General features: G+C 64.5%; 62 protein-coding genes, 1 tRNA gene and 2 other RNA genes (2 of these 65 running past the window's edge). 33 read left to right on the top strand and 32 right to left on the bottom strand.

The annotated features are described in order from the left end of the window. On the top strand, nucleotides 1-422 hold the final stretch of the coding sequence (gene recN, locus WDO72_18925) for a DNA repair protein RecN (protein MEJ0087748.1). 1288 nt of this gene lie to the left of the window's left edge; the window shows 422 of its 1710 coding nt (coding positions 1289-1710); its start codon lies beyond the left edge, outside the window; its stop codon occupies nucleotides 420-422. A gap of 16 nt (nucleotides 423-438) precedes the next feature. Here the strand turns inward: recN and fur are convergent, their stop codons facing one another. Then, complete coding sequence (gene fur / locus WDO72_18920; GenBank protein ID MEJ0087747.1) at nucleotides 439-891, bottom strand: ferric iron uptake transcriptional regulator; 453 nt, start codon at nucleotides 889-891, stop codon at nucleotides 439-441. Nucleotides 892-932: 41 nt separating this feature from the next. Here fur and bamE point away from each other — a divergent pair, with 41 nt between their 5' ends. Beyond that, nucleotides 933-1490, top strand: coding sequence for an outer membrane protein assembly factor BamE (gene bamE / locus WDO72_18915; protein MEJ0087746.1), 558 nt, complete (start codon nucleotides 933-935; stop codon nucleotides 1488-1490). A gap of 238 nt (nucleotides 1491-1728) precedes the next feature. Here bamE and WDO72_18910 read toward each other — a convergent pair whose 3' ends face one another. After that, entirely contained in the window at nucleotides 1729-2163 is a 435-nt protein-coding gene (locus WDO72_18910) for a type II toxin-antitoxin system RatA family toxin (GenBank protein ID MEJ0087745.1), read from the bottom strand. Between the two features lie 57 nt (nucleotides 2164-2220). On the opposite strand from WDO72_18910, the gene smpB reads away from it, so the two are divergent. The 5 genes from smpB to WDO72_18885 all read left to right on the top strand — a co-directional run bounded on the left by smpB (nucleotide 2221) and on the right by WDO72_18885 (nucleotide 5224). Next, on the top strand, nucleotides 2221-2697 hold the full coding sequence (gene smpB / locus WDO72_18905; GenBank protein ID MEJ0087744.1) for an SsrA-binding protein SmpB: 477 nt from the start codon (nucleotides 2221-2223) through the stop codon (nucleotides 2695-2697). 93 nt (nucleotides 2698-2790) lie between these two features. Continuing rightward, nucleotides 2791-3121, top strand: a transfer-messenger RNA (tmRNA) gene (gene ssrA / locus WDO72_18900). Between the two features lie 369 nt (nucleotides 3122-3490). Then, the gene (locus tag WDO72_18895; GenBank protein MEJ0087743.1) at nucleotides 3491-3868 is read left to right on the top strand and encodes an LAGLIDADG family homing endonuclease; all 378 of its coding nucleotides are present in this window, start codon (nucleotides 3491-3493) and stop codon (nucleotides 3866-3868) included. Continuing rightward, complete coding sequence (locus WDO72_18890; protein ID MEJ0087742.1) at nucleotides 3850-4845, top strand: CapA family protein; 996 nt, start codon at nucleotides 3850-3852, stop codon at nucleotides 4843-4845. The genes WDO72_18895 and WDO72_18890 overlap by 19 nt, the downstream gene beginning before the upstream one ends. Before the next feature lies 1 nt (nucleotide 4846). Next, nucleotides 4847-5224, top strand: a complete 378-nt coding sequence (locus WDO72_18885) for a hypothetical protein (protein ID MEJ0087741.1) — start codon at nucleotides 4847-4849, stop codon at nucleotides 5222-5224. A 4-nt stretch (nucleotides 5225-5228) separates the two neighbouring features. Here the strand turns inward: WDO72_18885 and WDO72_18880 are convergent, their stop codons facing one another. The 5 genes from WDO72_18880 to WDO72_18860 are packed head-to-tail and all read right to left on the bottom strand — an operon-like array spanning nucleotide 5229 to nucleotide 9511. Next, the gene (locus tag WDO72_18880; GenBank protein MEJ0087740.1) at nucleotides 5229-5456 is read right to left on the bottom strand and encodes an EF-hand domain-containing protein; all 228 of its coding nucleotides are present in this window, start codon (nucleotides 5454-5456) and stop codon (nucleotides 5229-5231) included. Further along, on the bottom strand, nucleotides 5446-6372 hold the full coding sequence (aguB, locus tag WDO72_18875; protein ID MEJ0087739.1) for an N-carbamoylputrescine amidase: 927 nt from the start codon (nucleotides 6370-6372) through the stop codon (nucleotides 5446-5448). Before aguB ends, WDO72_18880 begins: the two co-directional genes overlap by 11 nt. Then, nucleotides 6369-7748, bottom strand: coding sequence for an FAD-binding oxidoreductase (locus tag WDO72_18870; protein MEJ0087738.1), 1380 nt, complete (start codon nucleotides 7746-7748; stop codon nucleotides 6369-6371). Before WDO72_18870 ends, aguB begins: the two co-directional genes overlap by 4 nt. A gap of 56 nt (nucleotides 7749-7804) precedes the next feature. After that, nucleotides 7805-8509, bottom strand: a complete 705-nt coding sequence (locus WDO72_18865) for a DsbA family oxidoreductase (GenBank protein MEJ0087737.1) — start codon at nucleotides 8507-8509, stop codon at nucleotides 7805-7807. Nucleotides 8510-8548: 39 nt separating this feature from the next. After that, complete coding sequence (locus WDO72_18860) at nucleotides 8549-9511, bottom strand: Gfo/Idh/MocA family oxidoreductase (protein ID MEJ0087736.1); 963 nt, start codon at nucleotides 9509-9511, stop codon at nucleotides 8549-8551. A gap of 49 nt (nucleotides 9512-9560) precedes the next feature. Here WDO72_18860 and WDO72_18855 point away from each other — a divergent pair, with 49 nt between their 5' ends. Then, complete coding sequence (locus tag WDO72_18855) at nucleotides 9561-9866, top strand: hypothetical protein (GenBank protein MEJ0087735.1); 306 nt, start codon at nucleotides 9561-9563, stop codon at nucleotides 9864-9866. Between the two features lie 137 nt (nucleotides 9867-10003). After that, nucleotides 10004-10219, top strand: a complete 216-nt coding sequence (locus WDO72_18850; protein MEJ0087734.1) for a hypothetical protein — start codon at nucleotides 10004-10006, stop codon at nucleotides 10217-10219. Nucleotides 10220-10321: 102 nt separating this feature from the next. Here the strand turns inward: WDO72_18850 and WDO72_18845 are convergent, their stop codons facing one another. After that, a complete protein-coding gene (locus tag WDO72_18845) occupies nucleotides 10322-10612 on the bottom strand; it encodes a hypothetical protein (GenBank protein MEJ0087733.1) in 291 nt (96 codons plus the stop codon). 97 nt (nucleotides 10613-10709) lie between these two features. Here WDO72_18845 and WDO72_18840 point away from each other — a divergent pair, with 97 nt between their 5' ends. After that, nucleotides 10710-12833: a carboxy terminal-processing peptidase gene (locus WDO72_18840; protein ID MEJ0087732.1), complete on the top strand. Its 2124-nt coding sequence runs from the start codon at nucleotides 10710-10712 to the stop codon at nucleotides 12831-12833. A gap of 21 nt (nucleotides 12834-12854) precedes the next feature. Here WDO72_18840 and WDO72_18835 read toward each other — a convergent pair whose 3' ends face one another. The 6 genes from WDO72_18835 to orn all read right to left on the bottom strand — a co-directional run bounded on the left by WDO72_18835 (nucleotide 12855) and on the right by orn (nucleotide 16553). Further along, nucleotides 12855-13913, bottom strand: coding sequence for a hypothetical protein (locus WDO72_18835; protein MEJ0087731.1), 1059 nt, complete (start codon nucleotides 13911-13913; stop codon nucleotides 12855-12857). A 33-nt stretch (nucleotides 13914-13946) separates the two neighbouring features. Further along, nucleotides 13947-14399, bottom strand: a complete 453-nt coding sequence (locus tag WDO72_18830) for a DUF1249 domain-containing protein (GenBank protein ID MEJ0087730.1) — start codon at nucleotides 14397-14399, stop codon at nucleotides 13947-13949. A gap of 87 nt (nucleotides 14400-14486) precedes the next feature. Continuing rightward, entirely contained in the window at nucleotides 14487-14696 is a 210-nt protein-coding gene (locus tag WDO72_18825) for a helix-turn-helix transcriptional regulator (GenBank protein ID MEJ0087729.1), read from the bottom strand. Next, the gene (locus WDO72_18820; protein MEJ0087728.1) at nucleotides 14693-14866 is read right to left on the bottom strand and encodes a hypothetical protein; all 174 of its coding nucleotides are present in this window, start codon (nucleotides 14864-14866) and stop codon (nucleotides 14693-14695) included. The genes WDO72_18825 and WDO72_18820 overlap by 4 nt, the downstream gene beginning before the upstream one ends. A gap of 167 nt (nucleotides 14867-15033) precedes the next feature. Beyond that, nucleotides 15034-15999 carry a pyridoxal-phosphate dependent enzyme gene (locus tag WDO72_18815; GenBank protein ID MEJ0087727.1) on the bottom strand — a complete coding sequence of 322 codons (966 nt, stop codon included), beginning with the start codon at nucleotides 15997-15999 and terminating at the stop codon, nucleotides 15034-15036. Beyond that, nucleotides 15996-16553, bottom strand: coding sequence for an oligoribonuclease (gene orn / locus WDO72_18810; GenBank protein MEJ0087726.1), 558 nt, complete (start codon nucleotides 16551-16553; stop codon nucleotides 15996-15998). The genes WDO72_18815 and orn overlap by 4 nt, the downstream gene beginning before the upstream one ends. A 24-nt stretch (nucleotides 16554-16577) precedes the next feature. Between orn and rsgA the strand changes: the two genes are divergently transcribed. Beyond that, a complete protein-coding gene (rsgA, locus tag WDO72_18805; GenBank protein ID MEJ0087725.1) occupies nucleotides 16578-17513 on the top strand; it encodes a ribosome small subunit-dependent GTPase A in 936 nt (311 codons plus the stop codon). Nucleotides 17514-17588: 75 nt separating this feature from the next. Further along, nucleotides 17589-20261: a glycoside hydrolase family 3 C-terminal domain-containing protein gene (locus WDO72_18800; protein MEJ0087724.1), complete on the top strand. Its 2673-nt coding sequence runs from the start codon at nucleotides 17589-17591 to the stop codon at nucleotides 20259-20261. A gap of 123 nt (nucleotides 20262-20384) precedes the next feature. On the opposite strand, the gene recR is transcribed toward WDO72_18800, so the two are convergent. The 7 genes from recR to dapA all read right to left on the bottom strand — a co-directional run bounded on the left by recR (nucleotide 20385) and on the right by dapA (nucleotide 24415). Beyond that, entirely contained in the window at nucleotides 20385-20981 is a 597-nt protein-coding gene (recR, locus tag WDO72_18795) for a recombination mediator RecR (GenBank protein MEJ0087723.1), read from the bottom strand. A 15-nt stretch (nucleotides 20982-20996) separates the two neighbouring features. Then, nucleotides 20997-21317, bottom strand: a complete 321-nt coding sequence (locus WDO72_18790) for a YbaB/EbfC family nucleoid-associated protein (GenBank protein MEJ0087722.1) — start codon at nucleotides 21315-21317, stop codon at nucleotides 20997-20999. 11 nt (nucleotides 21318-21328) lie between these two features. After that, on the bottom strand, nucleotides 21329-22909 hold the full coding sequence (gene dnaX / locus WDO72_18785; GenBank protein MEJ0087721.1) for a DNA polymerase III subunit gamma/tau: 1581 nt from the start codon (nucleotides 22907-22909) through the stop codon (nucleotides 21329-21331). 26 nt (nucleotides 22910-22935) lie between these two features. Continuing rightward, an RNA gene (ffs, locus tag WDO72_18780) (signal recognition particle sRNA small type) lies at nucleotides 22936-23032 on the bottom strand. A 21-nt stretch (nucleotides 23033-23053) separates the two neighbouring features. Further along, a tRNA-Ser gene (locus WDO72_18775) sits at nucleotides 23054-23143 on the bottom strand. Between the two features lie 76 nt (nucleotides 23144-23219). Further along, nucleotides 23220-23507 carry a hypothetical protein gene (locus tag WDO72_18770; GenBank protein ID MEJ0087720.1) on the bottom strand — a complete coding sequence of 96 codons (288 nt, stop codon included), beginning with the start codon at nucleotides 23505-23507 and terminating at the stop codon, nucleotides 23220-23222. Between the two features lie 23 nt (nucleotides 23508-23530). After that, a complete protein-coding gene (gene dapA, locus WDO72_18765; GenBank protein ID MEJ0087719.1) occupies nucleotides 23531-24415 on the bottom strand; it encodes a 4-hydroxy-tetrahydrodipicolinate synthase in 885 nt (294 codons plus the stop codon). A gap of 94 nt (nucleotides 24416-24509) precedes the next feature. Here dapA and WDO72_18760 point away from each other — a divergent pair, with 94 nt between their 5' ends. From WDO72_18760 to WDO72_18720, 9 genes are all read left to right on the top strand, one after another. Further along, complete coding sequence (locus tag WDO72_18760) at nucleotides 24510-25040, top strand: ACT domain-containing protein (protein MEJ0087718.1); 531 nt, start codon at nucleotides 24510-24512, stop codon at nucleotides 25038-25040. Next, entirely contained in the window at nucleotides 25040-25501 is a 462-nt protein-coding gene (locus WDO72_18755) for a peroxiredoxin (GenBank protein ID MEJ0087717.1), read from the top strand. Before WDO72_18760 ends, WDO72_18755 begins: the two co-directional genes overlap by 1 nt. An 80-nt stretch (nucleotides 25502-25581) precedes the next feature. Further along, entirely contained in the window at nucleotides 25582-26973 is a 1392-nt protein-coding gene (locus tag WDO72_18750) for a PhoH family protein (protein MEJ0087716.1), read from the top strand. Between the two features lie 51 nt (nucleotides 26974-27024). After that, entirely contained in the window at nucleotides 27025-28584 is a 1560-nt protein-coding gene (locus tag WDO72_18745) for a M48 family metalloprotease (GenBank protein ID MEJ0087715.1), read from the top strand. Next, nucleotides 28581-29363, top strand: coding sequence for a VacJ family lipoprotein (locus WDO72_18740; protein MEJ0087714.1), 783 nt, complete (start codon nucleotides 28581-28583; stop codon nucleotides 29361-29363). The genes WDO72_18745 and WDO72_18740 overlap by 4 nt, the downstream gene beginning before the upstream one ends. A gap of 33 nt (nucleotides 29364-29396) precedes the next feature. Further along, nucleotides 29397-29735: a UxaA family hydrolase gene (locus WDO72_18735; GenBank protein MEJ0087713.1), complete on the top strand. Its 339-nt coding sequence runs from the start codon at nucleotides 29397-29399 to the stop codon at nucleotides 29733-29735. Further along, nucleotides 29735-30937, top strand: coding sequence for a UxaA family hydrolase (locus WDO72_18730; GenBank protein MEJ0087712.1), 1203 nt, complete (start codon nucleotides 29735-29737; stop codon nucleotides 30935-30937). Before WDO72_18735 ends, WDO72_18730 begins: the two co-directional genes overlap by 1 nt. Nucleotides 30938-30965: 28 nt before the next feature. Next, on the top strand, nucleotides 30966-31811 hold the full coding sequence (locus tag WDO72_18725) for a fumarylacetoacetate hydrolase family protein (GenBank protein MEJ0087711.1): 846 nt from the start codon (nucleotides 30966-30968) through the stop codon (nucleotides 31809-31811). 27 nt (nucleotides 31812-31838) lie between these two features. After that, on the top strand, nucleotides 31839-32969 hold the full coding sequence (locus tag WDO72_18720; GenBank protein ID MEJ0087710.1) for an alpha-hydroxy acid oxidase: 1131 nt from the start codon (nucleotides 31839-31841) through the stop codon (nucleotides 32967-32969). Between the two features lie 6 nt (nucleotides 32970-32975). Here the strand turns inward: WDO72_18720 and WDO72_18715 are convergent, their stop codons facing one another. The 5 genes from WDO72_18715 to WDO72_18695 are packed head-to-tail and all read right to left on the bottom strand — an operon-like array spanning nucleotide 32976 to nucleotide 36047. Further along, nucleotides 32976-33308, bottom strand: coding sequence for an STAS domain-containing protein (locus WDO72_18715; protein ID MEJ0087709.1), 333 nt, complete (start codon nucleotides 33306-33308; stop codon nucleotides 32976-32978). Beyond that, on the bottom strand, nucleotides 33308-33988 hold the full coding sequence (locus WDO72_18710) for an ABC transporter substrate-binding protein (protein MEJ0087708.1): 681 nt from the start codon (nucleotides 33986-33988) through the stop codon (nucleotides 33308-33310). Before WDO72_18710 ends, WDO72_18715 begins: the two co-directional genes overlap by 1 nt. Beyond that, nucleotides 33985-34500, bottom strand: a complete 516-nt coding sequence (gene mlaD, locus WDO72_18705; GenBank protein ID MEJ0087707.1) for an outer membrane lipid asymmetry maintenance protein MlaD — start codon at nucleotides 34498-34500, stop codon at nucleotides 33985-33987. The genes WDO72_18710 and mlaD overlap by 4 nt, the downstream gene beginning before the upstream one ends. 6 nt (nucleotides 34501-34506) lie before the next feature. Continuing rightward, a complete protein-coding gene (mlaE, locus tag WDO72_18700; GenBank protein ID MEJ0087706.1) occupies nucleotides 34507-35256 on the bottom strand; it encodes a lipid asymmetry maintenance ABC transporter permease subunit MlaE in 750 nt (249 codons plus the stop codon). A gap of 17 nt (nucleotides 35257-35273) precedes the next feature. Next, nucleotides 35274-36047 carry an ATP-binding cassette domain-containing protein gene (locus tag WDO72_18695; GenBank protein ID MEJ0087705.1) on the bottom strand — a complete coding sequence of 258 codons (774 nt, stop codon included), beginning with the start codon at nucleotides 36045-36047 and terminating at the stop codon, nucleotides 35274-35276. 218 nt (nucleotides 36048-36265) lie between these two features. Here WDO72_18695 and WDO72_18690 point away from each other — a divergent pair, with 218 nt between their 5' ends. From WDO72_18690 to WDO72_18650, 9 genes are read left to right on the top strand one after another with little or no spacing between them, the layout of a single operon-like run. Continuing rightward, on the top strand, nucleotides 36266-36736 hold the full coding sequence (locus tag WDO72_18690; GenBank protein MEJ0087704.1) for an SUF system Fe-S cluster assembly regulator: 471 nt from the start codon (nucleotides 36266-36268) through the stop codon (nucleotides 36734-36736). A 17-nt stretch (nucleotides 36737-36753) separates the two neighbouring features. Beyond that, the gene (gene sufB / locus WDO72_18685; GenBank protein ID MEJ0087703.1) at nucleotides 36754-38190 is read left to right on the top strand and encodes a Fe-S cluster assembly protein SufB; all 1437 of its coding nucleotides are present in this window, start codon (nucleotides 36754-36756) and stop codon (nucleotides 38188-38190) included. Nucleotides 38191-38201: 11 nt separating this feature from the next. Continuing rightward, a complete protein-coding gene (gene sufC, locus WDO72_18680; GenBank protein ID MEJ0087702.1) occupies nucleotides 38202-38948 on the top strand; it encodes a Fe-S cluster assembly ATPase SufC in 747 nt (248 codons plus the stop codon). Beyond that, nucleotides 38948-40147 carry a SufD family Fe-S cluster assembly protein gene (locus tag WDO72_18675; GenBank protein MEJ0087701.1) on the top strand — a complete coding sequence of 400 codons (1200 nt, stop codon included), beginning with the start codon at nucleotides 38948-38950 and terminating at the stop codon, nucleotides 40145-40147. Before sufC ends, WDO72_18675 begins: the two co-directional genes overlap by 1 nt. Then, on the top strand, nucleotides 40144-41388 hold the full coding sequence (locus WDO72_18670; protein ID MEJ0087700.1) for a cysteine desulfurase: 1245 nt from the start codon (nucleotides 40144-40146) through the stop codon (nucleotides 41386-41388). Before WDO72_18675 ends, WDO72_18670 begins: the two co-directional genes overlap by 4 nt. After that, complete coding sequence (locus WDO72_18665; protein ID MEJ0087699.1) at nucleotides 41388-41831, top strand: SUF system NifU family Fe-S cluster assembly protein; 444 nt, start codon at nucleotides 41388-41390, stop codon at nucleotides 41829-41831. The genes WDO72_18670 and WDO72_18665 overlap by 1 nt, the downstream gene beginning before the upstream one ends. Then, complete coding sequence (gene sufT / locus WDO72_18660) at nucleotides 41831-42382, top strand: putative Fe-S cluster assembly protein SufT (protein MEJ0087698.1); 552 nt, start codon at nucleotides 41831-41833, stop codon at nucleotides 42380-42382. Before WDO72_18665 ends, sufT begins: the two co-directional genes overlap by 1 nt. A 7-nt stretch (nucleotides 42383-42389) precedes the next feature. Then, entirely contained in the window at nucleotides 42390-42698 is a 309-nt protein-coding gene (locus WDO72_18655) for a non-heme iron oxygenase ferredoxin subunit (protein MEJ0087697.1), read from the top strand. Further along, nucleotides 42695-43219 carry a histidine phosphatase family protein gene (locus WDO72_18650; protein MEJ0087696.1) on the top strand — a complete coding sequence of 175 codons (525 nt, stop codon included), beginning with the start codon at nucleotides 42695-42697 and terminating at the stop codon, nucleotides 43217-43219. Before WDO72_18655 ends, WDO72_18650 begins: the two co-directional genes overlap by 4 nt. A 170-nt stretch (nucleotides 43220-43389) precedes the next feature. Here WDO72_18650 and WDO72_18645 read toward each other — a convergent pair whose 3' ends face one another. Together WDO72_18645 and putA are read right to left on the bottom strand one after the other, a co-directional pair. Then, a complete protein-coding gene (locus tag WDO72_18645) occupies nucleotides 43390-45240 on the bottom strand; it encodes a diguanylate cyclase (GenBank protein MEJ0087695.1) in 1851 nt (616 codons plus the stop codon). Between the two features lie 140 nt (nucleotides 45241-45380). Further along, the gene (gene putA / locus WDO72_18640) at nucleotides 45381-48530 is read right to left on the bottom strand and encodes a bifunctional proline dehydrogenase/L-glutamate gamma-semialdehyde dehydrogenase PutA (GenBank protein MEJ0087694.1); all 3150 of its coding nucleotides are present in this window, start codon (nucleotides 48528-48530) and stop codon (nucleotides 45381-45383) included. 27 nt (nucleotides 48531-48557) lie between these two features. On the opposite strand from putA, the gene trxA reads away from it, so the two are divergent. Then, nucleotides 48558-49400 (top strand): thioredoxin, encoded by an 843-nt coding sequence (gene trxA / locus WDO72_18635; protein MEJ0087693.1) that lies wholly within the window; start codon nucleotides 48558-48560, stop codon nucleotides 49398-49400. A 16-nt stretch (nucleotides 49401-49416) separates the two neighbouring features. Here the strand turns inward: trxA and WDO72_18630 are convergent, their stop codons facing one another. Together WDO72_18630 and WDO72_18625 are read right to left on the bottom strand one after the other, a co-directional pair. Then, nucleotides 49417-50184, bottom strand: a complete 768-nt coding sequence (locus WDO72_18630) for a queuosine precursor transporter (protein ID MEJ0087692.1) — start codon at nucleotides 50182-50184, stop codon at nucleotides 49417-49419. Next, nucleotides 50185-50616, bottom strand: a complete 432-nt coding sequence (locus WDO72_18625) for an RNA-binding S4 domain-containing protein (GenBank protein ID MEJ0087691.1) — start codon at nucleotides 50614-50616, stop codon at nucleotides 50185-50187. A 50-nt stretch (nucleotides 50617-50666) separates the two neighbouring features. Between WDO72_18625 and WDO72_18620 the strand changes: the two genes are divergently transcribed. Further along, a complete protein-coding gene (locus WDO72_18620) occupies nucleotides 50667-51854 on the top strand; it encodes a glycine C-acetyltransferase (GenBank protein MEJ0087690.1) in 1188 nt (395 codons plus the stop codon). Continuing rightward, nucleotides 51851-52885, top strand: a complete 1035-nt coding sequence (gene tdh / locus WDO72_18615; protein MEJ0087689.1) for an L-threonine 3-dehydrogenase — start codon at nucleotides 51851-51853, stop codon at nucleotides 52883-52885. Before WDO72_18620 ends, tdh begins: the two co-directional genes overlap by 4 nt. 64 nt (nucleotides 52886-52949) lie before the next feature. Here the strand turns inward: tdh and sppA are convergent, their stop codons facing one another. Both sppA and rplS read right to left on the bottom strand, forming a co-directional pair. After that, the gene (gene sppA, locus WDO72_18610; GenBank protein ID MEJ0087688.1) at nucleotides 52950-54824 is read right to left on the bottom strand and encodes a signal peptide peptidase SppA; all 1875 of its coding nucleotides are present in this window, start codon (nucleotides 54822-54824) and stop codon (nucleotides 52950-52952) included. Nucleotides 54825-54848: 24 nt separating this feature from the next. Next, nucleotides 54849-54971 carry the 3' end of a 50S ribosomal protein L19 gene (gene rplS / locus WDO72_18605; GenBank protein MEJ0087687.1) on the bottom strand. Its footprint extends 222 nt past the window's final position, so 123 of the gene's 345 nt are visible here — the last part of the coding sequence; its start codon lies beyond the right edge, outside the window — the gene reads right to left on this strand; its stop codon occupies nucleotides 54849-54851.

Raw genomic sequence — 54971 nt, 5'->3', positions numbered from 1 at the left:
CCAAGGTTGCCTCGGGCGGCGAGCTGGCGCGGTTGTCGCTGGCTGTGCAGGTTGCCTGCGCCGCGAAGGACTCGCGTTGCATGGTGTTCGACGAGGTGGATTCGGGAGTCGGCGGTGCGGTCGCCGAAATCGTCGGCCGCGAATTGAAAGCGCTCGGCTTCTCGGGCCAGGCAATTTGCGTGACCCACCTGCCGCAGGTCGCGAGCCAGGGGCACCATCATCTGCGCGTCGCCAAACTCACCGACGGCAAGACCACCCGCACGGCGATCTCCGAACTCACCATGGACGAACGCGCCGAGGAACTCGCACGGATGTTAGGTGGGCTCGAAGTGACCGGCAAAGCGCGGGAACACGCGCGTGAGATGCTGCACTTGGCTGGCAATCCCGATCAGAAGGCGCGGGGCGGAAAGCGCAAAGCCTGAGACGCGCTTACGCGGCTCAGCTGTTCCTGGGCTGGACCTTCTGCTCGCCCTTGAACGAAGGGCAGCCCGGCTTGTGGCAATGGCCGTACAAGGTCATCGCGTGATCGCGTAACTCGTACCCGAGGCGTTCCGCGATCTCTTTTTGCCGCTCCTCGATCTCGTCATCCATGAACTCTTCGACGCGGCCGCAGTCCAGACACACGATATGGTCGTGATGCGTACCCTGGTTGAGCTCGAACACCGCCATGCCGTCTTCGAAATGATGCCGCGAGACCAATCCCGCGGCCTGGAATTGCGTGAGCACGCGATAAACCGTCGCGAGGCCGATGTCCTCGTTCGATTCGATCAGACGTTTGTAGATGCCTTCGGCGGACATGTGGCGGGTCGGACTGCCCTCGAGGATTTCGAGGATCTTGAGTCGGGGCCCGGTGACTTTGAGTCCGGCCTTGCGCAGGTCTTTGCTTTCCAAGCCAGAGGTCTCCAGAAAACGATGCGGTATGATGCGCCACCATGAAACGCCTTGCACTATCAACCATTTTGCTCGCCACTGGCGCGCTCCTCGCCTCCGGCTGCGTCTACCGGATGAGCATCCAGCAGGGCAACTACCTGGTCGCCGAATCGGTGTCCCAGCTCAAGGAAGGAATGACGCGTAGTCAGGTGCGGTTCCTGCTCGGCACTCCGATGGTGCCGGATGCATTCAACGACGACCGCTGGGACTACTACTACTTCTTCAGCTCGCGGCATCAGAAGGAGCCGCTCAAGCGGCGCCTGACCGTGTATTTCGCCGACGAGAAAGTCGCGCGCTACGAAAACCTCGGGGTTCCCACCCAGTCGGATCTCGAGCAGGTCGACCGCGACCTGCGCAAGGCGCTTGCGGAAACCAAGAAGAAGCGCGAGAAGCCGAGTTTGTGGAAACGCATCTTCGGTCGCGACAAACCCGCCGCGGAAACCGCTAGCGATTCGACGTCTTCGGAGTCGAAGTCGCGGGCCGAGCAGGCGCCGGACCCCGTGCCGCCGCCCGCTCCCGCTGTACCCGCGCCCGCCGGGATGCCTTCGGGTCAGCAATAAGCGGTCGATAGATTTCGACGCGATCCCCGTCGCGCAGCTCTGTATCGCGCGCGCACAGTTCGCCGAAGATTCCCACCTCCGCGTCCCACGGCACCTGCAGCGCACCGGCCTGTGCATGCGCGGCGGCGAGTGCATCGCCGACTGTCGCGGCATCGTCGATCTCCACCTGCCAGTGCCACTGGCGAGCGGGGGTGGCGAAGACGACGGTGCAGCGTTTCATTCCAGTCAGGCCTTGGAGCTAGCTAGCCTTCGACTCGCGCGCGCGTATGACGAATGCATCCACCAGCGACGCGGCGGTGTCCTCGAACAACGGTGCGAACAGCGCATTGGTGACGCGGTTCGCCAGCTCGAAGCGCATCTCCAGCTCGACGCGGCAACCCAGATCGCCGAGCGCGGTGAAGGTCCACAAGCCCTCGAGCACGCGGAACGGACCGCTGACGAGCTGCATGAGCACGCGTTTGTCGGGTTCGAGCAGATTTCGCGTGGTGAATTCGGATTTGACCGGCCCTCGTTTGATCGTGAGCGTGGCGACAATTTCGGCTTCCTTGCGCGCGTCAACGCGCGCGGCCGTGCACCACGGTACGAACTCCGGATAACGCTCGATGTCGTTGACGAGCGCGTACATACGCGCCGGCGATTCCGCGATTAGCGCCGAGCGTTTGACTTCACGCATGCCCCAAATCTAAAGGAAAGTCGGGTCGCACGGGTACAATGACGGCCTCCGGAACCCATGAACAAGCCAGTCAAAAAAGATCCCGAGCGCCTGATCGCCGAGAACCGCCGGGCGCGTTACGACTATTTCATCGAGGAACGGCTCGAGGCTGGTCTCGTGCTCCAGGGATGGGAGGTCAAGTCGATGCGGGCGGGCAAGGCGCAGGTTGCCGAGGCCTATGTCTATCTCAAGGAAGGCGAGGCGTTCCTGTTCGGCGCCAACATCACGCCGCTCAAGACGGCGTCGACTCACGTGGTCCCAGAACCCCTTCGCACGCGCAAACTACTGCTCAACAAGGCGGAGCTGTCGCGCCTGATCGGCAGCGTCGAGCGCAAGGGCTACACGATGATCCCGCTCGACCTGCACTGGAAGGGTGGCAAGGCGAAGCTCGAAATCGGCCTCGCCAAGGGCAAGAAGCAGCACGACAAGCGCGCCACCGAGAAGGACCGCGACTGGGAGCGGAACAAGGGCCGCATCATGCGCGGCCGCGGCTAGGCACCGGAGAATCCGGCAACCCGCGGGCCGGCTGCCAACTTGCAGCGATCACACGCGGCTCCATGTATGCTTGCGCGGCTTTCTACGGGGGCGACCGGTTTCGACGTGGGTTGTGAACCGTAAGAGGCGTACCGAGGCGCATGGCCCTCGTTAATAACTTTGCACTTTACAGTTGCCAACGACGACAACTACGCACTAGCCGCCTAATCGCGGTTGCCCTCAGACCAGTTGGTGCCTATGCCACTGAACCTGGGGTAGCGCTCATAGGATCGCGTTTCCGTGTGCTACTGGCGGAATCGTTAAGAGTCACAGTCGCTGGCCGAGCGTTTTCCCTGCTCTTCGGGTAGCGTGAGGCGAGAAAATAAAGAAGCAGCTACGTACGTAGAGTCTTACGTCTAACGCTTGCGGACGCGGGTTCGATTGATGCAAAGGATTGCAATGGTCGCCTTTGCTCGTAAGGGCAAAGTGATAACGGGGCTCATTCGGTGAACCCTGCCGTCGCGCAAGCGACGTGGCAACGCCGAGCGGTGATACGGGGCCAACTCGTTTTGCCGTGTAGAGACTCATGGACTGGCTGAGCCGAAATCGGCGGAGCCGGCACCAGGATCCGGATCGAAAGAAACGGATAAGACGCCCCGCATCCTTGGCTGCGCGCAAGCGCCGCGAAGGATGAAGGCATAGTCCAGGCCTTCTCGAAAGAGAGGGAACAACTGTCCCGCCGCCTCCACCAAAAGCGAGGGTTCCCCGGAGAAATCCGGGGAGCCTTCTTTTATTTGCCGGGTTACGATTCGCTGTGGCATCTGCATCGCGCGCGAAGCAACTGGCAGTCGATGAAGCGGCATATATCGCCGGACTCATCGATGGCGAAGGCACGATCACACTCACTCGCCTCCCCGCGCACGAAAATCGCCGGCTGGTGGTCAGCATCGCCAGCACAGAAATCCAACTTCTGCAGTCCGTGGTTGAATCATTCGGCGCCGGAAAGATCAGGCGCAAGCGTGCCTCCTCTAGCCCGCATAACCCCTCGTTCTGTTACGCCGTCACCAGCCGCCAGGCGTTGTCGCTGTTGCGGCAAGTGCTGCCCTATCTACGGCCGTACAAGTTCGAGCACGAACTATTGTCGCTACGGGCCATGAACATCGATCGCGATCGATGCGCAGTCCAATCGTGAACGAGATGGTCATCCGCATCTGCGTCCTCTCACTTTTCGTGTTCAGCGACAACATATTTGCGAGAGAGGCCGCCGTCGATCTCGTTTTCGTCGGCGACGTCATGGTCGCAGAAGAGCCGGGCGCGCTCATCGCCAAGGGCGTCGATCCGTTCGCCGGCGTCGCGAAATATCTGCAACCCAGCCGTCTGCGCATCGCAAACCTCGAATGCGTGATTGCGACCAAGGGCACGGCCGAGATCAAACCATTCACGTTTCGCGCCGAGCCCAGCACCATCCCGGCGATAGCTCGATATTTCGACGGCGTGAGCGTCGCCAATAATCATTCCGGTGATTTCGGCAAGGACGCTTTCGCCGAGCAATTGGATCTGCTCGATGCCGCGCGCCTGCCCTACTTCGGCGGCGGACGCGATCTCGCTTCCGCTCACCGGCCATGGATCGTCGAACGCGGCGGCTTGCGCATCGCGTTCCTGGGCTATGTCGAATTCAAACCGCGCTCATTCGAAGCGAGTGCAAATCGCGCCGGTGTGGCATGGAGCGGAGAAGACGAACATGTGTTGCGCGACATCCAGGCGGCGCGGGAAGAATTTCACGCCGATCTCGTCATCCCGTTCATGCACTGGGGCTGGGAGGATGAGGGTTATCCCAGCGAGCGCCAACGTGTCTTCGCGCGGCGCATGCTCGACGCGGGCGCCGACATGATTGTCGGCGGACATCCACACGTCACGCAGGGCGCGGAGATCTACAAGGGAAAGCCCATCGTCTACAGCCTGGGCAATTTCCTTTTCAACGGGTTCGACACCGAGGCAACGACTACCGGTTGGCTGCTCGAGGCGAAGATCGGCAAATCGGGAGTGCGGAGCTGGCGAACCCGCGTCGTGCGGCTCGCGGCGAACGGCGTCCCGCGCCTCGATGAAAATGCCAGCAGCCCCTGCGGCGACGCCCGCAGCGACAACGTCCGCCAGTGCACGGGCAAGTGACATGAAATACACATGTTTGTTAGCCGTGCTGCTGGGCGCCCCGGCCTTCGCGGACTCGGTCCACTGCCACATCATCTACGGCGGCGAGAATTTCTCGGTGGTCGCCCAGCCCACCAGCGACCCTTATCGCGTGCCCGGCCAGAAGATAGGCAGGTACTTCGAATTCAAGGCGGTCTACGTGACGACGCCGGCGGAGGTCGCGGCGATCAGCCTGTACGTCTATGCGACTGCGAGCGGTGAATCCGTGCTCATCCACCAGGCCAAGTTCCCAGCGGGAATCGCCAACACTGCGGCGCCCTGGGGATTCTCGGGCTTCAACTACATATACGAACCGAGCAAGAGCAGCGAGCTGCAGTACTGGTGCGAAAAAGCACCCTGACCGTTCAGATGCTGAGCCACCACGCGCGGAACTCATCGATGTTGATGCGCCCGTTCTGATTGGCATCGGTCTCGGTGAAACCGATGCGCAGCTCGGCCTCGGAGAACTGCCCATCGTCGAGCTCGCTCACCAGCGCCTTGAATTCGGTGAAATTGATCTGCCCGTCGTGGTCCTGGTCCGCACGCGCGAACAACGCATCGACTTCGGCCAGCTCCTCGGATTTATCGACCATGGGTCCCTCCATCGTAGGTAGTGAGCGCCCCATAGAGCTCCGGGCGCCGGTCGCGGAATACGAACCAGTTGTCGCGCTGTTCCGCGAGCGCGGCGAGATCGAACTTCGCGGTCAGCACCGCTTCACCTTCCTCGCCCGCTTCGGCGAGTTTGGCGCCGGTGGGGTCCGCGATGAAGCTCGACCCATAGAACTTGATATACAGCCCGTCCGGATCCTGCAGCGCCCGCTCGACACCGATGCGGTTCGAAACGATCACCGGCGTGAGATTCGCGGCGGCGTGTCCTTGCTGGGTGCGTTGCCAGTGATCGCGGGAGTTCACCGGCTGAGCCGGCGGCGGCTCGCTGCCGATGGCCGTCGGATAGAACAACAGCTCCGCGCCCATGAGAGCCATGACGCGGGCGCACTCTGGGAACCACTGATCCCAGCAGATGCCGACACCGATGCGCGCGTACTTCGTGTCCCAGACCTTGAAGCCGGTATCGCCGGGGCTGAAGTAGTTCTTCTCCTGGTAGCCCGGCCCGTTGGGAATATGCGCCTTGCGATAAATGCCAAGGTTGGCGCCGTCCGCGTCCAGGATCGCGATGGAATTGAAGTACGAGTTGTTGGACTTCTCGAAGAAACTGATCGGCAACACCACGTTCAATTCGCGCGCGATTTTGGTGAAGTGTTTGATGGCGCGATTGTCTGAAACGCTGGTGGCGAGCCGCAGATGCCGTGAATCCTGCTCGATGCAGAAATACGGTGTCTCGAACAATTCCTGGATGAGGATGATCTGCGCCCCCAAACCTGCCGCCTGCCGCACGAGTTTCTCGGCCGTGGCGATGTTGGCGTCGACGTCCCAGCCGCACGCGAATTGCATGGCCGCGACATGGACCTCCCGTTTTCCGGTATTGAGATGCGGAGGCAGTTTGCTCATGCGAAGACCTTGCCGGGATTGAGAATGCCTTTCGGGTCGAGCGCCTGCTTGAGCAGGCGCATGGTGGAAATCTCAGCCGCGGTGCGCGACAAAGGTAGATAGGCGCGTTTCTCGAGACCGATGCCGTGCTCGGCCGAGATGGAGCCGCCAATGGCGGCCAATGGCCGGTAGACCATGTCCTCCACCTTGGCGCGGGTTGCCGCATCATCGCCGGAAGCGATCGCCAGGTGCAGGTTGCCATCCGCCATGTGTCCGAACACGAAGGCGCGGTTCTCGCCCGCGAAGGCCGTGACGGACGCGCACACCTCCTCGGAATAGGCCCGCATGTTCTCGATCGGCAGGCTCACGTCGAACGTGAGCAGCGGAGCGATGTTCCTCACCTGCCACACGTCTTCACGGATCGCCCAGATGGCGCGCCGCTCGTTCTCGGAATTGGCGAGCGTCACATCGGTGATCGTGCCGGCTTCGAGTGCTTCGCCCAGCACCTGCTCGAGACGCGCGCGGTCACCAACCGGGTCGCCGCCCAGTGTTTCGGCGATGGCGTAGAACGGCGCACCGCGCGCGAGCGGTGCGATGTTTTCGGCCGGCGGCGCGGTGTTGTAGTCGTAGTAGTTGCCCCACAACGCCTCGAAGGCTGCGAGTTGACCGCCCAGACCCGAGTCCAGGCGTTCCAGCAAATCCACCAAGGCATCAAATGACGGCAGCGAAGCCAGCAAGGTTTCCTGGCTGCGGGTGCGCGATACCAGGCGCAACTCCGCCCGCGTCACGACACCGAGGGTGCCTTCACTGCCGATGAACAATTGCTTGAGGTCGTAACCGGCATTGTTCTTGAGCATGCGGTTGAGCGAGGTGAGCACGGTGCCGTCGGCCAGCACGGCTTCGACGCCGAGCACCAGATTGCGCATCATCCCGTAACGCAGGACGCGCAGCCCGCCGGCGTTGGTCGAGATGTTGCCGCCCACCGTCGCGCTGTCGCGCGCGCCCAGATCGAGCGGAAAGACCATCCCGTGCGTCTCCGCTTCGCGCTGCACGCGTCCGAGCTGCACGCCCGCCTGCGCACGCAGGCAACGCCCCGGAACGTCGACGCGTTCGATGGAGTTCATGGATTCGAGCGACAGGACGATGTCATTCGCCGCGGCATCCGCACCGTTCACCAGGCCGGTGAGTCCGCCGTGCGTCACGACCGGCTGGCCGCGGGCATGGCACAACCGGAGCACGGCGGAAACCTGTTCGGTACTGCGCGGCCGCACCAGTAGTTCGGCATCGACGCGACCGTGAAACAGCGTGCCAGCGCGTTCGCGCACCGCTGCGCCGACGAGCATTCCCTGTTCGCCGACGATGGCAAGAAGATCTGCCTTGAGAGTGTCCTGAGTCATGCGGCCAAAGGTAACGCGCAACGCAGGCAGCCGCCAGAACGGCGGCTGCCTCCATATCAATGCAGCGTCGGCTTTTCCTTCGCTTCCTCGTCGGCAACCGGAAACAGCGCCTGGTCGAGCGCATGCACATAGGTCGCGACGTTCACGGTTCCCGGGACCAGCACTCGGCCACCGAACAACAGGTTGGGCACCGTGCGCACCCCAAAGCCACGCATGCGATCTTCGCTGCCGACCAGTGCACTATCGCCTTCGCGGGTTTCGCGGAACGCTTTCAGCGTCTGCGGATCGAGGCCCGCCTCGCCGCCGATCCGGGTCAGCACGTTCACGTCGCCGATGTCATCTCCGCGCTCGAAGTAGGCACGGAAGATCGCCGCGGCGACGTTGGCGTGCCGGTCTTCCTTGTCCGCCAGCTGGACGAGCCGATGTGCTTCCGAGGTGCTTGGCAATGCGCCGAGTTTCTCGAAATGAAAATCGATGCCCAGCTCGCGACCAGCCTCCGTCAGGCTTTTTTCGGCAAACGGTACGCTGATGCCCGTCGGCAAACGCTCCGCGAGGTACTCATGGAAACTGCGCGGCGCGGCGTTTTCTTTTGGCGCGGCCATGCGGAACGGGTGCCAGCGCAGCCGCGTTTCGACATCACCCGAGAGATTCCCGAGCGCCCGCGTGAGCTGCGCCATGCCGAGCCATGACCAGGGACAGGTGAAGTCCGCGACGAGATCGATGTCGAGCGTGCGGCGTGCGTCCCGGAGCGGTCTGATCATTGTGTTCATGCGGCATATGTAGGTGCGCCGCGAACTCGTTCAAGCCGGCTTCCGTGTCGCCTCCAGGTTCGCGTGTACCTGTTCGGTGATGCGTATGGCCGTCTCGAGCGCCCGCAGCCCGTCTTCTCCAGACACGATCGGACGGCGGTTGTTCCGTATGCATTCGAGGAAGGATTCGATCTCGCTCTTGAGCGCATCGCCCTGCTCGAGATTCGCTTCTTCGATGCTCACCGGCAGTTGCCCCGCCTGCGGCGGGCCTTCGCGCTTGCGGATCAGCGTCAGGATCTTCTGCTGCAGGTCGAGCGAGATGTAGGCGGCGTCCTCGAAGATCCGCAACTTGCGTTCGGTCTTGAGGCTCACGCGGCTGGCCGTGGTGTTCGCCACGCAGCCGTTCGCGAAGCGGATGCGCGCGTTTGCAATGTCGATTTCACCGGAGAACACGGGGCTGCCGATGGCGTCGATGCTGACGATCTCGCTGCGCGCCAGCGACTGCACGAGGTCGATGTCGTGGATCATGAGGTCGAGCACCACGTTCACGTCGGTGCCGCGCTCCTTGTAGGGGGCGAGCCGCTGGCATTCCATGAACCTGGGGGTGCTCAGATGCGGCTCGGCGGCCAGGATCGCGGCGTTGAACCGCTCGAGATGGCCGACCTGCAGCAGGCGTTGGTGTTTTGCGGCTTGAGCGATGAGCGCCCGGGCCTGTTCGGGCGTTTCGGTGATGGGCTTTTCCACCAATACATGCGCGCCGGCTGCCAGAAATGCGTCGGCAATTTCGAAATGTGCCGGCGTGGGGGTCACCACGCTGACGGCATCCACCTTCCCGAGCAGCTCACGGTAGTCGGCCACGGCCGTGCTGCCAACTTCCGCGGCTACCGATCGGCGCACTTCTTCGCGCCCGTCGACCACCGCCACGAGTTCGCAGGCGGGAAGCTGGGCGTATTTCTGCGCGTGAAAACGCCCGAGATAGCCGACACCGATCACCGCCGCCCTGATTTTGCTCATGCGCTATTATGCCCGCGCTTTCACGCCGTCCGGCGCGTCCTCGGGGGCCTTGGCCAAATTGTTCAACTGGTTTTATCGCGCGCGCGATTGGTATTTCGCGCTGCCGCGTTTTCAATTCGAGGCGATGACATTGGGGCTGGCGGTGTCGTTCGGACTGCTGGTGATGCCCGCGTTCATTTTCCTGGCCGGTCACTTCGCGCTGAAGGACTACGCGAATGGCGGCGTGTTCGCGCTCTACGGCGATTTCTTCACTGGGTTGTTCCACCCTCGCCCTTCGTTCTGGGCCGTCGTCGCCGGACCCTTCGTGTTCCTGAGCGCCTTCAGGCTGTTTCGCTGGATCTTGCGCAAGACATAAGTAAAAGGCCGCGCCACGAAACGTGAAGCAGTTCACGAATTCCTGGCAGCCCCCGTGGGCGGGCCTGCGAATTTGTGACGCAATTCGGCGACACTGGAGCCGGGGATGATTCCGACAAGTCACGGGGTTGCAGAAAAATGAGCGAGTACTTTCTCGCCGATCGAAAAGCTGAAGAGCGCGCGAAACAGCGTGCGGCCGATTCCACGCCGAATCACCGCAGCCAGAACATCAAAGTCACGTTGTTAGGCGACTTCATGTTCCCGACCGCGGAACCGCCGGGCTGCGATCCTTACAACAGCACCCAGGGCAAGGCGGCGCGCGAGGCGTGGCGTCTGCGCAGCAGTCGGCGCTGATTTCGAGCGGCCCGAAACCCTCACCCGGAAGTCAGGGTCCGTAGCAACCGCCGGCCGGAACCAAGTGCGCCGCTGCCGCTCGAACCGGTATGCGGTTGCCTCTCATGCTTTCGGCCAGTAAGTCCACAAGGCTGCCGCCAGCATCACTACCAGGCCCGCGTGCGCCGCATGGCGCCAGCCTCGTACGCGCAGTTCACTGTAGAAACTGGCCACTGCCGCCGCCGCGAGTAACACGGATAACAGGCAGGCAGCCATCAGCGGCCGGGACTCATCGGCCAAGCGCACACCGTATTCGGGTATCAGCAGAAAAACGACCCCGGTCAGCAGCAAGGCGACCGCGATCGAGACTGTCGAACCCATCACGATTCCAATTAGAACGACCAGTGGGCGCATGGATTGGCCTATGTTTGAAGAGATGCCACTTGAGCAGGCCGTCCCACGGCCTTAGTGTTGAATTGTACGGACTCCCACAGCCGAGACACCCTGCCGCATGAATTCATCGTCAACCCGTTATAACCGCTGGCTCGCCCCTTCCATGCTCGTCGCACTGCTGGTGCTGACGGGTTCGGCCCAGGCCCCCGCCAATACGCAGCTTCCCGCGGGCTCCGTGGTCCCCAGCGAACGGCACAAGTCGGTGGCGAGACGCGTCGGCTCGATGCTCGAGGGCATGCACTACAGCGGCGCCAAGCTCGATGACCGGCTTTCGGCGATCGTGTACGCGCGGTACCTGGAGAGCATCGATGGCCAGCACTCGAGCCTGCTCGCCTCCGACGTCGCGGATTTCGAGCAGTACAAGCTGCGCTTCGACGACATGATCCGCAGCGGCGACGTCGACCCGGCATTCGCCATCTTCGCGCGCTTCCAGCAGCGCAACCGCGAGCGAATCAAGTTTGCGATTTCCCAGCTCGACAAAGAGCCGGATTGGACTCTGAACGAAACCTTCGAATTCGATCGCGAGAAAGCGCCGTTCGCGGCCAGCTCCGCCGAGCTCGACGAGTTCTGGCGCAAGCGGGTCAAGAACGACGCGTTGTCGCTGCTGCTCACCGGCAAGAGCTGGGATGAAGCCGCCAAGCTGCTCAAGAAGCGCTACGAGACCACGCTCAAGCGCATCGACCAGATCAGCGCCGACGACGTGTTCGAGTCGCTGATGAATTCCTACGCGCGCGCCTACGACCCGCATTCGAGCTACTTCTCGCCGCGCAGCTCCGAGGAATACCGCATCCAGATGAGCCTCAACTACGACGGCATCGGCGCGTCGCTGCAGCTCGTCGACGACTACGTGACCATCATGAACGTCATCGAAGGCGGACCCGCCGCCGTGGCCGGCACCTTGTCCGTAAAGGACCGCATCACCGGCGTCGGTCAGGGCAAGGAAGGCCCGGTTACCGACGTGCTCGGCTGGCGCATAGACGATGTGGTGCAGCTCATCCGCGGCCGCGCAGGTACGCAGGTCCGCCTGCAGGTGCTGCCGGCCGGCGCCGCGCCCGGAACTGCCGAGAAATCCCTCGAATTCACGCGCAACAAGGTGACGCTCGAAGCGCAGGCCTCGCAGAAAGAGCTGCGCACCATCAAGCGCGGCGACAAGGAATACAAGGTCGGCATCATCAACGTGCCCGCCTTCTACCAGGACGTCGAGGCACAGAACGCCGGCGACAAGGAATTCCGCAGCACGACGCGCGACGTGCGCCGTCTCATCAACGAACTGAAGGCCGAAAAGATCGATGGTCTGGTGCTCGACCTGCGCGGTAATGGCGGCGGCTATCTGCCCGAAGCCACCGCGCTCACCGGCCTATTCATCGACAAGGGCCCGGTCGTACAGCTCAAGGTCACCACCGGCGAGCTCGAGGTGCAGGACGACCCCGAGAGCGGCGCCGCGTATTCGGGCCCGCTTGCGGTGCTGGTCGATCGCTTCAGCGCTTCGGCTTCGGAAATCTTCGCCGGTGCGCTGCAGGATTATCATCGGGCCACCATTCTCGGTCAGCGCACCTTCGGCAAAGGCACCGTGCAGAATCTCGTGCCGCTCGATCGCTGGTCGCCGCGCCCGGTGAACGGCCAGCTCACGGTCACCATCGGCAAGTTCTATCGCGTCACGGGCGAGAGCACCCAGCACCGCGGCGTCGAGCCCGACGTCACGCTGCCCTCGCAGATCGACATGGATGAATTCGGTGAGAGCGCGCTCGAAGGCGCGCTGCCCTGGGATCGCATCGCCGGAGTGCCGTTCCGCAGCGAAGCCAAGGGACAGCAGCCGAACATTCCGCTGCTCGCGACCGAAGAGAAAACGCGCGCCGACAAGGACCCGGATTATCGCTGGCTGGTCGCCGACCTCGCCGCCGCCGACCAGATGCGCAAGCAGACCTCGTTGTCGCTCAACCTCCAGACCCGCAAGGCCGAACGCGAGCGTGTGGATAAGGAACGCCTGGGTCGCGAGAATGCTCGCCGGGCCGCGCAGAACCTGCCGGCGATCAAGTCCTCGGAAGAACTCGCGGACGTGAAATTCCCCGACACCGTACTCGACCAGGCGACCGAAGTGATGACCGACATGGTGACGGGACTTCGCCCGATCCATGCGGCGCCGTCACGTACGGTGCGCGCCGAACCCAAGGCGCCGGGCTGACCGGCAGCCCCGAGTCCGAAGTCAGCGCAACAGGACCTTGCAGAGGTCCCAGGTATCTTCGGCCAGCACATTCGGTAGTTTGGCCGCGGTGACGCCCTGCGAGCCGTGCGCCAGCACATCGCCTTCGGAAACACCGCAGGATTCCGGAACCGGCACGGTCTCGAAGTCTCCCAGGTAGGCCGCGGAACCGCGCAGGCGTTCGGAACGCTGCGCCACTTCCTGCATGATTCCATTGCGCTGCTTGAGCAGGTTCCGCGCCTTGACGATGTCGCCCATGATCGACACGCAGGCGGTCAGATCCCCGTAGTACTCGGTGGCCTCGCGGCGCGCCATGGCGGCGCGCGCCGATCCGACCAGCGGGGTACGCGCCAAACGCAGACACAACACCTCCGCGCAGGCGATCGCAGCCAGGTTGATCGCGCGTTTGGCGTCCACTGAAATGCCCGGAAATTCGCCGGCGCCCGCCTTCTCGATCTGCTCGCAACGGGCGCGTGCGGCCTGCAGGTCGTCCTCGGCGGCGTCGAGCGCGGCCTGCAGCGCGGGACGCTGCGCGGCCACTTTCGGGCGCTCCCAGCGATGCCACCATTTGTCGAGCTTGGCGAGGCGCGCGTCGAACGCCGCGAGTTGCTGGCGCGCCGCGACGATCAGCGACTCCGCCTGGCGCAGCTGCTGTTCGCTCGTCTGACGCTGCTGAAACTGTTTGCGGTTGCCTTCGAGCGCGAATGCCTTGCGCTCGCGTTCTTCCTGCTTGGCGGCCAGGTCCTGGATCAGCAGGCCGAGGATCTCGCGGCCGTCGCCCCACAGGGCACGCAGGTGGTAAAAGACCATGGTAGATAGCCCGGTGTCGGCCGACTCGAGCCGTTTCTCGACGGCCTCGAACATCTCCTGCACCCGGGCCGTGGCGGCTTCCTGTTGCTTGAGCCGGTCGCGCAGGCGCTGGGTCTCGGCGCCGAGTTCTTCGTGCTGTTTGCGCAGTTCCGCGCGGCTGCGGAACAGCTCCACCACGCGCCCGTCTTCGGGCACGGGTTCAGTGGCAGCACCGCCATTGCCGAGCAGACCTAACGACTTCAACGCTTTCATAGACCCCTGCGCAGCGCGCGGGGGCCTGATTGGTCAGGCGCGAAACCCGTGGCCGCGATCGATGCAGTACTCCAGCCACTTATTTAACATCGTATCGCGGGCCCAACGCTGATCCAGTTCACGCTCCGCCAGCCCCCGCAGGTGCCGCAACGCCTCGTGGTCGTGCTGGGCCGCCCATTCCTGGGCCTCGACCAGACGGGCGTCGTGATAGACGCGCACGCGCATGTCCGGGTAAGTGGATACGCCATCTTCCTGCTGGAAAAGATAGGTCAGGTCGAAACTCGTGGTGTATGGCGAACGCTCGGTCACCGTGAGACGCAAATCACAGTCGTCCGCCACGCGCGAGACACACACGTCGAGCAGGTTTTTCAGATTTCCCGCCAACTCCGAGAGGCGCAGGTAATTGCTTTCGTACAACGACATGAGCGCGACGAAGCTGCGCGGGCTCGAGCGCCATGAAACGAGAGTGAGTGCGTCATTCAACATCGAGTCCGAATATAACGGACAATGACGATCATTCAAGACGCAATTCCTGCGCCAATGAACCGTGAATTGGTTCCCGTGTCCTGAAAATTATTCCGTGTACTGAAAAACCTCGTCGAGCTTGCGTCCGAGCGCGCGCGAGATTTTGAAAGCGAGCTCGAGTGACGGAGAATATTTTCCCCCTTCGAGCGCAATGATGGTCTGGCGCGTGACATCGCATGCGTTCGCGAGCTGCTCCTGCGTCAGATCGCCACGCAGCACGCGCCACTCGCGAATCCGGTTGCGAACTGCATGGGTCATCGGCGCGCTGCGAAGTAGGCAAACGTGAGCACGACGTGTTCCACGAGCGATCTTGCGATCAGCAGGCCGATGAGCACGTTCGCGAGCACGATTGGTGAAAGCCACCAGGCGAGCAGCGGTGCCGGCGTCAAGGCCAGCACACACACGCAAGCGACGATGATCACCGTCAACGACAGATCCCCTGCGCGAGCCGAAACGTTTTGCAGGCGCAGGTCGCGTTCATCGGCTTGTACCTGCTCCGCGCGCCGTCCGATCCGGTGGGAGATCACCGCCCTGACAGAGTCTCCAGAATGTACGGTTAACCTTACATTTGGAGGCCGGGCATATAAAGTATTTTTTACATCCGCTCGCCGCGCAGGAAGGGGCAGAGGTTCAGGTCGACATTGCCGCCCGACAACACGATGCCAATGCGCTGCCCGGCCGATCCGAGCTTGCCCGCCAGGGCCGCGGCGACCGGCACCGCCGAAGACGGCTCGATCAGCAATTTGAGATCGTTCATCACGATGCGCATCGCTTCCATGATCTGCGCTTCACTGACGGTGACCACGTCGTCGACGTGAGAACGCAGCAACTCGAAGTTGCGCACCCCGATCGACGCACGCAATCCATCGGCGATGGTGTTGGGCGTCACGACCGCGCGACGCTCGCCGCTGCGGAATGACTGGAAGGCATCGTCCGCCTGCGACGGCTCGGCACCGACCACGCGGATACCGGGCGCCAGAGCCTTCGCGGCGAGCGCGCTTCCGCCGATCAATCCGCCGCCGCCCACCGGCGTGCTCACGACTTGCAAGTCCGGTACGTCGGCTAACAACTCGAGCACGGCGGTACCCTGCCCCGCGATGATCCGCGAGTCATCGAAAGGATGGACCAGCTCACCGGGCTCGCTTGCCAGGACTTCCGCCAGCCGCTTCTCGCGCGCCGGCAAGCCGGGGTCGCACAACTCCACCCGCGCGCCGGCTGCTTCGATGTTCGCGATCTTGGAGCGTGGAGAATCGCGCGGCACGATCACGATGGCGCGTATGCCACGGGCGCGCGCCGCAAGGGCCAACGCGTTGCCGTGATTGCCCGATGAATGCGTGATCACGCGCGTTGTTCGCGCCGGATCGAGCTGCAGCACGGCATTCATGGCGCCGCGATACTTGAACGCGCCGCCGGTCTGCAGGTTTTCGCATTTGAAGAACACCTGCGCCTGCGCGCGCGCGTCGAACGCGGCGGAACGCATGACGGGTGTGCGCACGATGTGCGGCCCGATACGCGCCGCGGCAGCCACCACGTCGGCGAACGCGGGCAGATCCGGCTTCACAGCTTCTGGTATTCCGGCGCGAGGAACTGCTCGCGGTAGTACGCGAGCTCGCGGATGGATTCCTGGATGTCGGCGAGCGCCTTGTGTTCGCCGCGTTTGGAGAACCCGGGGATGATTCCCGGGGCCCAACGGCGCGCGAGCTCCTTGAGCGTGCTGACATCGAGGTTGCGATAGTGGAAGAACGCCTCGAGCGTCGGCATCTGGCGGGCGAGGAAACGACGGTCCTGGCAGATGCTGTTGCCGCACATCGGCGAGGCATTCGGCTCCACCAGCACCCGCAGGAATTCCATGGTGCGGGCTTCGGCGCTGGCCAGCGTGTATTTGCTGTCGCGCACGCGCTGGATCAGGCCCGAAGCGCCGTGGGTGCGCGTATTCCATTCGTCCATGCCGGCGATGATTTCTTCCGACTGGTGGATCGCAATGACCGGGCCCTCCGCGACCACATCGAGGTCGACGTCGGTGACGATGGTGGCCATCTCGATGATCACGTCGGTGTCGGGCTTGAGGCCCGTCATCTCGAGATCTATCCAGATCAGATAGTCGCTGCTCGGCATAAGGATTGACGCGATACTACACGAATGACCGCACCGCTTGACGCAGACGAATTCGACGCCGAGGTCATCGCCGCGTACGGCCGGCATCTGCTGGTCAAATCCGCGGACGGACGCGAATTGCGCGCGCGCCCCGCCGGCCGCCGCCTGAGCATCGTCTGCGGCGATCGTGTGCGTTGCGAGCGCGACCGCAAACACGATGAACTGCTCATCGTCGAGGTCCTGCCGCGCAGGACACTGCTGGCGCGCGCCAATGTGCGCGGCGAGAGCGAACCGGTCGTTGCCAATATCTCCCAGCTCGTGGTGGTGGTCGCTCCATTGCCGCAGCCCGACTGGTTCATCGTCGACCGTTATCTGTGCGCCGCCACGGCCGCAGGTATCGCCGGTGCCGTCGCCGTCAACAAATCCGATCTCGCGGCTAACAAGAGCGACGCCGATGAACTGGCCGCCTTCACGGCAGCCGGCTACGCGCACGTGTCGTGCTCTGCGACGTCGGGCGCGGGTCTCGAATCATTGAAGACTCTGCTGGCGCAGGGGACGAGTGTGCTGGTGGGGCAATCCGGCGTCGGCAAATCGTCACTCGTAAGCGCCTTGCTGCCGGAAACCGACATCGAAACGAGCCTGCTGGACCGCGAGGAGGAAGGCCGCCACACGACCACCGCCTCGCGTTCGTATCCGCTCGCCTCCGGCGGCACGCTGATCGACTCGCCCGGCGTGCGCGATTTCGCGCCGGCCATCGAACAGCTCGATTCGCAGACGCTGGGTTTTCCTGAGGTTGACCGGCGTGCGAGCAACTGCCGATTTCAGGATTGCCGCCACATGCAGGAACCGGGATGCGCGGTGAGCGGCGCGGTTGAGGCCGGCGAGTTGAGTGCGCGCCGTTATGAAAGTTATCGGCGTCTGCGCCGGCGTTATGAAGAGCTCATCGAGACGCGCGGCCCCGGACAACGCAGTCGGCGTTGAGGTATGGTACCGCTACCGCGCGCGGGATGAGGGGGTGCCAGTCCGGCGGCCACCCGCGCTCGAGGAGCCAGCAACATGAATTGGAAATTTGCGCGCGCCGCGGTTGGCGCCCTGCTCTCCGTCGTCACATTTTCCTCGGCTGCCCCCGCTTCCGCCGAGGAACCGGTCTACAAGAACCTCGATCGCAGCTTCGAGGAGCGCGCGGCGGACCTCGTGTCGCGCATGACGCTCGAAGAAAAAGTATCGCAGCTGCAGAACGATGCCGTCGCGATTCCGCGCCTCGATGTACCGGCATACGAATGGTGGAACGAGGCGCTGCACGGCGTAGCGCGCGCCGGTGCGGCAACCGTTTTTCCGCAGGCGATCGGCATGGCCGCCACCTTCGACACGCCGCTGATGACGCAGGTCGCCACGGCGATCAGCGACGAGGCGCGCGCCAAGCACCATGAATTTGCCCGGCACGAGCAGCGCAAGCGTTACCAGGGGCTCACCTTCTGGTCGCCCAACATCAACATCTTCCGTGACCCCCGCTGGGGCCGCGGCCAGGAAACCTACGGCGAAGACCCCTACCTCACCGCGCGCATGGGCGTCGCGTTCGTGAAGGCGCTGCAGGGCGACGATCCGAAATACCGCAAGGTGGACGCAACCGCCAAACACTACGTGGTGCACTCCGGCCCGGAGGCGGACCGCCACCACTTCGACGTATATCCTAGCGAACGCGACCTCTGGGAGACCTATCTACCGGCGTTCAGGGCGCTGGTGCAGGAAGGTCATGTCGCTTCGGTCATGGGCGCGTACAACCGCGTCAACGGGGAATCTGCTTCGGGCAGCCATCGCCTGCTGACGGAAATCCTGCGCAACCAGTGGGGCTTCAAAGGGTACGTGGTGTCGGACTGCGACTCGATCGACGACATCTGGAGATTCCACAAGATCGTGCCGACCCCCGAGGAAGCGTCCGTCATCGGCATCCGCAGCGGCCTCGAAGTGAACTGCGGCAAGACCTATGCAACGCTCACCTCGGCGGTGAAGAAAGGCTTGATTACCGAAGCGGAGATCGACGCCGCCGTGCGCCGCGCGTTCCTCACGCGTTTCCAGCTCGGCATGTTCGATCCGGACGACAAGGTGAAATGGGCGCAGATTCCCTACAAGGTGAACCAGTCGCCCGAGCACGATGCGCTGGCGCGCAAGGCGGCGCAGGAATCCATCGTACTGCTCAAGAACAGCGGCGTTCTGCCCCTCGACAAGGCGAAGCTCCGGAGCATCGCGGTGATCGGCCCGACGGCGGATGAAATCATGTCGCTGCTGGGCAACTATTACGGCACCCCCGCGGCGCCTGTGACCATCCTGCAGGGCATTCGCGATGCGGTCGGCCCGAACACGAAAGTGAATTACTCGCGCGGTGCCGATCTGGTCGAGGGCCGCGAAGAACCCCGCGCGGCACCGTTGATCGAGCCGGCGTATTTGCGTCCGGAAGCCGCCTCGCAAACGCAGGGTCTCAAGGGCGAATATTTCCGCGGCAAGGAATTCGCGGGTGCTCCCGTACTCACACGCATCGATCCGCGTGTCGCCTTCCGCTGGGATCGCGGCGCACCGACCGATACGCTGGTCGCCCAGGGCGAGCTGACGCAGGCGGCGGCGCTCGGCGTGGACGATTACTCGATCCGCTGGACCGGCAAACTACTGCCGCCCAAGACGGGGAAATACGAGCTCGTGGTCGGCGCCAACGACGGCTTCCGCCTGTACATCGACGGCAAGGTCGTGAGCGACGGCTGGGAGCCGAATCCGCGCGTCGCCAGCAAGAGTGCATTCGTCGAGCTCGAAGCGGGCAGGAGTTACGACATCAAGCTCGAATACTTCGAAGCCGACCGCGACGCGGAAGTGCGGCTTGCGTGGCGCCTGCCGGGCGCGAAACCGCCGCTCGAGGAAGCGCTCGACGCGGCGAAGGTGTCCGATGTCGTCGTGTTCGTCGGCGGGTTGACCGGAGATGTCGAGGGCGAGGAAATGAAGGTCAACTACCCGGGCTTCGCCGGCGGGGACCGCACCGACCTGCGTCTGCCCGGCAGCCAGCAGAAACTGCTCGAAGCACTGCAGGCCACGGGCAAACCCGTGATCCTCGTGTTGACGACCGGCTCTGCGATCGCGGTGGACTGGGAACAGACCAAACTACCGGCCATCCTCGTCGCCTGGTACCCGGGACAACGCGGCGGCAACGCCGTGGCAGACGTCCTGTTCGGCGCCGTGAATCCGAGCGGCCGCCTGCCCATCACCTTCTACAAGGCGGATGAGAAACTGCCGGCCTTCGACGATTACAGCATGAAGAACCGCACCTACCGGTACTTCGAAGGAAAGCCTCTCTATCCGTTCGGCTTTGGATTGTCGTACACGACGTTTCAGTATTCGGGGCTGAAACTCGACAAGAGCTCGGTGGCGGCGGACGGCAGCGTGCAGGCGGCCGTCACGGTCAAGAACACCGGCAAACGCCCGGGCGACGAGGTCGTGCAGCTATACCTGCAGCCGCTCGATCCGAAACGTACGCGCGCGCTCAAGGAGCTGCGCGGCATCGAGCGCATCGCACTGAAGCCCGGTGAATCGAGAGTCGTGAAATTCGCAATCAGACCGGCGCGCGATTTGCCGATCTACGACGACACAAAGAAGGCCTACGCGGTCGACGCCGGAAAATTCGAAGTGCAGGTTGGTGCTTCAAGCGCAGATATCCGTGCAAAGACGACGCTCGACGTGACCAACTGAGGCGCGGAACTAGAAGGGGACTGGAAAAAGGGGACAGATCTATTTATCGGGAGCACAGCGCCCGTTCTTCAACGTCAGCCGCTCGATAAATAGATCTGTCCCCTTTTTCCAGTCCCCTTCTAGTCAGACGGAGTGACGTCCGGCCAGCGCATGCGCCAGCGTGCCGCCGTCCACGTATTCCAGCTCACCGCCGATCGGCACGCCATGCGCGATACGGCTTGCCTGGATGCGCCGCTGCCCGGCGCGTTCGCCGAGAAAATGCGCCGTGGCTTCGCCTTCCACAGTCGGATTGGTCGCGAGAATGACCTCGCGCACTTCGCCCGAATCGAGCAGCGCTTCGAATTCGCGCGCGCCGATCTGCTCCGGCCCGATGCCATCGAGCGGCGACAGGTGTCCGTGCAGCACGAAATACCTGCCGCGATAGCTGCCGGACTGCTCTACCGCAACCACGTCCGCCGGTGATTCGACCACGCATAACAAGGCGGTCTCGCGCGAGCTCGACGCGCAGATCGAACACAACTCGGTGTCGGTCAACATGCGGCAACGCTTACAGCGGCCGATGGCCGCGAGGCCCGCGGTGAGCGCCTCGGCCAGCGTGCGGGCGCCGCCACGGCCGCCCTGCAGCAGGTGGAACGCCATGCGCTGCGCCGTCTTCGGGCCGACACCCGGCAAGGCGCGTAATGCATCGATGAGTTTTGCCAGCGGAGCGGCGTGCTGCATGTAGTTAGAGAAGCCTCAGAACGGCATCTTGAAGCCAGGCGGCAGGTTGAGCCCGGACATCACCGACGACATCCGCGCCTGGCTTTGGCTGTCGACCTTGTTCACGGCATCGTTGATCGCCGCGGCGATCAGGTCCTCGAGCATCTCGCGATCTTCTGAGACGACTGCCGGTTCGATCTGCACACGCTTCACTTCGTGTTTACCCGTCATCGTCACCTTGACCATGCCGCCGCCGGATTCACCGGTGACTTCCATGTTGGCAATTTCGTCCTGGGCCTTCTTCATGTTGGCCTGAAGCGCCATGGCCTGCTTCATCATGTTTCCACCACCACGCATCGATCTCTCCTCTACTCCGTTGACCGCACCGATTCGGGATGCAGCGTGGCCCCGAATCGCGATTTCATGTCACGCACCGTCGGGTCTTCCTCGAGTGCCCGGCGCGCGGCCTCGGTCGCCTCGGCCGAGCGCCGTTCGACGTTCTGCGAAGGCGTTTCGGCCGCCGGCGCGCCATCGACGAACTCGAGTTTCACCTGACCGCCGACGTATTTCGCCAGCGCCTGCGTGAGGCGATCGCGATTGCCTGGTGTGTTCAGGACCTGGCCGCGCGCGTCGAGCACCAGGCGCAGCGTGTTGCCGCGGTGTTCGAGCAGCGCACAATTCGTGGCCAGCTGGCGCGCGGCGCCGGTGACATCGAGATCGCCGATCACGCGCGCCCATTGCACCGGATCGATGGGTCCCGCGGCAGCCGGCCGCACGATCGGCGAGCCACCCGCCGTGGGCAGCGTGCCCGCGGCCGCGCTCGCCGCGCTCGCCCCGCCGGTAGTTTGAACTCGCGCCGGGCTGCCCGCCGGGCGGAACGCCAGCATGCGCACCAGCGTCATCTCGAAGCCCGTGCGCGGATCGGGCGCGAGCCCCAGATCGCGGCGCCCGAGGATCGCCGTCTGGTAGTAAAGCTGCACGTCTTCCCCAGCGATCGCCGCGGCGAGCTCGGCGAGCAGCGCGCTGTCGAACAATTCATCACCCTCGTATCCGGGCACGAGCTGGCGCAGCGCGATACGCGTCAGCAGCGAGGCGAGATCGTCCAGCACCTGGGCGTAGTCCGGCGAAAACTCCTCGAGCAGGCGCGCCGTCTCGAGCAGCTTCGCCGCATCACCGGCGGCGAGCGCGCGCGCGAGTTTCGTGACGTGATCGCGGTCGATGGTGCCGAGCATCGAACGCGCGCCCGCTTCCTCGACCTTGCCGCCGCCGAATGCAATGAGCTGGTCGAGCAACGACAAGGCATCACGCATGCTGCCGTCGGCGGCCTGGGCCACGAGTTTCAACGCGGCCGGTTCCGCGGAGATCTTTTCCGCCGCGAGCACCTTCGCCAGATGTTCGCTGATCAACGTCACCGGCAGCCGCTTGAGATTGAACTGCAGGCAGCGCGACAGAACCGTGACCGGCAGTTTCTGCGGATCGGTGGTGGCCAGCAGGAACTTCACGTGCGGTGGCGGTTCTTCGAGCGTCTTGAGCAACGCGTTGAACGAGTGCGTCGACAACATGTGCACTTCGTCGATCAGATAGACCTTGTACCGTCCGCGCGTCGGCGCGTACTGCACGTTCTCGAGCAGCTCGCGCGTGTCGTCGACCTTGGTGCGCGAGGCGGCGTCGACTTCGATCAGATCGACAAACCGGCCTTCGTCGATTTCCTTGCACGAGGCGCAGGTGCCATCGGGAGTGGCGGTGACGCCGGATTCACAGTTGAGGCACTTGGACAGGATGCGCGCGATGGTGGTCTTGCCCACACCGCGTGTGCCCGTGAACAGGAAGGCGTGATGCACCCGCCCCTGCGTGAGCGCATTGCCGAGCGCCAGGCGCACATGCTCCTGCCCGACCAATTCGGCAAAGGAACGCGGCCGCCATTTGCGCGCAAGCGCGAGGTAACTCATGAAAGCTTGAATCCTTGGGAGGCAGCCCGCACCAGCCGGACTTCGGCGCCCGACATCGCCGCTACCGCTGCTCCCTTCCGGGCCTGACGGGGTTTACAACTAGTCGTCGCGAAGGAGCCGATACGGACTGCCATGGTAAAGATCTGGCGGACAGGCAGGGATTCGAACCCTGGAACACCGTGAGATGTTACTTGCTTTCCAAGCAAGCGCCTTCGACCGCTCGGCCACCTGTCCGGAATCTACTTAGCGTACGTACCCCAAGGATTTATCCAAGGATTTCCCGGGGGTGCGAATCATAACGGAAAGCGCGTTACTTCGGCTTCGCAGCGTCGGCCGATTTGGATGTGGCAAACGGCGGCGGCGTATCGAGGCAGCCTTCGTCCCGCCCACGGACGCGCTCGGGGGTGGCAAGCGGCGGTACTTTGAGGGAGTTGCGCGTATTGGGCGCGTCGAGGCCCGGAGGGGCCGTCAGCGGCGGTAATTCCCGGGCTTCGGCGTAATCCTTGTTGTCTTGCTTGCAACTGACCATGCGGGATTTGCAGCCCGAGATCATGGTCGCGGACAGGATGCAGGCGAGAAGGGTTCCGGCAATACGCATGAGGGGTGCGACCTTGTCTGACTTCAGGAGTTCACGGTAATGCCGGCCGCGAACAGCGACTCGACTACCACCGCATGGTACTCGGCAGATAACTCGGTGAGCGGCAGACGCAGCGTGCCGCCCATGAGTCCCATGCGCGCCACGGCCCATTTGACCGGGATGGGGTTGGATTCCACGAACAGATTGCGATGCAGGGCCACGAGGCGCTGGTCGATCTGCGTGGCGGCCGCCCGTTCGCCGCGCACGGCGGCGGCGATCATGTCGGCCATGGCACGCGGCGCCACGTTCGCGGTGACGGAGATGACGCCCACGGCACCGACGCCGATGCAGTCGCGCGCGCTCAGGTCATCGCCACTGAGGATGCGGAAATCGTACGCGCAGCTGCCGACGAGCTCGCGCACGCGCGCGACCTCGCCCACTGCTTCCTTGATGCCGGCGATGCCGTGCACACGCGAGAGGCGCGCCACGGTGGCGGGCAGCAGATCGACCGCGCTGCGGCTGGGCACGTTGTAGAGCAGCACCGGAATCCGCGAGTTGGCTGCGATCGCCGAGAAATGTCGGAACAGGCCTTCCTGGGTCGGCCGTACATAAGGTGGCGACGCGACCAGCAGGGCATCGACCTGAAGCTCGCTGATCCACCGTGCGCGCTGCACGGAAGTGTCGGTGCTGCTGGTGCCGGCATTCGCGATGAGCAATGCACGTGTGCCGAGAACCCCGCGCGCCGTCAACAACATTTCGCGTAGTTCGGCGTCCGTCACGGTGGCCGATTCGCCGGTGGATCCGGCCACCACGATGCCCGTGGTGCCATTGGCGACTTGAAACTCGAGGAGTCGCGACCAGGCGTCGTAATCGATACTGCCGTCGGGCTGCATCGGGGTCACGAGCGCCACCAGGCTGCCGGCGAACATGCGTAAATTCCGAGGGTCGTTGAAGCGGTCGGGCATGGTAGGGCGCGATCCTCGGGTTCGCAAGCCACGGGGCTGCCTGTACACTCGCTGCCAGATGAAGCAACACCTCGCCGTATCCGCCATTGGCAGCGATCGGACCGGAATGGTCCACGACCTCACCCGCGTAATCTCGGACTGCGGCGGATCCATCAGCGAAAGCCGCATGGCCAGCCTCGGCAACGAATTCGCCATGCTGGTGCTGGTCACCGGCAACTGGCATTCGCTCGCCAAACTCGAAAGCGAATTGGCGCGCCTCGGCGAATCCACCGGCCTGTCGCTGCACATGAAGCGCACGGAGCCGCGGGCCGCGCGCGCGGAACTGCTGCCCTATTCCATCGACGTGGTGTGTCTCGACCAGGCAGGCATCGTCACGGGCCTGTCCGGGTTCTGCGCCAGCCGCGGCATCGACATCGCCGAGGTTTCCACGCGCACCTACCCCGCCGCGCACACCGGGGCGCAGATGTTCGCGGTGCAGATGATCATCAACGTGCCCAAGCGCCTGCAGCTGGCGCACCTGCGCGAGGAGTTCATGGACTACTGCGACGCGCAAAACCTCGATGCGATCCTGGAGCCCGTCAAGTCCTGATGATGGAAGTCGGCAAGAAGATTCCCGCCTTTTCGTTGCCGCGTTCCGACGGCACGGTGTGGAAAACCGCCGATGCCAAGGGCGGCAAACTCGTGCTCTATTTCTATCCGAAGGACATGACCCCGGGCTGCACGCTCGAGGGCCAGGACTTTCGCGACCTGCACGCCGCATTCAAGCGCGCCAAAACCACCGTGCTCGGCATCTCGAAAGACAGCTGCGAGCGCCACGCGAAATTTCGCGCCAGGGAAAAATTCCCGTTCGAGCTGCTGAGCGACGCGGACGAAAAGGTCTGCCGGCTGTTCGACGTGATCCAGGAAAAATCTTTGTACGGAAGGAAGTTCATGGGAATCGAACGCAGCACGTTCCTGATCGGCGCCGACGGCAAGCTCGAGCGCGAGTGGCGCAAGGTCCGGGTCAAGGGCCACGCCGCGGAAGTCCTAGAGGCGGCCAAGTCGCTGTGAGCGCGGGCAAACGCGCTGCCGGAGCGAAGCCGGCGATCACCCAGGAACGCCGTCTGTTCGTGCTCGACACGAATGTGCTCATGCACGATCCGACCGCGATCTTCCGTTTCCAGGAACACGATGTCTATCTACCCATGGTGGTGCTCGAGGAGCTCGACGCCAACAAGAAGGGTTTGTCGGAAGCCTCGCGCAACGTCCGGCAGACCAGCCGCTTCCTCGACGACCTGATGCGTGATGCGACCAAGGACCAGATCGACGCGGGGTTGCCGCTGCCGTCGGCCATCAACGGCCAGCAGCAGAACAATGCGCCCGGCGCCAGCGCCGGCAGCGGCCTGCCGGGTTCGGCCGGCCGGCTGTTTTTCCAGACCCGTCAGCTTTCCTCCGCCCTGCCAGACTATCTACCGGGGCACGGCGCGGACAACGCCATCCTGTCGCAGACACTCGCCCTGCAGGCGCTGCACCACGAAGCACGCGTCACGCTGGTGTCGAAGGACATCAACCTGCGCATCAAGGCGGCGGTGGTCGGCGTCCACGCCGAGGACTACTACAGCGACAAGACGATCGAAGACGCGGACGTCCTGTACACCGGGCTCGCGGCATTGCCGGCGGATTTCTGGGAGAAAGCCGGCAAGGACATCAAGTCGTGGAAGGAAGCGGATCGCACCTTCTACCAGGTGACCGGGCCCATCGTTTCCGATCTGCACGTCAATCAGTTCGTGCATGAGGCGGGCGAGCAAGGCATCGAAGCCATCGTGCGGCGAATCGAAGCCGGCACCGCGACGCTCGAACTGGCGCGCGATTTCCGCGGCGAACGGCACAGCGTCTGGGGCGTCAACGCGCGCAATCGCGAACAGAACTTCGCGTTGAATCTGTTGATGGATCCGGAAATCGATTTCGTCACCATCCTGGGGCCGGCCGGCACCGGCAAGACCTTGCTGACCCTGGCCGCCGGATTGATGCAGACACTCGAATCGAACCGATTCGCGGAAATCATCATGACGCGCGTGACGATCCCGCTCGGCGAGGACATCGGTTTCCTGCCCGGCACCGAAGAAGAAAAGATGGAACCCTGGATGGGCGCGCTGATGGACAACCTCGAGGTGTTGACGCAGACCGGCGAAGGCGGCAACTGGGGGCGCCAGGCCACCAACGACCTGCTGCGCAATCGCATCAAGATCCGCTCGCTCAATTTCATGCGCGGCCGCACCTTCCTGAACCGCTACGTCATCCTCGACGAGGCGCAGAACCTGACGCCCAAGCAGATGAAGGCGCTGGTGACCCGGGCCGGCCCGGGCACGAAAATCGTCTGCCTGGGCAACATCGCGCAGATCGACACGCCCTACCTCACGGAGACCACTTCGGGCCTGACCTATGTCGTCAACCGCTTCCGCGGCTGGGGGCATTCCGGGCATATCACGCTGGTCCGTGGCGAACGCTCGCGTTTGGCCGATTTCGCCTCTGATACGCTCTAGATCCGGTATCCACGAGAAACTCCCCGCCCGCCGCGGGGTCTGAATGTCGCGATGCGAAACGCGCTCAAATACCTGCTGGTGGCCCCTCTGTCGATGATGCTGGCGGTCTCCATGCCGCTGCAGTCGCTGGCCCAGTCCGCCACCAGCAACGATTTGCCCGACATCGGCAGCCCCGCCTCCTCCAGCCTCTCGCTCGATGACGAATATCGCATCGGCCTGCAGGTCATGCGCCAGCTGCGCGACGAAGGCCAGGTCATCGAAGACCCGGAGGCCACCGAATACCTGCAGGCACTGGGCTCGCGCATCGTCGCGCAGGCCACCGGCGATTCGGGGCAGAAGTTCCAGTTCTTCTTCGTGCGCGACAACACCATCAACGCCTTCGCATTGCCTGGTGGCTTCATCGGCGTGAACACCGGGCTGGTGCTGGCGACCCGCAACGAGGCCCAGCTGGCCGGCGTGATGGCGCACGAAATCGCGCACGTCACCCAGCGGCACATCGCGCGCCGGGTGCGCTCGCAGGGCCGGCAGAGCATCGCGACGGTGGCGACCATCCTCGCGGCCATCCTGGTGGGTGCTGCCACCGGGTCCAGCGACGCCGCGATGGCCGGCGTCACCGCGGCGCAGGGCGCGGCCATGCAGCAGCAGATCAACTTCACGCGCGCCAATGAAAACGAGGCCGACCGCGTCGGCATGAGTTTTCTCGCCGCGGCCGGCTTCGACCCGTACGGCATGCCAGACTTCTTCGAGACCATGGGCCGGCGCAATGCCATCACCGCCGGCAGCCGCAACGTGTTGCCGGAAATCCTGCAATCGCATCCGGTGACCACGAACCGCATCGCCGAATCGCGTTCGCGCGCCGCGCAGTTCAAGGACATCAAACAAACCGCCGAAACGGTCAGCTACGCATTGACGCGCGAGCGGCTGCGCGTGCTCGCGACTCCCGCCGAAGACAACGTGCGCCGCTACTACGCCGACCGGCGCGAGCACCAGGACCAGACGCCGGGCGAACAATACGGCGAAGCGCTGGCTAGCTACCAGGCCGGCAACGCACTCGCGTCACTCGACACGTTGACCGAGCTCGCGCGCGAATATCCGCAGGTTCCGATGCTGCAGTCGACGCTCGGACAGGCGCTGATGAGCGCGGGCGATTCCGAAGACGCGTTGGCCACGTTTCAGCGCGCGCTGACGCTCTCGCCGCGCAATATTCCGCTCACCATGCGTTACGCCGAAGCCCTGCTCAAGGCCGATCAGGCCAAGCAGGCGCATGCGGTCCTGCTCGACCTGTTCAACAACGTCGCGCCCTCGCCCGAGCAGATCCGCTTCACGGCGCTCGCCGCCAGCAGCGCCGGCGATAGCGGCGACGCGGCTTACTACATGAGCGAATATCACATCGCCACGGGCAACCTGCCGCTGTCGGTCAGCCAGCTCGAAATGGCGCTGGCGGCGCCGAACATCACGGGCGTGCAACGCAGCCGCTACCAGGCGCGGCTCGACGAGGTACGGGAGGTGCTGTTCCGCGACCGCAAACATCGCGACCGCCCCAAACCCGAGCAGGATCCACAACAAACCCGGCGGCCCGGCCCAAGTCGGACTGGTACAATTTCGCAATGAAAAATCTGTCGATATTGATTGCCGGTCTGTTGCTGACCGGCTGCGCGACACTGCCCTCCGGCAAACCCGATCCGCGCGATCCCTTCGAACGATTCAACCGCTCCTCGTTTGCATTCAACGACGCGCTCGATCGCGCGATCACCAAACCGGCGGCCAAGGCATACAAGAAGGTGACGCCGCGCATCGTGCGCACGGGCGTGAGCAACGCGCTCAGCAATCTCAACACCGTCAGCACCATTATCAACGACGTACTGCAGGGCAAGATGCGCCAGGCCGGCCAGGACTCGGGCCGCTTCCTGCTGAACAGCACGCTCGGATTGGGCGGCCTGTTCGATCCCGCGTCGGCGGCGGGTCTCGAAAACAACGACGAGGATTTCGGCCAGACGCTCGGCAAGTGGGGCGTGAAACCCGGCCCCTACCTGATGCTGCCGTTTCTCGGGCCGACCAACGTGCGCGACGGGCTGGCGCGTATTCCGGATCAGTACACCTATCCAGTGAACTACCTGGAAGACGACAGCACGCGTTACATCATTCGCGCGGTCGATTTCCTCGACCTGCGCGCCGGCCTGCTCGACCTCGACGCGCAACTCGATCGCAGCTACGACCGCTACGCATTCGTGCGCAACGCGTGGATGCAGCGCCGCGAATTCCTGGTCAAGGACGGCAACGTCGACGATCAGTCGGCGGAGCTCGAAGAAGGCATGGAAGAAGATCCGGCCGCACCGGCGCCTGAACCGGAAACGCCGCCGCCGGCCGCGCCCGGCATTCCTCCGCAGTAAGCGGCAGATCAGCATGACACCGAGGTCGGAGAAGTGAGCGCGCCTGGCGACAATGGCAAACTGCCGCCGCTGCTGTTGCTGCATCCGGACGACAACATCCTGGTTGCGCGCCGGGACATCGCGCAGGGCGAACGCGTCGAGATCGACGGCGCAAGCCTCGTGATGCCGGCCGCCGTGGAGCTCGGTCACAAGCTCGCGCGCCGCGCGCTTGAACCGGATACGCGGGTCCTCAAATACGGCGCTCCCATCGGCTCGATGAAAATCGCCGTCGCGCGCGGCGAACACGTGCATCTGCACAACCTGCGCAGCGACTACATTCCCTCCACTTCGCGCGATGGCACTCCTTCGAAAACGGACGCGGACGCACACTGATGACTTCCCCGGGCATGAAAGGTTACCTGCGCAGCGACGGCCGCAAGGGCATCCGCAACGTCGTCGCCGTGGCCTACCTGGTCGAGTGCGCACATCACGTCTCGCGGCTCATCGTGCAGAAGTCCGGTGCCGATGACGTGCACCTCATCGGCTTTCCCGGCTGTTATCCCAACAAGTATTCGCTCGAAATGATGGAGCGGCTGTGCACGCATCCGAACGTGGGTGCCGTGTTGCTCGTCTCGCTCGGTTGCGAAGGTTTCAACCGCGAACATTTGCGCAAGACCATCCTGGCCTCGGGCCGTCCGGTCCAGTTGCTCGTGATCCAGCAGTCCGGCGGCACCACGCGCACGCTCAACGCGGGCCTCGACATCGTGCGCAAGATGCGCGCCGAGCTCGCCGAGCAGACTGCGGTGCCGATGGCGCTGAACGAACTGGTGATCGGCACGGTGTGCGGCGGCTCCGATGGCACCAGCGGCATCACCGCGAATCCTGCGGTGGGCCGTTGCTTCGACTGGCTCATCGAGAACGACGCGGCCTGCATCTTCGAGGAAACCGGCGAACTGATCGGCTGCGAACGCATCATGGCCTCGCGTGCCATCACGCCGGCGCTCGGGCGCGAGATCGAAGCCTGCGTCGAAAAGGCGGCCAACTACTATCGCATCATGGGATACGGCAGCTTCGCGCCAGGCAATGCCGAGGGTGGCTTGACCACGCTCGAGGAAAAATCCATGGGCGCGTATTCGAAGTCGGGTTCCTCGCCCATCAGCGGCCTCATCAAGCCCGGCGACGTGCCGCCGCGCGGCGGGTTGTACCTGCTGGACGTTGTCCCCGATGGCGAACCGCGTTTCGGGTTCCCCAATATTTCGGACAACGCCGAGATCGTGGAGCTCATCGCCTGCGGCTCGCACCTCATCCTGTTCACCACCGGCCGCGGCTCGGTGGTTGGCTCAGCGATCTCGCCCGTCATCAAGGTGTGCGCCAATCCGGACACCTACGACCGCATGGCCGACGACATGGACGTGAATGCCGGGCGCATCCTGCAAGGCGCCGGACTCGACGACGTCGGCCGCGAGATCTTCGAGCTCGTGCAGAGTGTTGCCGGCGGCGCGTTGACGAAGTCCGAGGCGCTCGGGCACCAGGAATTCATCCTTACCTACAAACAATTCGAACCCATCGGCCCTGCCTGCCTGCCGGCGGCGTAGTGCCATCCAGAAATCATCGGAGAATCGCTTGAAACTCGTACGTTTTGGTTCCGCGGGCGCGGAACGGCCCGGTCTCGTCAACGCGGATGGCAGCATCAGCGACCTGTCGAGCGTCATCACGGATATCGCCGGCGCAGCGCTGTCGGCTGAATCATTGAAAAAGCTGGCCGCCACGGACGTCGCCAAACTACCGCGCGCGCCGGCGGGCTCGCGCCTCGGCCCCTGCGTGGGCGGCGTCGGCAAGTTCGTCGCGATCGGTCTCAACTACGCGGATCATGCCGCCGAAACCGGCGCGAAGATCCCGAGCGAGCCCATCATGTTCATGAAGGCCACGAGCTGCATCGTGGGCCCGTACGACACCGTGCTGAAGCCCCGCGGCTCCATCAAGATGGACTGGGAAGTCGAGCTCGGCGTCGTGATCGGCAGTGTCGCAAGTTACGTCAGTGAAGCCGATGCGCCCAAACACATCGCAGGTTACTGCGTGGTCAACGATCTTTCCGAGCGCCATTTCCAGCTCGAGCGCGGCGGACAATGGGACAAGGGCAAGGGTTGCGATACCTTCGGCCCGCTGGGCCCGTGGCTCGTCACGTCGGATGAAGTCGGCGATCCAGCCGCCCTTTCGATGTGGCTCGACGTCAACGGCACGCGGCGGCAGAACGGCTCCACGCGCACGATGATCTTCAAACCGGCCTTCATCGTGAGTTACCTGAGCCAGTTCATGAGCCTGCAGCCCGGCGACGTGATCACCACCGGCACTCCGCCCGGCGTCGGCATGGGCATCAAACCCGATCCGGTTTTCCTGAATGTCGGTGACGTCATGGAGCTCGGCATCGAGAAACTCGGCAGCCAGCGCCAGGTTGTTGCCGCGGCCTGACGGGCGGCACACATCCACTGGTCGGACATGGACGTCATCACCAGTATCTCCGACCTGCGTGAACTCGCGCGCCGGCGTGTGCCGCGCGCGCTGTTCGACTATGCCGACCGGGGCGCGTTCGACGAGTCGACGCTGCGGAGCAATCGCGACGACTTCGAGAATCTGCAATTGCGCCAGCGGGTCATGGTCGACGTGTCCCGGTTGTCCGTCGCCACGACCGTGCTAGGTGAACGCTGGGAGATGCCGATCGGCATCGCTCCCACCGGATTGACCGGGCTGTTTCATCGCGATGGAGAAATCCACGGCGCGCGCGCCGCGCGCGCGGCCGGCGTTCCCTTCACGTTGAGCACCATGTCGATCTGCTCGATCGAAGACGTGCGCGCGGCCGTCGAGGGCACATTCTGGTTCCAGCTCTACCTCATGCGCGATCGCGGCTTCACGGAAGCGTTGATAGGTCGCGCGCGTGAGGCGGGCTGCCCGGTGCTCGTGCTCACGATGGATCTGCCGATCCAGTCGCTGCGGCGTCGTGACGCAAAGAACGGTCTCGCCGTACCGCCGCGTTTCACGTCGAGAACCGCCTGGGAAATTCTCACGCGCCCTTCGTGGGCGCTGGGCGTGATGCTCGGCAAACGCCGCACGTTCGGTAATCTGGCAACATTTTTCCCGCGCCAGGGCGCGGCGACGCTGGCCGAATGGTCCAACGCGCAACTCGACCCGACGATGAACTGGAAAGACGTCGAGTGGGTCCGCGCGCGCTGGCCCGGCAAACTGGTCGTGAAGGGCATTCTCGACCCCGCGGACGCCCGCCTGGCGGTCGCGGCTGGAGTAGATGGGATGGTCGTGTCGAATCACGGCGGGCGCCAGCTCGATGGCGCAAGGTCGACCATCGCGGCTCTGCCCGACGTCGCCGACGCCGTCGCCGGGCGCTGCGAGATCCTGCTGGATGGTGGCATCACCAACGGTCAGTGCGTGCTGAAGGCGTTGGCGCTGGGCGCACGCGCCTGCTTCATCGGCAAGGGATTTCTCTACGGACTCGCGGCGCGCGGCGAAGCCGGCGTCACGCTGGCGCTCGATATTCTGCGACGCGAACTCGAGGTGAGCATGGCGCTCGCCGGGGTGACGGACGCGCGCGCCGTGGACCGGCGCATCCTGCTCTAGCAAACTTCAACCGGTCGCGGTCAGCAAACCATCCACTTCGGAAATCCGCGCGATGGCAACCAGCGCCTCGGGAAGATTTTCGAACGAAACCGCGCGCGACTTGCGCCGGCCCCAGGCCAGCCAGTCGAGCAGTACGGCGAGCCCTGCGCTGTCTGCGCGCGTGACACCCTTGCAATCGATGACGATGGCTCGCGCGCCGGACCCTTCGAGCACCTTGACTGCTAGCTGACGCGCGTCGCGCGCCGTGGCAAACGTGAGCTCGCCGGTTACGACGATGCGGCCGGCGCCCTGCTCGGAGACGGCGACTGACGACCTTGGTCTGGGCTCCCCGTCCGCCATCAGGTCGACTTCACCTTGGCGGCCTTCGCGCTGTTGGCCTTGGCTTCGAGCCGCGCGATGACGGCATCGAGACCCTTCTGGTCGACTTCGGCGCCGTAGTCCTCGCGATAACTCTTCACGTAGCTGATGCCGTCGATGACCACGTCCCAGGCTTTCCACTCGCCATTGACCTTGCGCAGGCTGTAGTTCACCTGGACCTTGGTGCCGTTCGAGCGCTTGATCTCCGTGCGCACCGTGGCCCTGTCGGTGGTGTCGTCCACCTTGGTGGGCAACACACGCAGGCGATCGGCCGTGAAATCGATCATCGCATCGCCGTAGGTATAGAGCAGCGAGTTGTAGAACGCCTCGACGAAACGCTTGCGCTGGTCAGCCGTCGCCGTGCGCCAGTATTTGCCGAGCACGAGCTGCGCCGAATACGGCGTGTCGAAATGCGGCAGCAAGGTCTCACCAACCAGTTTGTAGAGGCCGGTCGGGTCCTTGCGGAATTCGGCACGGCGCGAATCGATGCCGCTCAACAGGATATTGGCCGAGCTCTCGATGAGCTGGGAGGGCCCGCTGGTATCCACGGACGTCGGCGTGGCCGCCTTCGCGGGCGCGGCATCGGCCGCGACGGCAGCGCCACCGGCTAACAAACCCGCGATGAACCCAGCCTGAACAAATCGCTGCAACGACAACATCATTTCTTCTCCTCTGCCGCCGGCGCGTCGCTCTTGCTCTCATCCGGGCCCTTGCTCGCCATGTTGGCGAAGAACTTGTTTACCAGGGACTCGAGCACGATCGCCGACTGTGTGAACTCGATCTGACCACCCTGCTTCAGGAAGGTTTCCGAGCCACCGGGGCCGATGCCGACGTACTTGCCGCCGAGCAATCCTGCGGTCTGGATGCTGGCATCGCTGTCCTCCGGAATCTCGCCGTACTGATCTTCTATACGAAGAACCACTGCGGCCTTGTAGTCCTTTGGATCGAACTTGATGGACTCGACGCGACCGATGCGCACGCCGGCCATCGTCACCGGCGAACCGGGCTTCAGATCGCCGATGTTGTCGAACTTCGCGGTGACGCTGTAGCCGCCGTCGCCGCCGCCGAGCTTGAGCGACGTGCCGGGCAGCTGCGTGGTCAGGAACGCCAGCGCCGCGAAGCCCAGCAGCACGAAGGCGCCGGTGCCGATTTCGAGTGAGCGTGAGTTTTTCATGATTGATTACGACTTTGTTAGGAACGCTGCGGTCAGCAGGTAGTTGAGCAGCAACACCATCACCGACGAGGTGACCACGGTGCGCGTCGTCGCGAGGCCCACCCCCTCGGGCGTCGGTTCGCATTGATACCCCTCGTACACGGCGATGAGGCTGCAGGCCACGCCGAACACCAGGCTTTTCACGATGCCTTCGTTGACATCGCGCAGGTCGACGGCGTTCTGGGTCTGCGACCAGAACGCACCCACGTCGACGCCCATCTGCTGCACGCCGATGAGCTGCGCGCCGTACAGGCCGATCACGCTGAAGGTCGCGGCCAGCAGCGGCATCGCGATGATCCCGCCGAGGAACCGCGGCGCGACCACGTAGCGCAGAGGATCCACCGCCATCATCTGCATGGCTGTCAGCTGATCGGTGCTTTTCATGAGCCCGATTTCCGACGTCAGCGACGTGCCGGCGCGGCCGGCAAACAACAAGGCGGTCAGCACGGGCCCGAGCACCTTCAACATGCCGAGCGCGGCGAGTACGCCCAGCGAGTCCTCGGAACCGAAGCGCTGCAAGGTGTCGAAGCCCAGGAGGCCGAGCACCATGCCGACGAACAGGCCCGACAGCATCACGATCACGAGTGAACGCGCGCCGGCGTTGTAGATCTGCTTGACGATGAGGCCCGGCTTGCCGAGCGACGGGATGACGCGCGCGCAGATCTGCCCGAAGAACAGCGTGATCGCGCCGAGGCGGCGCAGCCAGGCAATCGGCATCGAATCGCTTGGCACGCTCAAGAGGCCGTCTCCAGCAACTGCGAAAAATAATCCGGCGCCGGATAGTGGAACGGCACCGGGCCGTCGGCGAGACCGCCCATGAACTGCTTCACTTCCGGCAATTCGCTGGCGTGTAATTCCTGCGGCGTCCCCGCGGCGACCACCTTGCCGCCCGACAACAGGAAGCTGTCGTGCGCGATGGTCGACAGTTCCTGCACGTCGTGCGACACGACGATGCTGGTGATGCCCAGCGCCTCGTTCATCTGCTTGATGAGCCGGCAGATCACGCCCATGGAAATCGGATCGAGACCGACGAAGGGTTCGTCATAGATGAGGATGTCCGGATCCATGACGATGGCACGCGCCAGCGCCACGCGCCGCTGCATGCCGCCCGACAATTCCGCGGGCGTCAGCCGCGCGGCGCCACGCAGCCCCACGGCGTGCAGCTTGGTCAGCACCAGCTGGCGGATCAGCGATTCGGGTAGTTTGGTGTGCGCGCGCACCGGGAACGCGACGTTTTCGTACACGTCCTCGTCGGTGAGCAGCGCGCCGTTCTGGAACAACATGCCCATGCGTTGGCGCAGCGCGAACAGCTCTTTGGTCGACATCGTCGACACTTCCTGGCCCCAGACCTTCACGCTGCCGCGCTCGGCCACGGACTGACCGGTGATGAGCCGCAACAGGGTCGTCTTGCCCGTCCCCGAAGGCCCCATGAAGGCGGTGATCCGGCCCTGGCGCGCCGTGATGTTGAGGCCGTCGAAAATGGTTCGCCCGCCGACGGCATAACGCACATCGCGGACCTCAATAACGGCATCGCCGGCGGGTGCCGGCGATCGGGGGTTCGTGGCTTTCGGAGATTCGCTCAAGCGGCGCGCGTCTCTTGGGATATGAAGGCCGCGAAGGATAACAAATGGTGTCCGCCAACGGCTTTCTGCGCGATTGAATCCGTACTAAACTGGTCCCACTTAAAAGGACCCCGAAATCGGGGCTCCAAGGACCCTCAGACGCAATGCTGCGAATCGGCAAATTGACGGACTACGCGACCGTGATCCTGGGCACCCTGGCCAGCGATCGGGCGCGCCTGCAGAACGCGGGCGCCCTGGCCGAGCAGACGCATATCGCGGCGCCCACGGTCAGCAAGCTGCTCAAGCAGCTGCAGCGGGCCGGCCTGGTCAAATCCACGCGCGGCACTCATGGCGGCTACCAGCTCGCCCGCTCTGCCGACGACATCAGCGCGGCGGCCATCCTGGACGCTCTCGAAGGGCCGATCGCGCTCACCGATTGTTCCGTGGGGACCGGCCATTGCTGCCTGGAGCAGAGCTGCCAGGTCGGGCGCACGTGGCAACGGTTGAACGTGGCGATCCGCAAATCGCTGACTGAGATCTCGCTCGCGCAGCTGGCCGGCCTCGATTCGCGATCGACCGCCGTGCCCTTCGAACGCGAGCTCAGGCAATTCACGCGCGCCAAGGTTTCGCCATGAGCTCCGACCCGAAGAGCATGGAAAACCTCGATGCGCTGCTGTCGAAGTCCTACCGCCACGGCTTCGTGACGGACATCGAATCGGACACCCTGCCGCCGGGTCTCGACGAAGACGTGGTGCGCTTCATCTCGCGCAAGAAACGCGAGCCGCAATTCATGACGGACTGGCGCCTCAAGGCGTATCGGCACTGGCTCACGATGCGCGAGCCGCACTGGGCGAAATTGCGCGTCAATCCGATCGACTACCAGTCCATCTCGTATTTCTCCGCGCCCAAGCGCGACCCGAACGCGCCGAAGAGTCTCGAGGAAGTCGACCCCAAGCTGCTCGCCACCTACGAGAAGCTGGGCGTTCCGCTGCACGAGCGGGCGCGCCTGGCCGGCGTCGCGGTGGATGCGGTGTTCGACAGCGTCTCGGTGGCCACCACGTTCAAGGCGCGCCTGAGCGAAGCCGGCGTGATCTTCTGTTCGTTCTCGGACGCCGTGCAGAACCACCCCGCGCTCATCGAGCAGTATCTCGGCACCGTCGTGCCGCAGGGCGACAACTTCTTCGCCGCGCTGAACTCGGCCGTGTTCTCCGACGGCTCGTTCGTGTACGTACCGCCGGGTGTGCGCTGCCCGATGGAGCTGTCGACCTACTTCCGCATCAACGCGAAGAACACGGGGCAGTTCGAGCGGACGTTGATCATTGCCGCGCCCGGCTCCCATGTGAGTTACCTCGAAGGCTGCACGGCGCCGATGCGCGACGAGAACCAGCTGCACGCGGCCGTGGTTGAGCTGATCGCGGAAGACGACGCGCAGATCAAGTACTCGACCGTGCAGAACTGGTATCCGGGCGATGAAAAAGGCGTCGGCGGCATCTACAACTTCGTCACCAAGCGCGGCGAGTGCCGCGGCCGCAATTCGAAGATCTCCTGGACGCAGGTGGAAACCGGTTCCGCAATCACCTGGAAGTATCCGTCCTGCGTGCTGCGCGGCGAGAACTCGGTGGGCGAGTTTTACTCCGTTGCCACGGCGAACAACTACCAGCAGGCCGACACCGGCACCAAGATGATTCATATCGGCGCCAATACGAAGAGCACGATCGTGTCGAAGGGCATCTCGGCCGGGCACGGCCAGAACAGCTACCGCGGCCTGGTGAAGATCCTGCCGAGCGCACATGGCGCGCGCAATTTCACGCAGTGCGATTCTTTGTTGATGGGTCCGCACTGCGGCGCGCATACCTTCCCCTACATCGAGACGCGCAATCCTTCCGCCACGGTGGAACACGAGGCGTCGACCTCGAAGATCAGCGAGGACCAGCTGTTCTATTGCCTGCAGCGTGGCATCGAAGAAGAAGACGCCGTGAACATGATCGTGAGCGGTTTCTGCAAGACCGTCTTGAAAGAGTTACCGATGGAATTCGCCGTGGAGGCGCAGAACTTGTTAGCCGTGAGCCTGGAAGGAGCCGTCGGATGACGCCTGCTCCGTTGCTGAAGATTTCGAATCTGTCCGCCAAGGTCGGCGGCAAGAACGTGTTGCAGGGAGTGTCGCTCGAGCTCAAGGCCGGCGAAGTACACGCCATCATGGGGCCCAACGGATCGGGCAAGAGCACCTTGTCGTACGTGCTGGCCGGCCGCCCGGGATACGAGATCACCGGCGGCAGCGTGGAATTCCAGGGTCGCGACATCACGACGATGGAGCCGGAGGAGCGCGCCCGCGCCGGCCTGTTCCTCGGCTTCCAGTACCCGGTCGAAATTCCCGGCGTCAACAACGTCTATCTGCTGAAGGCCGCGGTGAACGCCAAGCGCCGGGCCGAAGGGAAACCCGAGGTCGATGCCTACGAGTTCCTGCAGCTGGTGCGCGGCAAGATGAAAGTCATGCAGATGGACGAGAGCTTCCTGTCGCGCGGCGTCAACGAAGGCTTCTCGGGCGGCGAGAAGAAACGCAACGAGATCCTGCAGATGCTGGTGCTCGAACCGGCGCTGGCGGTGCTCGACGAAACCGATTCCGGCCTCGACATCGATGCGCTCAAAGTCGTGGCGCGCGGCGTCAACAGCCTGCGCTCGCCCGAGCGTGGCGTGCTGCTCATCACCCATTACCAGCGGCTGCTCGATCACATCGTGCCCGACTACGTGCACGTGCTGGCGCGCGGCAAGATCGCGCGCTCGGGCGACAAGACACTGGCGCAGGAGCTAGAGAAGCGCGGCTACGACTGGGTGCTCGAGGTCGCGTGATGGTGACGATGCCGACGAATCGCGACGAGAACTGGCGCTACGCCAATCTGCGCCCGCTCGCGAAGGCAAAGGTCGATGCCGTCGCGGACACCGCACCAGTCCCCGCGATCCCGCTGCCGCCCATCCTGCCCGGCTACGAGCGCTGGGTCTTCGTCGACGGCCGGTTCGACGCCGGACTGTCCGCAACCGCGCCGGACACTCCCGCCGCGCTGCTGGATGTGGGCGACGCGGGCGATGCGTTCGCCGTGCTGCTCGATTCCGAAATCGCCTCCGGCGGCATCGATTTCTCGCTGGCGCGTATCAACGCGGCGCGTGGCGCGCGCGTGCTGCACATCAATGTCGCCGATGGCGCGCAGGCGCGCATCGAGATCACGTTTGTTGCCACGGCCTCCGCGGCCGCGGGCACTTCCTATCCGCGCGTCCAGGTGCATGCCGGCCGCCAGTCGCACCTGCGCCTGGTCGAACGCCACGTCAGTGCGGGTGCCGAAGATCCTTCGATCAACGCGGCCTTCGATCTGGCGTTGCGCACCGACGCGGTGATCGATCACTGCCGCCTGCAGAACTGCGCCGATCAGGCGAGTTGCTTCGACACCTTGCTCGCACACGTGGGCGAGCGTGCTACCTACCGCTTTCGCACCGTGACGCTCGGCGGGCTGTCGTCGCGCTCGACGATCCTGGTGAAACTCGCCGGCCGCGCGGCGCGCTGCGAATTCACGGCGGCGAGCATTGCGAACGGCATCCAGACCCAGGACGTTTACGCAGAGATCGAACACGCCGGCCCCGACACGGTGACGCGCGAGTTGTATCGCGGCATCGCCACCGACCGCGGCAAGCTCGGTTTCAACGGCATGATCAAGGTGAACGAAGCGGCGCAGGGCGCCGACTCGGAGCAGTCGCTGAAGACGCTGTTGACCGGCGCTGGCGCCGAGGCTTCCGTGCGGCCGCAGCTCGAGATTCACACCGACCGGGTACGCGCCATCCATGGCGCCACCACCGGCAAACTCGACGATCAGATGTTGTTCTACCTGCTGTCGCGCGGCATCGACCGCCGCACGGCGCAAACGCTGCTGCAGTGGGCCTTCATAGAAGATGCCGTCTCACGCATCGAGGTGGCGGAACTGCGCGCCGAAATCGAAACGCTGATCGCCGCGCAACTCAATGAAGTTTCCGCGCTCGACGGATTGTTGGGCAAGCCATGAACGCGAACCTCGCCGCTTCGAATCCTTATGATGCCGAGCGCGTCTGGCGCGACTTCCCCATCCTGCGCCGTGAAGTCCACGGCAAGCCGCTGGTGTTCCTCGACAGTGCCGCCTCTTCCCAGCGGCCCGCCAGCGTCATCGCGGCGGTCGACCGCTACGAAACGTACTCGCATGCGAACGTGCATCGCGGTGTACACCAGCTGAGCCAGGAAGCCACCGCGCTTTTCGAGCAGGCGCGCGAACGCGTGCGCGTTTTCGTCAACGCGGCCTCCACGCGCGAAGTGATCTTCACGCGCGGGACCACGGAATCCATCAATCTGGTCGCGCAATCGTACGGCCGCGCGCGCCTGCGGCGCGGCGACGAAATCCTGCTCACCGCGCTTGAACACCACGCGAACATCGTGCCGTGGCAGCTGGTCGCCGAACAGACCGGCGCCGTGATCAAGGTGGTGCCGATGGATCGCCGCGGCGTGATCGACATCGACCTGGTCGACTCGCAGCTGAGCGAGCGCACGCGCATCGTGGCTTGCGCGCACGTGTCGAACGCGCTGGGCACGGTGTTGCCGGTGCGCGAGATCGTGCGGCGCGCGCACGCACGCGGCGCCGTGGTGCTCATCGACGGCGCACAGGCCGTGCCGCATCAACGTGTCGATCTGCAGGCACTGGATTGCGATTTCTATGCGTTCTCGGCGCACAAGATGTACGGCCCGACCGGCATCGGCGTGCTGGTGGGGCGCGAATCGCTGCTCGAGGCCATGCCCCCGTGGCAGGGCGGCGGCGACATGATCCTGACGGTGAGTTTCGAGAAGACCACCTACAACACACTGCCGTTCAAATTCGAAGCCGGTACGCCCAACATCTCGGGCGCGGTGGGCATGGCCGCGGCGATCGACTACATCGACAAGCTCGGCATCGACAACATCCATGCACACGAGCAGCGGTTGTTGAAGATCGCCACCGAAAAACTGCAGCGGGTCCCGGGGCTGACGATCATCGGCACCGCGCCGGTCAAGGCCTCGGTCATCTCCTTCACTGTCGACGGTATCCATCCGCACGATCTCGGCACCATTCTCGATGCGGAAGGTGTCGCGGTACGCACCGGACATCACTGCGCCATGCCGGTGATGGAATTCTTCGACGTGCCGGCCACGGCGCGCGCGTCGTTCGCCTGTTATTCACGCGATTCCGATATCGACGCGCTGGTTGCGGCGCTCGCCAGGGCGCGCGAGGTATTCGGCTGATGGACCTCAAGGATCTCTATCGCGAGGTAATCCTCGACCACAACAAGAGCCCCAGGTTGTTCGGCCGGCTCGACCCCGCGGATTCTTCGGCCGATGGCCACAACCCGCTGTGCGGCGACCGGCTGCACGTCTCGCTGCGGCTCGACGGCGACCGCGTCGCGGACCTGCGCTTCGACGGCAAGGGTTGCGCCATCTCCGTAGCGTCGGCTTCGATGATGTGCGAGGCGGTCAAGGGCAAACAACGTTCCGAGATCGCGCATCTGTTCGACGAAGTGCACGAGGTGATGACGCATCACGACGCACCGATCCCGGAGGATCTCGGCAAACTCGCCGCGTTGTCGGGCGTGCGCGATTTCCCGGTGCGCGTCAAATGCGCGACGCTGTGCTGGCACACACTCAATGCGGCGCTTGCGCGTTCGCCCGAGCCGGTCAAGACCGAATAATGCGTACCCACGACAACGAACCGTTCGTCCTCAGCCGCGACGTGAAGGCGGTCATGGTGCCGGCCGGCATCGACATCGAATTGAAATCCGGGCAGTCGGGGTTCATCACCCAGGCGCTCGGCGGCAGTTTCACGCTGTACATGGAAGGGAATCTGTTCCGCCTTGCCGGCACCGATGCGGATGCCATCGGCAAGGAACTGGTCAAGACCCCTGAATTGCCACCGAACTCCACCGAGAACGACGTGCTGGCCGTGGCCTGGGATCAGCTCCGCACCTGCTACGACCCCGAAATCCCTATCAACATCGTGGACCTGGGTCTCATCTACGAGTGCACGGTCAGCGCTCGGCCTGATGGCCAGCGAGAGCTCCATGTGCGCCTGACACTGACCGCGCCGGGCTGCGGCATGGGCGACGTGCTGGTCCAGGATATCCGGCAGAAGTTCGAGATCATCCCGACCGTGGCGGCCGCCAACGTGGAACTGGTGTTCGATCCCCCATGGAACCAGTCGATGATGACCGAGGCCGCCCGCCTGCAGACCGGGATGTTCTAGTTGCCCCATGTCCGCCTGGACTGACATCGGAAGCAGCGCCGATCTCGCCGCCACGCAACGTCTGGAAGGCGACGTCGACGGTTACCGCGTGCGCGTCGCGCGTGTTAGTGGCACGCTGTACGCCTTCGAAGACCGTTGCACGCATGACGACTCCCCTTTTGACGACGCACCCATCGAGGATTCGGAAATCATCTGTCCGCGCCATGGCGCGCGTTTCTGCCTGCGAACCGGCGCGGCGCTCTCCCCGCCTGCCTACGAACCGCTGCGCGTCTTCGAAGTACGCGCGGCCGGCGATCGCATCGAGGTGCGCACGTGAGCGCGCCTAACAACTCCCGGCGCCTGGCGCTGGTGCGGCACGCCAACGCCGAACAGGATGCGGACGTGCGCGATTTCGAGCGGCCGCTCAGCAAGAAGGGGCTGGGTGAAGCCAACGACATGGCGAAGCGTTTTCAGGAGCGCGGCCTGATACCCGACCTGATCGTGACGAGTGCAGCGACGCGGACGCGCGAGACCGCCGAAATCTTCGCCAAGGTGCTGGGAGTGCCCGCGCGGCTGCTCCAGGCCGACGATTCGCTGTATCTCGCCGAGGGCGATCACATCATCGGCACGATCCGCGCGGTCGGGCCGCGCGTCGGGCACCTGATGGTCATCGGCCACAATCCGGGAATCTCGGCCGCCGCGATCTCGCTGGCGCCGGAAGCCGTGAAGAGCGACCTGCCAACCTGCGGCGCGCTGACGATGACCGTGAAGTGCAAGACCTGGAACCTGATCGACCGCCGCTGCGTCGTCGACCCCGAGCGCGACGCCCCCTCGAAAAAGTTCTTCGACTTCGGCTGAAAAGGGGGCAGGAAAAGGGGACATGCCTATTTTTCGAGTCGGGGTTTTTTCCGGCGCGGATTTGAACCCTTCGCTCGCGCTCCCTTGAGTACGGGCGAAGGGTTCAAATCCGCGCCGGAAAAAACCCCGCCCCGAAAAATAGGCATGTCCCCTTTTCCTCTGCCCCCTTTTCAGCTCGCGTTCTTGGCGATCTGCTTGATATCCAGGACCGCGCCTTCCTGATCCCGCTCGCGACGCACCGCGAATGATGTCGCCTGCGGGTCCGCGACCGTGCAGGTGTCGCGGCCCGTCTGCTTCGAGCGATACAACGCCTCGTCGGCCAGCCGGATCAACGTCTCCCGGTCGCGCGACATGGTCGAGTCCGAGATGCCGAAACTCGCGGTGAATATCGGCGTGCCCGCGACCAGGTGCGCCTGCGCCAGCGCGACCCGCAACCGGCCGACGACTTCCGCGGCACGTTCGGAATTGGCGCCCGGCAGCAGCAGCGCGAATTCCTCGCCGCCCCAACGCACCACGTGATCGCGGTCGCGCACCACGCCGCGCGCCGTGTCGGCAAACAGCTTGAGCGCGCGATCCCCGGCTTCGTGGCCCTGCGTGTCGTTCAGGCGCTTGAAGAAATCGAGATCCGACATGACGACGGCGAATGCCGCGTCGACCGCCATCAGGTTGCTGAGCACTTCTTCGGCGGCGCGCCGGTTCGCGAGACCCGTCAGACTGTCGGTGCTGGCCTGCAGCTGCGAGCGTTCGAACGCGCGCAGCGTTCCGATGCGATTCCCGGCATGCACGCCGAGCGCCGTGAGCTGCGCGATCTGTTCGGGGTTGGGGGGCTTGCCCTTGGCGCCGGCCACGTGCAAAACACCAAGCGCGCGGCCCATGAAGTTCACCGGCACGCAAGCCGCGGATACCGATCCGCCCATGCGCCCTAACAACTTCGGGCAGGCGTTCAACGCCTCGGCGTCGGGAAAGATCTGTGGATGCCCGCGGCGCACGGCGATGCAGCTGTAGGGCGACTCGACCATGCAATTGGGCGAGCCGGTCTTGGGGTGCACGCAGGCGCGCTCGAGATGTGCGCGCGACGAATCCGCCAGCAACAACTCCATCGGATGTACATCCGAGATCGCCGCCATGGCGCGCGCGATGACACGATCGGCTTCGGCTTCCGAGTCCGCCATCTCCAGCGCCTCGACCAGTTGATTGCTGAACGCGCTGCGGCCGGCTTCCGAGCGCAGGCGCGTCAACATGCCCTGCATGGTGTCGGCCAGCAGGTTGATCATGCGCGCGAGGCCGCTGATTTCATCCGAGCCATGCGTCTCGCAGCGATTGTCCATGTCGCCGGCAGCCAGCGCCTGCGCCACTTCACCCACCGCGTGGATCGAACTGCGGATGGAACTCGCGATCGCCCACACCAGCAACGCCGCGAGGATCGCCGCGACCAACGCGCCGCCGAGCAGCCAGGCCGTCACCGCGCCCGAGCGGTCTGCCTCGGCCAGCACGCGCGTCTCCACGCGTTGCAGGACTCCGCGCATGCGCGACATGGATTCGATCAGCGCGGTCTCGAGCGCAGCCCGGCGCGGCTCGACGTCCGCGAAGGCCCAGGCCGTCCCGCTGGCGGCATCGGCACCGGGACGTACGTACGCCTCCGCGCTCTCGAGATACTGCGCCGCGGGTGCACGAAGACTGTCGGTGATCGCCCCGACTTCGGGTGTGGCGGGCAGTGCCCAGGTGGCTTCGAGCTGCACTCGCAGGGCGGTGAGCAGATTTCTCGCGCCGCTGCTCGGAGCAGTGCCGGTCGCCTGCAGCTCCGCGCCGATGGTTTTGTGGATGCTCAGCGCGCGGTCGAGCGAGCGCTGCACGGCGGCGACGCGCGCCAGATCCGTGCTCGCTTCCGACTGCAGCTGCGTCACATGCAATGCGCCGAGGACGACGCATGCCTCCGCCACCAGCAGGATGGCGAACATAATGTAGAAGCGCCCGGTGATCGGAATTGCGGTGAACCACCGGCGCGTGTCTCGAGCTGTCATTACCCTGGTCGCCCCCCGCGAAACGCGTCAAATCGCTATCGGCGCGGCCGGGGTAGACGTTAGGGGCAAGGAGGCCCTGCGCAGCCCGCATGGCGCGACGCAGTCCGCAGTTTTGACGCTCCGGGAAATCCTCCGACGTGTTACCTCGCCGCCAGCGACAGCAGGCCGGCGTTGCCGCCGATCGCGGCGGTATTCGTGGTGATCGTCTGCTCGGTCGCCAGGCGATGCAGGTAGTACGGCCCACCGGCCTTGGGGCCCGTGCCCGACAAGCCCATTCCGCCGAACGGCTGCACGCCCACCACCGCGCCGATCATGTTGCGATTGATGTACACGTTGCCCACGCGCAGCTCGCGCGCCACTTTCTGCGCCAGTCCATCGATGCGCGTGTGGATGCCGAGCGTCAATCCATATCCCATCGCGTTGATCGCCGCGATCACGGCGTCGAGATCGCGGGCGCGGTAACGCACCAGGTGCACGATCGGACCGAACACCTCGCGCTTGAGATCCGCGAGCGCGCCGATCTCCACCGCGAGTGGCGCGAAAAAGCGCCCCGCTTCGGCCGCGGGTGCGGCCGCGCGATGACTCCAGCGCGCGCCCTTGACCACTTCGGCGGCATGTCTGCGCAGCATCGACAACGCGTCGTCGTCGATCACCGGGCCCACGTCGGTGGCGAGATGGGCCGGATCGCCGAGCACGATCTCGTCCATCGCCCCGGCCAGCAATGTCTGCACCCGCGGCACGATCTCCTCCTGCACCAGCAGCACGCGTAATGCCGAACAGCGCTGCCCCGCGCTGTTGAAACCCGACTGCACCGTGTCGAGCACCAGCTGCTCGGCGAGCGCGGAGCTGTCGGCCAGCATCACATTGAGTCCGCCGGTTTCCGCGATCAACGTGCCGATCGCGCCGGGCCGCGCGGCCATCGAACGCTCGATGAGACGCGCCGTGTCGGTGGAACCCGTGAACACGATGCCCGCCAGGCGCGGATCGCGCGTCAACGCGCCGCCGACCTTGGCGCCGTCGCCAGGCACGAATTGCAATGCCTCGGGCGGCACACCCGCCTGCAGCAGCAGGCCCGTGGCGAACGCGGCGGTCAACGGAGTCTGCTCGGCTGGTTTGGCAACTACCGTATTGCCTGCCGCCAGCGCGGCCGCGACCTGCCCGGTGTAGATAGCCAGTGGAAAATTCCACGGACTGATGCAGCCGAACACACCCTTGCCGCGCAGACGCAGCAGATTGCGCTCGCCGGTCGGGCCCGGCAGCGTCGCCTCGTGCGAAAAATCGCGCCGTGCGCGTGCCGCGTAGTAACGCAGGAAATCGACCGCTTCGCGCACTTCGCCAAGCGCGTCGGGCAGCGTCTTGCCCGCTTCGCGCACGCAGCGCGCGATCAATGCGGCACTCTGCTCTTCGAACAACACCGCCGCCCGTTCGAGCACGGCGGCGCGCTTCTCGCCACCGGCAGCATCCCAGTCCTCCTGCGCGCGCAACGCGGCGCCGATGGCGGCATCGACGGTCGCCGCATCGGCGGATGCGACGGTGCCGATCTGCTCCGCGGTATTGGCCGGGTTGACGATGGCGCTGACGGCGCCCGCGCGGATCTGCCCTGACACGACCGGCGCCGCGCTCCAGGGTTGTTGTGAGGCGCGCTGACAATCGCGCAGCAACAGATCCACCGCCTGGCCGTCGGCGAAGTTGAAACCGGTGGAATTCAACCGTTCCGGCGCGAACAGATTCACCGGCAGAGGAATACGCGGATGCGCGACCCGTTCGAGCGCATCGACTTCGGCGATCGGATCGGCAACGACCTCCTCGGCCGGCAGGCTCGCATCGACGATGCGGTTGACGAACGAGGTGTTGGCGCCGTTCTCGAGCAGGCGGCGCACCAGGTACGGCAGCAGGTCCTCATGCGCGCCGACCGGCGCATACACGCGGCAGGCATGTTGCCCCCACGGGCCGCGCACCACGCTGTCATAAAGTTCTGCGCCCATCCCATGCAGGCGCTGGAACTCGAACCGGCCCGCGTCGCCGCCGAAGACCTCAGCCACCTGCGCAATGGTGTGCGCGTTGTGGGTCGCGAATTGTGGATAGACGCGCTCGCCCGCACTCTCCAGCAATTTCGCGCACGCCAGGTACGACACGTCGGTGTTGGACTTGCGCGTGAACACCGGATACCCCGCCAGTCCACGCTCCTGGGCGCGCTTGATCTCGCTGTCCCAGTACGCGCCCTTCACAAGGCGCAGCGTGATGCGCCGGTCGGTGGCGCGCAGACGGCCCATCAGCCAGCCGAGCGTGTCGTAGGCGCGTTTCTGGTACGCCTGTACCGCGAGCCCGAAGCCCCCGTAGCCGCGCGTCACTTCGCTCTCGAGCAGCCGGTCGACCAGCAACAACGAAAGCTCCAGCCGCTCCGCCTCTTCCGCATCGAGCGTCACGCCGATGCCCGCATCGCGCGCCTCGCGCACCAGCTTTTCGATGACTGGATAGAGCTCCTTCATTACCCGCGCGCTCTGCGCGAATTCGTAACGCGGATGCAGCGCCGACAACTTGATCGACACGCTGTGGCGCGCGGTGATCGACTCGCGCGTTTCAACCGCACGGCCCACCGCGGCGATCGCCGCGGAATATTTCTCGCGATAACGCTCCGCATCGGCACGCGTCAATGCAGCCTCGCCCAACATGTCGAACGAATAGCGGTACGCGCGCTCGTCCTTGCCCGCGGCACGTTCGAGCGCGCTGGCGATGTCGCGCCCCATGACGAACTGATGGCCGAGAATACGCATGGCCTGCTTCAGTGCGGCGCGCGCCACCGGCTCGCCGAGCTTCCCGACCAGGCGCGCATACCAGGAACGCGCTTCGCCCACGTCATTGCGATCGAGCGACACGACGCGGCCGGTGAGCATCAGCCCCCAGGTGGAAGCATTCACCAGCATCGATTCGGAGTCGCCCAGGTGTTCGTCCCAGGCACCGCTCGGGATCTTGTCGGCGATGAGCCGGTCCGCGGTTTCGCCGTCGGGAATGCGCAGCAGCGCCTCGGCGAGGCACATGAGGATGACGCCCTCGCGCGAAGCCAAGCTGTATTCGCGCAGGAAGGCATCGAGCGCGCCGCCGCTGCCGCGCGCCGCGCGCACGGCCTGAACCAATGCCAGCGCACGCGCTCCAACATTGCGGGTGGCGCCTTCCGGCAGCCGGGCGTGATCCGCGAGCTCGCGCACAAGTGGTTGTTCTTCGGTGAGATATCTGGAATTGATCGCCTTGGCGATCGAGTCAGGCCGGTCGAGCGAGGCGAAATTTGTCATGACCGAAATTCTATTGAATATGGGCGCTTGCGTCCCAACACCGTGGCGATGAACTCATCCGTACGCGCCGTCACCACGGCCAGTTTTCCCGCCGAGGTCGTCAACGCCTCATCCTCACAACCCGTCCTGGTCGACTTCTGGGCGCCTTGGTGCGGGCCCTGCCGCGCGCTGGGCCCGGTGCTCGAACAACTTGCCGACGAACATGTCGGCGCGGTCAAGGTGGTCAAGGTGAACACCGACGAAAACCAGGACCTCGCGCAGCAGTTCCAGATCCGCAGCATCCCGGCGGTCAAGTTGTTCCGCGGTGGCCGCGTGGTGGACGAATTCGTCGGCGCGCAGCCGCTGGCGCGCGTACGCGCATTTCTCGCGCCGCACCTCGCTCCGGCCGAAGCACCGCCCGAATACATCGCGGCGCGGGAGCTCGCCGCGCAGGGCGATTACGCCGGCGCGGTGACCAAACTACGCGCGGTGGCGGACGCGAACCCCGCCAATCTCGATGCACGCCGCGATCTCGCGCGTTATCTCGCCCTCGGCGGGGAGGTCGTCGAGGCGTCGAAAGTGCTGGGTCAACTGCCACCGCAGGCACAGAACGATCCGGCCTCGAATGCGGTACGCGCGATCATCCATTTCGCTGCGCTCGCCACGGACGAGGCGGCACGGACCGATTCGCTGCGCGCCGCCGCGGCCCGCTCGATTCTCGGCGGCAGTCCGGATGCCGCGGTCGAGAGCCTGCTGACACGGATGCAGGGCGACCGTGCCTTCGCCACGCGGGCGGGTCGCGAGGATCTGCTGCAGGCATTCGCGCTGCTGTCCGCGGACGATGCCCGCGTATCCGGCTGGCGCCGCCGGCTCGCGGCACTGCTGAACTGACCCGCCGCGTAACTAGTTAGTCGGACGCCGCCTCGCGGCGCAGCCGTTCGGCCTCGCCGCGCCCGAGGTAGGCGACGATGCCGACGCGCGCGATGTACAGCAGCGGGATCAACGCGACGGCGGCTGTCATCTTGTAGACGTAGTTGACGGTGCCGATCGCCAGGAACTGCGGAATCGACCAGTGCTGGGGCCCGATCACGAACGCGATGTACAACACGACGAAGCTGTCGAGCAGCTGCGAAACGGCCGTTGATGCCGTGGCACGCAACCACACGAAGCGCTCGCCGGTCACTTTCAGGATGCGGTGAAAGATGACCACATCCACCAGCTGCCCGATGAGGAAGGCGACGATGGATCCGCAGATGGTCCACATCCCCTGCCCGAACAGGATCGCGTACGCCTTCTGGATGTCGGGGACGCCCATCCCCTTGTTGATGTCCACCCAGAACGCGGCGGGCGCCAGTGAGATCGCGGCATAGGCCGCGATGAAGGAATAGGCGATCAGGCCCACGGCGATCCAGGAGATCAGCCGCACGCCGCGGACGCCAAAATATTCGTTGATGACGTCCGTCATGATGAATACGAACGGCCACACCAGCACGCCGGCGGTGAAATTCAACGTGCCGCTGATGCCGAACAGCGACCAGTTGAAGGGCTGGGCCCCGACGCTCGCTTCGAGCGCGAAGATCTTGACCCCGACGAATTCGCCGATCAGCGCATTGGTGAGAAAGAAGCCGGCGAGAAAGATGAACAGGCGCGTCGCGCGATGATCGGTGATGCGCATTCAGTCCCTTCCCCGCAGGCGCCGCAGCTCGCGCCGCCCGTGTTTGTCGGGGCGCTCGAGCGAGGGAGGCGGCGCGAAGGCCGCGGCCAGCTTCGCATTCGCCACGTGTTTTTCGCGCGCCGCGCGCGCGGCATCGGTTTCGGCGTAGCAGACCTGGGCCACGGTGGCCGAGCCGCGCCGGTCCGGGAGCTTGAGGACTGCGCACTCGAACTGGAATCCGGGCCTCGTGATCTGCACGCTGTCGCCCACCTTGAGCGTGCGCGACGGCTTCACCCGCGCTCCATTCAGATGCACCTTGCCGCCCGAAACCGCGTCGGCCGCCAGCGAACGAGTCTTGAACAGCCTCGTGCACCACAGCCAGCGATCGATGCGCAGGGTGCCACCGCCCCCTTCCGCACCCTCGCCCGATTCGCTTTCGAACGCATTTGCCATGTCGGCGGTCAGTATAATTGCGCCCTCTTTCCCTTACCCGAGGTTCCTTCTTGGATCTGCCATTTTTCGATCGTCTCGACTCGCAGCTCGAGGAATTGCGCCAGCAGGGCCTGTTCAAGTCGGAGCGCGTGATTTCGAGCCCGCAGGCCGGGTCGATCCGCGCCAACGACGCCGACGTCATCAATCTCTGCGCTAACAACTACCTGGGCCTCGCGAGCCACCCCGCCATCCGCGAGGCCGCGCATCGGGCCATCGACCGTTATGGCTACGGCATGGCGTCGGTGCGTTTCATCTGCGGCACGCAGACGGCGCACAAGCAGCTCGAAGCGGCGCTGTCGAAATTCCTCGGCACCGAGGACACGATCCTCTATTCGTCGTGCTGGGACGCTAACGGCGGGCTGTTCGAGACGGTGTTGAACGAAGAAGACGCGATCATCTCCGACGCGTTGAACCATGCCAGCATCATCGATGGTGTCCGCCTCTGCAAAGCCCGGCGCCTGCGCTACGCGAACCGCAACCTCGCCGAGCTCGAGCAGCACCTGAAGGACACCCAGAGTTCGCGCACCCGGCTGATCGCAACCGACGGCGTGTTCTCGATGGACGGCAGCATCGCGCCGCTGCGCGAAATCTGCGAGCTCGCCGGCAAATACAACGCGCTGGTCATGGTCGACGACTCGCATGCGACCGGCTTCATGGGCGCCGGCGGCCGCGGCACTCCAGAACACTGCGGCGTCGCGGGCCGCATCGATTTCCTGACCGGCACGTTCGGCAAGGCGCTGGGCGGCGGCAGCGGCGGATACACCAGCGGGCGCGCGAATGCGATCGCCTGGCTGCGGCAGCGTTCCCGGCCTTACTTGTTTTCGAACAGCATTCCGCCCGTGGTCGCGGCCGTGACGCTGCGCGCGCTCGACCTCGTCGAGAACATGCCCGCCCTGCGTGAAACCTTGTTTGGTCACGCCCGCAAGTTCCGCGCCGGCTTGCAGGCCGCGGGTTTCAAACTACTGCCCGGCGATCATCCGATCATCCCGGTGATGATCGGCGATGCGGCGCTGGCGGCCCGCTTCGCCGATAAATTGCTGGGCGAAGGCATCTACGTCATCGGTTTCTCTTTCCCCGTGGTCCCGAAGGGCGAGGCGCGCATCCGCACGCAGATGTCCGCGGGGTTGACAGACGCGCAGCTCGATCGCGCGCTCGCGGCGTTCATCAAGGTTGGCCGCGAACTGGAGCTCATCAAGTGAAAGCATTGGTCAAAAGCGAAGCAAAACCCGGCATCTGGATGAAGGACATCGAGGTGCCGAAGGTCGGCCCCAACGACGTGCTCATCAAGATCGGCAAGACCGCCATCTGCGGCACCGACATGCACATCTACAACTGGGATGCGTGGGCGCAGAAGACCATCCCGGTGCCCATGGCCGTCGGCCACGAATACTTCGGCCGCATCGTCGACATGGGCAGCGAAGTGCGCGGCTTTGCGGTCGGCGACCGCGTGTCGGGTGAGGGCCATCTGACCTGCGGCTACTGCCGCAACTGCCGCGCCGGCCGTCGCCACCTGTGCATCAACACCGTGGGCGTAGGAGTCGACCGGCAGGGCTGCTTCGCCGAGTACCTCGCGATCCCCGCCAGCAACGCCTTCAAACTACCCGACGCCGTCACCGACGACATCGCCAGCATTCTCGATCCATTCGGCAACGCAACGCATACCGCCCTCGCCTTCAACATGGTGGGCGAAGACGTGTTGATCACCGGCGCCGGCCCCATTGGCATCATGGCGGTAGCCATCGCCAAACGTGTCGGCGCGCGCCACGTGGTCATCACCGACGTGAACGACTATCGGCTGGGCCTCGCGCAGAAGATGGGCGCCACGCGCGCGGTGAATGTCACGCGCGAGAAGCTCGACGACGTGATGAAAGGCCTGGGAATGCAGGAAGGCTTCGACGTTGGCCTCGAAATGTCGGGCAACCCCACGGCTTTCAGGGACATGCTGCGCACGATGCACCACGGCGGCAGCGTCGCGTTGCTGGGCATCCCGCCCGGCGAGACCGCGATCGACTGGAACCAGGTGATCTTCAAGGGCCTCAACATGCGCGGCATCTACGGCCGCGAGATGTTCGAGACCTGGTACAAGATGGCGGCGCTGCTGCAGGCCGGGCTCGACATCACGCCGGTGATCACGCATCACTTTCCCATCCAGGAATTCCAGCGCGGCTTCGAGACGATGGGCTCGGGCCAGTCGGGCAAGGTGATCCTCGACTGGGGCACGCTCAACTGACGTCGTTGAGCGTTAATAAACCCGTGCGTGCCGGGTCAAAATCTCGGCGGGATCCGGCGGACGCCTAGCGGACGTCGCAGAAGCAGTAGACGTAGCGGTGATCGCGCGCATTCATGCGCGTCCAGCGGGTGAGCTCCCGCTGCAGCGGCTCGAGGTCGTGCGCCACCTGGAGCGCGGGCACGCGCGCAACCACTTCACCCACGAACGTCCGCGCGAACCAGACCTTGATCTGCAGCGCGATCGATTCCGCCCACGTGAGTTCGGGTTCGATGCGCTCGACATCGTAGGTCTCGAGCTTGGCGCGCTTCGCGGCCGATTTCACCGCGTCGTCGAACAGGCCGAGCTGGTCGACCAGGCCATTGTTCTTGGCATCGGTGCCGATCCACACCCGGCCCTGCGCGATGGCATGCACCTCGTCGCGCGTCTTCTTGCGGCCATCCGAGACGCGCTGCAGGAATTCGTCGTAGCCGTGTTCGATGGCCGACTGCAGCAGCTTCTTGGCGTCTTCGCCGAGCGCGCGATCGAGCCGCAGCTGGCCTGAAAGACTGGTGGTTCCGACACCGTCGACGTTGACGCCGATCTTCTGCAAGGTGTTCTGGAAGGTCGGAATGGCGCCGAAGATGCCGATCGATCCGGTGATCGTGGCCGGATGCGCCCAGATCTCATCGGCCGAAGCCGAGATGTAGTAGCCGCCGGATGCCGCCAGGTCGCCCATCGACACGACCACCGGCTTGCCGTCCTTCTGCGCGGCGCGCACTTCGCGGTAGATCTGCTCGGAGGCGAACACGCTGCCGCCCGGGCTATCCACCCGCAGCACGATGGCCTTGATGTCGTCGTCATGGCGCGCCTGGCGGATCAGCTCCGAAGTGCTCTCGCCACCCACGGTGCCCGGCGGCTGCGAACCGTCGAGAATTTCACCCGCCGCCACGATGACACCGACCTTCTTCTTGCCCGCGCCACGCGCCTTCTGCTCGGCGTGCACGATGCGCAAGTAATCTTCGAGCGACGTGGAATTGTAGGTCTCGCCAGCGTCGCTCTCGTCCGCTTCGATTTTTTCCTTCGTGTCCTCGTCTGAATCGCTGCCGACCAGCTCGACCATGCGGCGGTCGACTTCGAGCGAGGACTTGAGCGCGGTGACGAGTTTGGCGTCGAGCGCCATCTTCGCGGCGTCACCCTTGAGCGCCAGCAACGCGGGCACGGAATTCGCCACGTAGGCGCTGATGTCGTCGGCCTTGAGGCCGCGCGCCTCGGCCACCGCGGTGCGGTAACTGAGCCACAGCGCATTGAGATACGCGAGACTCTCTTCGCGTTCTTCGGGTGACATGTCGGTGCGCACGTAGACTTCCGCCGCGCTCTTGTAAGCGCCCACGCGGAACAGGTTCATCTCGACACCGAGCTTGTCGAACAGATCCTTGTAGAACATCCGGTAACGTTCGTACCCGTCGATGGCCACCATGCCCATCGGGTCGAGGTAGACCTCATCGGCGGAGGCGCCGACGTAGAACTGCTCCTGGCCGAAGTAGGTGGACTGCGCGATCACCTTCTTGCCTGAGCTGCGGAAGTCCTTGATGGCCGCCGTGAACTCGGCGAGCGTGGGCTGGCCGCCGCCCGACATCTCGTTGAGATCGAGCACGACCGCCTTGATGCGGGAATCCTTCTTCGCCGCCTTGAGCGCGTCGATGAGATCCCACAGCAGGGTTTCGCTCTGCGCGTCGCCCTGGGCACGGGCGATGGCCTGGTCGACCGGGCTGCCACTCAGCTGCTCGACGATCGTGCCTTTCGGCCGGATGACCAGCGCGGAGGCGTCCTGGATGTGCGGAATCGAAGTATTCAGCGCCCCGACGACGACGCCGAATATCAGCAGCAGCAATAAAAGGTGCAGGAACTTGCGCAGCCCGTCGAGGCCGCGCCAGATGCCGACGAAGATCCGGCCGATCATGTTTCCTGCACCTTCAAAGAGTGGTTAGACCTTCTCTTCGATGCGGGCAGCCTTGCCCGACAGATCCCGCAGGTAGTACAGCTTGGCGCGACGCACGCTGCCGCGGCGCTTCACTTCGACTTCGCTGATCGACGGGCTGTGCGTCTG

Source organism: Pseudomonadota bacterium (assembly GCA_037200975.1).
In the GTDB taxonomy this organism is placed as follows: Bacteria; Pseudomonadota; Gammaproteobacteria; order Steroidobacterales; family Steroidobacteraceae; genus CADEED01.
This window is presented reverse-complemented; position numbering and strand designations above follow the sequence as displayed.

What these genes read in the sequence shown, in the direction of transcription:
- bamE (MEJ0087746.1), top strand. Translation starts at nt 933, where the DNA reads ATGAAACGCCTTGCACTATCAACCATTTTGCTCGCCACTGGCGCGCTC.
- WDO72_18910 (MEJ0087745.1), bottom strand. Translation starts at nt 2,163, where the DNA reads ATGCGTGAAGTCAAACGCTCGGCGCTAATCGCGGAATCGCCGGCGCGT.
- smpB (MEJ0087744.1), top strand. Translation starts at nt 2,221, where the DNA reads ATGAACAAGCCAGTCAAAAAAGATCCCGAGCGCCTGATCGCCGAGAAC.
- WDO72_18890 (MEJ0087742.1), top strand. Translation starts at nt 3,850, where the DNA reads ATGCGCAGTCCAATCGTGAACGAGATGGTCATCCGCATCTGCGTCCTC.
- WDO72_18885 (MEJ0087741.1), top strand. Translation starts at nt 4,847, where the DNA reads ATGAAATACACATGTTTGTTAGCCGTGCTGCTGGGCGCCCCGGCCTTC.
- WDO72_18880 (MEJ0087740.1), bottom strand. Translation starts at nt 5,456, where the DNA reads ATGGTCGATAAATCCGAGGAGCTGGCCGAAGTCGATGCGTTGTTCGCG.
- aguB (MEJ0087739.1), bottom strand. Translation starts at nt 6,372, where the DNA reads ATGAGCAAACTGCCTCCGCATCTCAATACCGGAAAACGGGAGGTCCAT.
- WDO72_18870 (MEJ0087738.1), bottom strand. Translation starts at nt 7,748, where the DNA reads ATGACTCAGGACACTCTCAAGGCAGATCTTCTTGCCATCGTCGGCGAA.
- WDO72_18865 (MEJ0087737.1), bottom strand. Translation starts at nt 8,509, where the DNA reads ATGATCAGACCGCTCCGGGACGCACGCCGCACGCTCGACATCGATCTC.
- WDO72_18860 (MEJ0087736.1), bottom strand. Translation starts at nt 9,511, where the DNA reads ATGAGCAAAATCAGGGCGGCGGTGATCGGTGTCGGCTATCTCGGGCGT.
- WDO72_18850 (MEJ0087734.1), top strand. Translation starts at nt 10,004, where the DNA reads ATGAGCGAGTACTTTCTCGCCGATCGAAAAGCTGAAGAGCGCGCGAAA.
- WDO72_18845 (MEJ0087733.1), bottom strand. Translation starts at nt 10,612, where the DNA reads ATGCGCCCACTGGTCGTTCTAATTGGAATCGTGATGGGTTCGACAGTC.
- WDO72_18840 (MEJ0087732.1), top strand. Translation starts at nt 10,710, where the DNA reads ATGAATTCATCGTCAACCCGTTATAACCGCTGGCTCGCCCCTTCCATG.
- WDO72_18835 (MEJ0087731.1), bottom strand. Translation starts at nt 13,913, where the DNA reads ATGAAAGCGTTGAAGTCGTTAGGTCTGCTCGGCAATGGCGGTGCTGCC.
- WDO72_18830 (MEJ0087730.1), bottom strand. Translation starts at nt 14,399, where the DNA reads ATGTTGAATGACGCACTCACTCTCGTTTCATGGCGCTCGAGCCCGCGC.
- WDO72_18825 (MEJ0087729.1), bottom strand. Translation starts at nt 14,696, where the DNA reads ATGACCCATGCAGTTCGCAACCGGATTCGCGAGTGGCGCGTGCTGCGT.
- orn (MEJ0087726.1), bottom strand. Translation starts at nt 16,553, where the DNA reads ATGCCGAGCAGCGACTATCTGATCTGGATAGATCTCGAGATGACGGGC.
- rsgA (MEJ0087725.1), top strand. Translation starts at nt 16,578, where the DNA reads ATGACCGCACCGCTTGACGCAGACGAATTCGACGCCGAGGTCATCGCC.
- WDO72_18800 (MEJ0087724.1), top strand. Translation starts at nt 17,589, where the DNA reads ATGAATTGGAAATTTGCGCGCGCCGCGGTTGGCGCCCTGCTCTCCGTC.
- recR (MEJ0087723.1), bottom strand. Translation starts at nt 20,981, where the DNA reads ATGCAGCACGCCGCTCCGCTGGCAAAACTCATCGATGCATTACGCGCC.
- WDO72_18790 (MEJ0087722.1), bottom strand. Translation starts at nt 21,317, where the DNA reads ATGCGTGGTGGTGGAAACATGATGAAGCAGGCCATGGCGCTTCAGGCC.
- dnaX (MEJ0087721.1), bottom strand. Translation starts at nt 22,909, where the DNA reads ATGAGTTACCTCGCGCTTGCGCGCAAATGGCGGCCGCGTTCCTTTGCC.
- WDO72_18770 (MEJ0087720.1), bottom strand. Translation starts at nt 23,507, where the DNA reads ATGCGTATTGCCGGAACCCTTCTCGCCTGCATCCTGTCCGCGACCATG.
- dapA (MEJ0087719.1), bottom strand. Translation starts at nt 24,415, where the DNA reads ATGTTCGCCGGCAGCCTGGTGGCGCTCGTGACCCCGATGCAGCCCGAC.
- WDO72_18760 (MEJ0087718.1), top strand. Translation starts at nt 24,510, where the DNA reads ATGAAGCAACACCTCGCCGTATCCGCCATTGGCAGCGATCGGACCGGA.
- WDO72_18755 (MEJ0087717.1), top strand. Translation starts at nt 25,040, where the DNA reads ATGATGGAAGTCGGCAAGAAGATTCCCGCCTTTTCGTTGCCGCGTTCC.
- WDO72_18750 (MEJ0087716.1), top strand. Translation starts at nt 25,582, where the DNA reads ATGCACGATCCGACCGCGATCTTCCGTTTCCAGGAACACGATGTCTAT.
- WDO72_18745 (MEJ0087715.1), top strand. Translation starts at nt 27,025, where the DNA reads ATGCGAAACGCGCTCAAATACCTGCTGGTGGCCCCTCTGTCGATGATG.
- WDO72_18740 (MEJ0087714.1), top strand. Translation starts at nt 28,581, where the DNA reads ATGAAAAATCTGTCGATATTGATTGCCGGTCTGTTGCTGACCGGCTGC.
- WDO72_18730 (MEJ0087712.1), top strand. Translation starts at nt 29,735, where the DNA reads ATGACTTCCCCGGGCATGAAAGGTTACCTGCGCAGCGACGGCCGCAAG.
- WDO72_18720 (MEJ0087710.1), top strand. Translation starts at nt 31,839, where the DNA reads ATGGACGTCATCACCAGTATCTCCGACCTGCGTGAACTCGCGCGCCGG.
- WDO72_18715 (MEJ0087709.1), bottom strand. Translation starts at nt 33,308, where the DNA reads ATGGCGGACGGGGAGCCCAGACCAAGGTCGTCAGTCGCCGTCTCCGAG.
- WDO72_18710 (MEJ0087708.1), bottom strand. Translation starts at nt 33,988, where the DNA reads ATGATGTTGTCGTTGCAGCGATTTGTTCAGGCTGGGTTCATCGCGGGT.
- mlaD (MEJ0087707.1), bottom strand. Translation starts at nt 34,500, where the DNA reads ATGAAAAACTCACGCTCACTCGAAATCGGCACCGGCGCCTTCGTGCTG.
- mlaE (MEJ0087706.1), bottom strand. Translation starts at nt 35,256, where the DNA reads ATGCCGATTGCCTGGCTGCGCCGCCTCGGCGCGATCACGCTGTTCTTC.
- WDO72_18690 (MEJ0087704.1), top strand. Translation starts at nt 36,266, where the DNA reads ATGCTGCGAATCGGCAAATTGACGGACTACGCGACCGTGATCCTGGGC.
- sufB (MEJ0087703.1), top strand. Translation starts at nt 36,754, where the DNA reads ATGGAAAACCTCGATGCGCTGCTGTCGAAGTCCTACCGCCACGGCTTC.
- WDO72_18675 (MEJ0087701.1), top strand. Translation starts at nt 38,948, where the DNA reads ATGGTGACGATGCCGACGAATCGCGACGAGAACTGGCGCTACGCCAAT.
- WDO72_18670 (MEJ0087700.1), top strand. Translation starts at nt 40,144, where the DNA reads ATGAACGCGAACCTCGCCGCTTCGAATCCTTATGATGCCGAGCGCGTC.
- WDO72_18665 (MEJ0087699.1), top strand. Translation starts at nt 41,388, where the DNA reads ATGGACCTCAAGGATCTCTATCGCGAGGTAATCCTCGACCACAACAAG.
- sufT (MEJ0087698.1), top strand. Translation starts at nt 41,831, where the DNA reads ATGCGTACCCACGACAACGAACCGTTCGTCCTCAGCCGCGACGTGAAG.
- WDO72_18655 (MEJ0087697.1), top strand. Translation starts at nt 42,390, where the DNA reads ATGTCCGCCTGGACTGACATCGGAAGCAGCGCCGATCTCGCCGCCACG.
- WDO72_18645 (MEJ0087695.1), bottom strand. Translation starts at nt 45,240, where the DNA reads ATGACAGCTCGAGACACGCGCCGGTGGTTCACCGCAATTCCGATCACC.
- putA (MEJ0087694.1), bottom strand. Translation starts at nt 48,530, where the DNA reads ATGACAAATTTCGCCTCGCTCGACCGGCCTGACTCGATCGCCAAGGCG.
- WDO72_18630 (MEJ0087692.1), bottom strand. Translation starts at nt 50,184, where the DNA reads ATGCGCATCACCGATCATCGCGCGACGCGCCTGTTCATCTTTCTCGCC.
- WDO72_18625 (MEJ0087691.1), bottom strand. Translation starts at nt 50,616, where the DNA reads ATGGCAAATGCGTTCGAAAGCGAATCGGGCGAGGGTGCGGAAGGGGGC.
- sppA (MEJ0087688.1), bottom strand. Translation starts at nt 54,824, where the DNA reads ATGATCGGCCGGATCTTCGTCGGCATCTGGCGCGGCCTCGACGGGCTG.